51 protein-coding genes and 1 pseudogene (2 of these 52 running past the window's edge) are annotated in these 57,321 nt (G+C 72.7%); 26 read left to right on the top strand and 26 right to left on the bottom strand.

What is annotated here, in order from left to right:
* The 4 genes from OG521_08780 to OG521_08765 all read right to left on the bottom strand — a co-directional run.
* Nucleotides 1-1,227: the 5' portion of a GTPase-associated protein 1-related protein gene (locus OG521_08780; GenBank protein ID WUW20880.1), read on the bottom strand. The gene continues 1,221 nt to the left of window position 1, outside the view; the window shows 1,227 of its 2,448 coding nt (coding positions 1-1,227); the start codon lies at nt 1,225-1,227; its stop codon lies off the left edge, out of view.
* A 223-nt stretch (nt 1,228-1,450) separates the two neighbouring features.
* Complete coding sequence (locus OG521_08775; GenBank protein ID WUW20879.1) at nt 1,451-2,824, bottom strand: hypothetical protein; 1,374 nt, start codon at nt 2,822-2,824, stop codon at nt 1,451-1,453.
* Nucleotides 2,825-2,895: 71 nt separating this feature from the next.
* Nucleotides 2,896-3,837, bottom strand: a complete 942-nt coding sequence (locus tag OG521_08770; protein ID WUW20878.1) for a hypothetical protein — start codon at nt 3,835-3,837, stop codon at nt 2,896-2,898.
* A 44-nt stretch (nt 3,838-3,881) separates the two neighbouring features.
* Complete coding sequence (locus tag OG521_08765) at nt 3,882-4,427, bottom strand: hypothetical protein (protein WUW20877.1); 546 nt, start codon at nt 4,425-4,427, stop codon at nt 3,882-3,884.
* 481 nt (nt 4,428-4,908) lie between these two features.
* Between OG521_08765 and OG521_08760 the strand changes: the two genes are divergently transcribed.
* The 3 genes from OG521_08760 to OG521_08750 all read left to right on the top strand — a co-directional run bounded on the left by OG521_08760 (nt 4,909) and on the right by OG521_08750 (nt 8,047).
* Nucleotides 4,909-6,123 (top strand): sialidase, encoded by a 1,215-nt coding sequence (locus tag OG521_08760; GenBank protein ID WUW20876.1) that lies wholly within the window; start codon nt 4,909-4,911, stop codon nt 6,121-6,123.
* A 23-nt stretch (nt 6,124-6,146) separates the two neighbouring features.
* A complete protein-coding gene (locus tag OG521_08755) occupies nt 6,147-7,322 on the top strand; it encodes a chromosome condensation regulator RCC1 (GenBank protein ID WUW20875.1) in 1,176 nt (391 codons plus the stop codon).
* A gap of 170 nt (nt 7,323-7,492) precedes the next feature.
* Nucleotides 7,493-8,047 carry a hypothetical protein gene (locus tag OG521_08750; GenBank protein WUW20874.1) on the top strand — a complete coding sequence of 185 codons (555 nt, stop codon included), beginning with the start codon at nt 7,493-7,495 and terminating at the stop codon, nt 8,045-8,047.
* A gap of 35 nt (nt 8,048-8,082) precedes the next feature.
* Here the strand turns inward: OG521_08750 and OG521_08745 are convergent, their stop codons facing one another.
* Nucleotides 8,083-8,703, bottom strand: coding sequence for an L-threonylcarbamoyladenylate synthase (locus OG521_08745; protein WUW20873.1), 621 nt, complete (start codon nt 8,701-8,703; stop codon nt 8,083-8,085).
* A gap of 291 nt (nt 8,704-8,994) precedes the next feature.
* On the opposite strand from OG521_08745, the gene OG521_08740 reads away from it, so the two are divergent.
* The 8 genes from OG521_08740 (at nt 8,995) to OG521_08705 (ending at nt 19,065) form a co-directional block, all read left to right on the top strand.
* Nucleotides 8,995-9,441: a MarR family transcriptional regulator gene (locus tag OG521_08740; protein WUW20872.1), complete on the top strand. Its 447-nt coding sequence runs from the start codon at nt 8,995-8,997 to the stop codon at nt 9,439-9,441.
* A gap of 216 nt (nt 9,442-9,657) precedes the next feature.
* Nucleotides 9,658-10,434: a hypothetical protein gene (locus tag OG521_08735; GenBank protein WUW20871.1), complete on the top strand. Its 777-nt coding sequence runs from the start codon at nt 9,658-9,660 to the stop codon at nt 10,432-10,434.
* 16 nt (nt 10,435-10,450) lie between these two features.
* Nucleotides 10,451-12,604: a bifunctional serine/threonine-protein kinase/ABC transporter substrate-binding protein gene (locus OG521_08730; protein ID WUW20870.1), complete on the top strand. Its 2,154-nt coding sequence runs from the start codon at nt 10,451-10,453 to the stop codon at nt 12,602-12,604.
* A 6-nt stretch (nt 12,605-12,610) separates the two neighbouring features.
* Nucleotides 12,611-14,713, top strand: coding sequence for a bifunctional serine/threonine-protein kinase/ABC transporter substrate-binding protein (locus OG521_08725; protein WUW20869.1), 2,103 nt, complete (start codon nt 12,611-12,613; stop codon nt 14,711-14,713).
* A 20-nt stretch (nt 14,714-14,733) separates the two neighbouring features.
* Entirely contained in the window at nt 14,734-15,570 is an 837-nt protein-coding gene (locus OG521_08720) for an alpha/beta hydrolase (GenBank protein WUW20868.1), read from the top strand.
* Between the two features lie 271 nt (nt 15,571-15,841).
* Complete coding sequence (tdh, locus tag OG521_08715) at nt 15,842-16,870, top strand: L-threonine 3-dehydrogenase (GenBank protein WUW20867.1); 1,029 nt, start codon at nt 15,842-15,844, stop codon at nt 16,868-16,870.
* A gap of 38 nt (nt 16,871-16,908) precedes the next feature.
* On the top strand, nt 16,909-18,102 hold the full coding sequence (locus OG521_08710; protein WUW20866.1) for a glycine C-acetyltransferase: 1,194 nt from the start codon (nt 16,909-16,911) through the stop codon (nt 18,100-18,102).
* A gap of 42 nt (nt 18,103-18,144) precedes the next feature.
* The gene (locus OG521_08705; GenBank protein ID WUW20865.1) at nt 18,145-19,065 is read left to right on the top strand and encodes a LysR family transcriptional regulator; all 921 of its coding nucleotides are present in this window, start codon (nt 18,145-18,147) and stop codon (nt 19,063-19,065) included.
* Nucleotides 19,066-19,250: 185 nt separating this feature from the next.
* Here OG521_08705 and OG521_08700 read toward each other — a convergent pair whose 3' ends face one another.
* Complete coding sequence (locus OG521_08700) at nt 19,251-19,646, bottom strand: VOC family protein (GenBank protein ID WUW20864.1); 396 nt, start codon at nt 19,644-19,646, stop codon at nt 19,251-19,253.
* Between the two features lie 81 nt (nt 19,647-19,727).
* Between OG521_08700 and OG521_08695 the strand changes: the two genes are divergently transcribed.
* The gene (locus tag OG521_08695; protein WUW20863.1) at nt 19,728-20,369 is read left to right on the top strand and encodes a nucleoside/nucleotide kinase family protein; all 642 of its coding nucleotides are present in this window, start codon (nt 19,728-19,730) and stop codon (nt 20,367-20,369) included.
* Nucleotides 20,370-20,437: 68 nt separating this feature from the next.
* Nucleotides 20,438-21,568 (top strand): aminopeptidase P family protein, encoded by a 1,131-nt coding sequence (locus OG521_08690; protein WUW20862.1) that lies wholly within the window; start codon nt 20,438-20,440, stop codon nt 21,566-21,568.
* 14 nt (nt 21,569-21,582) lie between these two features.
* Here OG521_08690 and OG521_08685 read toward each other — a convergent pair whose 3' ends face one another.
* Nucleotides 21,583-22,452, bottom strand: coding sequence for a GNAT family N-acetyltransferase (locus tag OG521_08685; protein WUW20861.1), 870 nt, complete (start codon nt 22,450-22,452; stop codon nt 21,583-21,585).
* A gap of 63 nt (nt 22,453-22,515) precedes the next feature.
* Nucleotides 22,516-24,276: a malto-oligosyltrehalose trehalohydrolase gene (treZ, locus tag OG521_08680; protein WUW20860.1), complete on the bottom strand. Its 1,761-nt coding sequence runs from the start codon at nt 24,274-24,276 to the stop codon at nt 22,516-22,518.
* 165 nt (nt 24,277-24,441) lie between these two features.
* Here treZ and OG521_08675 point away from each other — a divergent pair, with 165 nt between their 5' ends.
* Nucleotides 24,442-25,797 (top strand): GH1 family beta-glucosidase, encoded by a 1,356-nt coding sequence (locus OG521_08675; protein ID WUW20859.1) that lies wholly within the window; start codon nt 24,442-24,444, stop codon nt 25,795-25,797.
* Nucleotides 25,798-25,812: 15 nt separating this feature from the next.
* Here the strand turns inward: OG521_08675 and OG521_08670 are convergent, their stop codons facing one another.
* Nucleotides 25,813-26,769 (bottom strand): GNAT family N-acetyltransferase, encoded by a 957-nt coding sequence (locus OG521_08670; GenBank protein WUW20858.1) that lies wholly within the window; start codon nt 26,767-26,769, stop codon nt 25,813-25,815.
* A 176-nt stretch (nt 26,770-26,945) separates the two neighbouring features.
* Here OG521_08670 and OG521_08665 point away from each other — a divergent pair, with 176 nt between their 5' ends.
* Entirely contained in the window at nt 26,946-27,512 is a 567-nt protein-coding gene (locus tag OG521_08665) for an FHA domain-containing protein (GenBank protein ID WUW20857.1), read from the top strand.
* Between the two features lie 29 nt (nt 27,513-27,541).
* On the opposite strand, the gene lpdA is transcribed toward OG521_08665, so the two are convergent.
* Entirely contained in the window at nt 27,542-28,981 is a 1,440-nt protein-coding gene (gene lpdA, locus OG521_08660) for a dihydrolipoyl dehydrogenase (GenBank protein WUW20856.1), read from the bottom strand.
* 96 nt (nt 28,982-29,077) lie between these two features.
* On the opposite strand from lpdA, the gene OG521_08655 reads away from it, so the two are divergent.
* Nucleotides 29,078-29,983 (top strand): LysR family transcriptional regulator, encoded by a 906-nt coding sequence (locus OG521_08655; protein WUW20855.1) that lies wholly within the window; start codon nt 29,078-29,080, stop codon nt 29,981-29,983.
* A gap of 110 nt (nt 29,984-30,093) precedes the next feature.
* Nucleotides 30,094-31,113 (top strand): cytochrome P450, encoded by a 1,020-nt coding sequence (locus OG521_08650; GenBank protein ID WUW20854.1) that lies wholly within the window; start codon nt 30,094-30,096, stop codon nt 31,111-31,113.
* Here OG521_08650 and treY read toward each other — a convergent pair.
* Together treY and glgX are read right to left on the bottom strand one after the other, a co-directional pair.
* On the bottom strand, nt 31,073-33,466 hold the full coding sequence (treY, locus tag OG521_08645; protein WUW20853.1) for a malto-oligosyltrehalose synthase: 2,394 nt from the start codon (nt 33,464-33,466) through the stop codon (nt 31,073-31,075). The two genes, OG521_08650 and treY, sit on opposite strands and share 41 nt — an antisense overlap.
* A 79-nt stretch (nt 33,467-33,545) precedes the next feature.
* Nucleotides 33,546-35,711: a glycogen debranching protein GlgX gene (gene glgX / locus OG521_08640; GenBank protein ID WUW20852.1), complete on the bottom strand. Its 2,166-nt coding sequence runs from the start codon at nt 35,709-35,711 to the stop codon at nt 33,546-33,548.
* Between the two features lie 390 nt (nt 35,712-36,101).
* Here glgX and OG521_08635 point away from each other — a divergent pair, with 390 nt between their 5' ends.
* Together OG521_08635 and OG521_08630 are read left to right on the top strand one after the other, a co-directional pair.
* A complete protein-coding gene (locus OG521_08635; GenBank protein WUW20851.1) occupies nt 36,102-37,334 on the top strand; it encodes an SAV2148 family HEPN domain-containing protein in 1,233 nt (410 codons plus the stop codon).
* A gap of 78 nt (nt 37,335-37,412) precedes the next feature.
* Nucleotides 37,413-38,159: a 3'-5' exonuclease gene (locus OG521_08630; protein ID WUW20850.1), complete on the top strand. Its 747-nt coding sequence runs from the start codon at nt 37,413-37,415 to the stop codon at nt 38,157-38,159.
* Between the two features lie 11 nt (nt 38,160-38,170).
* Here OG521_08630 and OG521_08625 read toward each other — a convergent pair whose 3' ends face one another.
* On the bottom strand, nt 38,171-39,037 hold the full coding sequence (locus OG521_08625; GenBank protein ID WUW20849.1) for an aminoglycoside phosphotransferase family protein: 867 nt from the start codon (nt 39,035-39,037) through the stop codon (nt 38,171-38,173).
* Nucleotides 39,038-39,163: 126 nt separating this feature from the next.
* Between OG521_08625 and OG521_08620 the strand changes: the two genes are divergently transcribed.
* Genes OG521_08620 through OG521_08610 form a run of 3 tightly spaced genes read left to right on the top strand, consistent with a single transcriptional unit; the run spans nt 39,164 to nt 42,242 of the window.
* Nucleotides 39,164-40,114, top strand: coding sequence for a sugar ABC transporter permease (locus tag OG521_08620; protein ID WUW20848.1), 951 nt, complete (start codon nt 39,164-39,166; stop codon nt 40,112-40,114).
* Entirely contained in the window at nt 40,111-40,950 is an 840-nt protein-coding gene (locus OG521_08615; protein WUW20847.1) for a carbohydrate ABC transporter permease, read from the top strand. The genes OG521_08620 and OG521_08615 overlap by 4 nt, the downstream gene beginning before the upstream one ends.
* Nucleotides 40,950-42,242, top strand: a complete 1,293-nt coding sequence (locus OG521_08610) for a sugar ABC transporter substrate-binding protein (protein ID WUW20846.1) — start codon at nt 40,950-40,952, stop codon at nt 42,240-42,242. Before OG521_08615 ends, OG521_08610 begins: the two co-directional genes overlap by 1 nt.
* A gap of 57 nt (nt 42,243-42,299) precedes the next feature.
* Here the strand turns inward: OG521_08610 and OG521_08605 are convergent, their stop codons facing one another.
* Nucleotides 42,300-44,615, bottom strand: a complete 2,316-nt coding sequence (locus tag OG521_08605; protein ID WUW20845.1) for an MMPL family transporter — start codon at nt 44,613-44,615, stop codon at nt 42,300-42,302.
* Between the two features lie 367 nt (nt 44,616-44,982).
* Here OG521_08605 and OG521_08600 point away from each other — a divergent pair, with 367 nt between their 5' ends.
* Entirely contained in the window at nt 44,983-46,185 is a 1,203-nt protein-coding gene (locus OG521_08600) for a S8 family peptidase (protein WUW20844.1), read from the top strand.
* 203 nt (nt 46,186-46,388) lie between these two features.
* Entirely contained in the window at nt 46,389-46,772 is a 384-nt protein-coding gene (locus OG521_08595) for a nuclear transport factor 2 family protein (GenBank protein WUW20843.1), read from the top strand.
* Between the two features lie 7 nt (nt 46,773-46,779).
* Here OG521_08595 and OG521_08590 read toward each other — a convergent pair whose 3' ends face one another.
* The gene (locus OG521_08590; GenBank protein ID WUW20842.1) at nt 46,780-47,616 is read right to left on the bottom strand and encodes an ATP-binding cassette domain-containing protein; all 837 of its coding nucleotides are present in this window, start codon (nt 47,614-47,616) and stop codon (nt 46,780-46,782) included.
* A 16-nt stretch (nt 47,617-47,632) separates the two neighbouring features.
* A pseudogene (locus OG521_08585) lies at nt 47,633-48,170 on the bottom strand (aldo/keto reductase).
* A 60-nt stretch (nt 48,171-48,230) separates the two neighbouring features.
* On the opposite strand from OG521_08585, the gene OG521_08580 reads away from it, so the two are divergent.
* Both OG521_08580 and OG521_08575 read left to right on the top strand, forming a co-directional pair.
* Complete coding sequence (locus OG521_08580; GenBank protein ID WUW20841.1) at nt 48,231-48,815, top strand: TIGR03086 family metal-binding protein; 585 nt, start codon at nt 48,231-48,233, stop codon at nt 48,813-48,815.
* Nucleotides 48,816-48,883: 68 nt separating this feature from the next.
* Nucleotides 48,884-49,516: a DsbA family protein gene (locus tag OG521_08575; GenBank protein WUW20840.1), complete on the top strand. Its 633-nt coding sequence runs from the start codon at nt 48,884-48,886 to the stop codon at nt 49,514-49,516.
* 32 nt (nt 49,517-49,548) lie between these two features.
* Here OG521_08575 and OG521_08570 read toward each other — a convergent pair whose 3' ends face one another.
* The 10 genes from OG521_08570 to OG521_08525 form a co-directional block, all read right to left on the bottom strand.
* Nucleotides 49,549-50,319 carry a sirohydrochlorin chelatase gene (locus tag OG521_08570; GenBank protein WUW20839.1) on the bottom strand — a complete coding sequence of 257 codons (771 nt, stop codon included), beginning with the start codon at nt 50,317-50,319 and terminating at the stop codon, nt 49,549-49,551.
* A 9-nt stretch (nt 50,320-50,328) separates the two neighbouring features.
* A complete protein-coding gene (locus OG521_08565) occupies nt 50,329-51,252 on the bottom strand; it encodes an ABC transporter permease (protein WUW20838.1) in 924 nt (307 codons plus the stop codon).
* Nucleotides 51,239-52,027, bottom strand: a complete 789-nt coding sequence (locus OG521_08560) for an ABC transporter ATP-binding protein (protein ID WUW20837.1) — start codon at nt 52,025-52,027, stop codon at nt 51,239-51,241. Before OG521_08560 ends, OG521_08565 begins: the two co-directional genes overlap by 14 nt.
* A 33-nt stretch (nt 52,028-52,060) precedes the next feature.
* The gene (locus OG521_08555; GenBank protein ID WUW20836.1) at nt 52,061-53,176 is read right to left on the bottom strand and encodes an aliphatic sulfonate ABC transporter substrate-binding protein; all 1,116 of its coding nucleotides are present in this window, start codon (nt 53,174-53,176) and stop codon (nt 52,061-52,063) included.
* Between the two features lie 243 nt (nt 53,177-53,419).
* On the bottom strand, nt 53,420-54,763 hold the full coding sequence (locus tag OG521_08550) for a GTP-binding protein (protein WUW20835.1): 1,344 nt from the start codon (nt 54,761-54,763) through the stop codon (nt 53,420-53,422).
* Nucleotide 54,764: 1 nt separating this feature from the next.
* Nucleotides 54,765-55,700: a sulfate adenylyltransferase subunit CysD gene (gene cysD, locus OG521_08545; protein ID WUW20834.1), complete on the bottom strand. Its 936-nt coding sequence runs from the start codon at nt 55,698-55,700 to the stop codon at nt 54,765-54,767.
* Entirely contained in the window at nt 55,697-56,266 is a 570-nt protein-coding gene (gene cysC / locus OG521_08540) for an adenylyl-sulfate kinase (GenBank protein ID WUW20833.1), read from the bottom strand. The genes cysD and cysC overlap by 4 nt, the downstream gene beginning before the upstream one ends.
* The gene (locus OG521_08535; protein WUW20832.1) at nt 56,266-56,982 is read right to left on the bottom strand and encodes a phosphoadenylyl-sulfate reductase; all 717 of its coding nucleotides are present in this window, start codon (nt 56,980-56,982) and stop codon (nt 56,266-56,268) included. The genes cysC and OG521_08535 overlap by 1 nt, the downstream gene beginning before the upstream one ends.
* Nucleotides 56,979-57,158: a hypothetical protein gene (locus OG521_08530; GenBank protein ID WUW20831.1), complete on the bottom strand. Its 180-nt coding sequence runs from the start codon at nt 57,156-57,158 to the stop codon at nt 56,979-56,981. Before OG521_08530 ends, OG521_08535 begins: the two co-directional genes overlap by 4 nt.
* Nucleotides 57,155-57,321, bottom strand: the 3' portion of a protein-coding gene (locus tag OG521_08525; protein ID WUW20830.1) for a nitrite/sulfite reductase. The gene runs 1,531 nt beyond the window's last position; 167 of the gene's 1,698 nt are visible here — the last part of the coding sequence; its start codon lies beyond the right edge, outside the window; the stop codon is at nt 57,155-57,157. The genes OG521_08530 and OG521_08525 overlap by 4 nt, the downstream gene beginning before the upstream one ends.

The raw sequence follows: 57,321 nt of genomic DNA, 5'->3' as shown, positions 1-57,321 counted from the left end.
GACCGCGGCGACGGCAGCGCCCTCCGGACCGCTGAACGCGGTGCGGCCCGGCAGTTCCACGGAGCCGTTGCCGCCGCGCACCGCCTCGGTGACCAGCATCGCGGCCAGCGGCGCCGTGGTCGCCGCGGGGGAGCGGCCGTCGAGTGCGGCGAACAGCCGCCCCGCGGCGTCGAACTCGGGCCCGGTGCGGTCGTCGACCCCGGGCGCGGTCAGCGCCTCGACCAGCTGCCGGGTCCGCTTGGCGTCCAGCGCGTAGGGCCGCTCGGCGGCCCAGCCGGCCGCGGCGGCACGCTCGTTCGGCCCCAGGGCGACGCCCGCGCACAGCGCCGTGACCGCCAGCGGGCCCGCGGCGAGAGGCTCCCCCGGCAGGTCGGCGGCCTCCCGGAACAGCTCGGGGGCCCGACTCCGCCATATCCGGGCGGCCGTCTCGGCCCAGGCGTCGTCCACGGTCCCTTCGGGGCGCGGACCGGTGCAGGTGTGCACACGGAAAGCGGGGTCCGTCAGCTCGGGCGCGTCCTGCGACAGCACTCCGATGATCTGCTGTGGGGCCCGCTCCGGGTGGCGGGTGTAGGTGGTGAACGTCAGCCGCTCGGCCGACTCGGCGGGGAGGGCGACGCACGCCAGCGCGATCCACCGGGCCACGTCGTCGCTCTGCCGCTCGACGAGCACGACCCGGCCGGAGGCGTCCGCCCCGCTCAGCCGGCGCAGATCGGCCAGGACCCCCGCGAGCCAGGGGCCGCGGGAGACGGCGAAGTCGTTGAGCCCCTCGCGGTCGCGGGCATGGCCGGTGGCGGGAAGCGCGGCCAGCGGGCCGGGCGTCGTACGGTCCGGGGTGGCGGCGGCCCAGCGGGCGGAGCGGCAGGCGGTGACGGGGAGCGCACCGCCGGGCAGCCGGGTTCCGGCCGGGAGATGGACCGCGTGCGCGTGGAAGCCGATGGAGGAGTCCGGGGCGGGGCGGACCGCGACGGTCCGGGCCAGCAGATGACTGCCGTCGGAGAGCACACTGAAGCTGAAGGCCTCGGGCAGGGCGCGCAGCGCGGCGTCCGAGAGCCGGGACGCGGTGCCGGCCGGGGGTTCGTACGCCAGGAGCGGTCCGGCCTCGGTGAGGACGGACGCGGGTATCGCGGCGTCAACTGCGCTGAAACGGCCCCGTATCGGTTCCGCCTCGCCGGTGTCGGGAACGTCCCCGTCGGTTGCGGAGGTGTAGTGCAACTGCGCGAGGCTCATGCGTCGGCTCTCTTCGTCCCTGCCGTGAATGTCCCCCTGCCACCCGCGCTTGCCGTCCCGTGGTGGCAGCGCCGTCCCGGCAGAGCGACGACCCCGGCGGGGAGAGTTCCGCAGTCGCTGGGGCGACGCTATCAAGGACCGGCCCACCGCTGCGGCGAGAAGCCCGAGGGCGGACGAGGAGGGCCGGGGCGGCAGCGCGCCCCGGCCCTCGGTGCGGCAGGGGTCAGTCCAGCGTGCGCACCCCCGGTGCGGTCGGCTGGGGGATGTCCTCCATCCCCTTGTCCGCCGAGCCTGCCGGGGCGTCGGCGCCCACCGGAGTGGTGGTCATCGGCCGGGCGGCGCCGCAACGCTGCTTCTCCGACTCGGACATGGGGCCGGTGCGCTGGAGAATGCGGTCCGGGACCGCGCGCGAGGGGCCGTCGATCACCGCGTGCAGCCGGTAGTCGTCCTTGTTGCTCAGGAACCAGCCCTCGACCCGCTCGCGGCTCGGCTGCAGCTCCACCCAGCTGACCTCGCCGGGCTGGATCCGCTCCACGATCTCCCGCCGGTCGCTGCTGAACCACTGCCAGGGCCGCTGCTGGCCCTTCTCGTGGGCGAGGGCGAACTGAGCGGCCATCGGACGCTCCTTGGCGCGCTTCCTGTCCTCCTCGCGGTCCCCGGTGGTGGGCAGCCGTGCCACCTCGGCGAGCGCGAGTCCGGCGTCGGCGTAGGTCTGCGCGATGCTGTCGTGACTGCGCTCCGCGTAGTCGATCACCCGGGTGTGCTCCAGCGGGTTGCGGGTGCAGTTGATGAACGCCTCGCCGACGACCCGCGCCCGGTCGTAGTAGCGGAAGGACATCCGGGCGTCGGGCCGGAAGGTGCAGGCGTTCTCGCCGTTGCAGGCGGCGGCCGCGTTGTGCAGGGTCTTCTCCCGTTCGTTGCCCTTGTACGCCTCCGAGCGCTCCAGGGCGGACTTGTCGACCGTCTTGTCCGGCGCGGTCGGCACCTCCACCGCCCGGACCCTCGCGACCATCGGTGAACAGGTCACGTGCGTACGGGAGTCGGTGACCTTCGAGGTGAAGGTGAGCAGCGGCTCGTTCTCGGACGCGGTGAACTCGTAACTCCGCCCCGTCCAACGGCCGGACCCCGCCTTGCCCTTGACCCGGTCCGGATCACCGGCCGTGGTGATGTCGCGGACCGCGCCCCCGGTGGCCTCCACGGTGTACGGCTGGCCGCCCGCCACCTGCTCGGGGGTGCACTCCTTGGAGACCGCCGGGCTGTCCTCGTAACTGACCGTCACCTTCGCGCCGGTACGGACACCGCGCAGCCGCTGCTGGAGGGTGTTGCCGTCCTTCTGGAGCGCGACGGCGTGGGCACCGTCCGTGCGGCCCGCCGCGGACGGGGAGTAGCGCTGGTTGGCGCCGGTCCAGTGGTCGATGAGGACGGTCGTGGGGCCGTCGCCCCGCATGGCGGGATCGGCGAAGTCGCCGTTGAGCACGGGAACGGTCTGGGCGGCCGCCGCCGCCGCGCCGGCCGGGGTGGCTCCCAGGGCGGCGGGCAGCGCGAGCCCGGCGACGCCGAGCGCGGCCAGGGTGCGGAGTCGGACGGGACGGGGCATGGGCGGGCTCCAGGACGGGGTTCGGGACGGGACCGGGCAGGGGACAGCAGACTTGTGGCGGGTGGCGGAGGTCAGCCCCGGGAGGGCAGGAGGGATTCCTCGCGCTTGGGGAGTGCGCCGGGCGGTACGAGGCCCTGGGACGGGACCTCCTGCGTCCGGCCGGTCGACGCGGGCTTGTTGTCGCCGTCGTCCGCGGTGCCGGGGGCGGGCCGGGTACGGCCGCAGAGGTTGTCCGGGACGGCGTACGTCTGCGCCACGAAGGTGCTGCTGTTGATCATGGACGGGCTGTCGACGGCGATGCCGCTGACCGTGCCGCCCTGGCCGGTGGAGAGCGTGCCGACGACCCGGCGCATCGCCGAACTCGCGCCGAACACCAGCATGTCGTACGGCTTCACGACCGTCTTGTAGGTCGTGGCCTCGGTGTTGTCGACCGTCCACGACTTGGAGTACGTGGCCTTGAACGCGGCCTCGAAGGCCAGCTTGGCGCTCATCGAGCCGGACGCCTTCGCCCCGCCGGAGACATTGGTCTTGTTGCCGTTCTCCGAGGTCGGACCGTCCTTCAGATTCGGCGTCTTGTTGCTCATGCTCGTCTCGTTGCTGAGGTTGGTGGTGACCTCACCACTGGCCGAGACGGTGCCCTCGGCGGTGACCTTGCCGGAGATCTCGCCGCCGATGTTGTCGGTGCTGGAGGTGCGCAGCGTCACCGTGCGGTCCACCGACATCGGGTCCACCGTGCAGTTGACGACCGCGTTCCCGAGCGACTTGACGGCCGTCGCGTACTCACGGGTCTTCGCCGGGTCGATGGAGAACGTGCAGGCGGTCCGCCGGGCACCGCACTGCTTCAGGACGTCCTCGACCTTCGCCGGACGCCTGTCGGCGGTGAACGCGCGGGCGGTGGGCGTCTCCCCGGGGCCCTCCCCGGAGTCGGCGAGCGCGGGTGCCAGGGGCGCGGCCAGACCGAGAGCGAGCAGGGGGAGGACGAGCGTGCTGCGGCGGAGTGTGCGCTTGGGCATCGTGAATCCCTTCGGGGGTGCGGGGTGACGGGCGGGTGCGGGATTCAGGAACCCAGCAGGGAGCACAGCCGGGACACGGGGAAGGCGGACTGCCCGTCGTTCGCGCCGCCCGGCACGGAGGCCGGGAAGTCGGTGCAGGTGGACTCGACGGCGGAGGCGGCGTTGTCGGACGGGTCCGGTGCGAACGAGTCGATGGTCCCGTCCATGTCCGAGATGCCGCTCTCCTCCCGCTCGCCCTTGCCGGTCAGCTTCTCCATGCAGGAGGCGGAGCCGGGCGGGCACTCCTTCAGCTTCTCGCCCGCCGCCTTGATGTCCTTGTCGGCCTGACCGGCCGCGGCCTGGGTCTTCTCCTGCTCCTTCGCGATCTCGGCGGCCTCCTTGTCGTTGGCCTCGCGGTCCTTGCAGGCCTGATCGTCCGGCTCGCATTCGGCGGTGGGCAGGAGACGGACGCCGGCGGCGTGCGCGGCGGGGGACTGGGCGTACGCGGCGGAGAGGCAGCCGCTCGCCGGCAGGGCGGCGGCGAGGGCGAAGGCGGACAGGACGGTGGCGGCGCGCAGGGCGGCGCGGCGGGCGGTCGGCAGGGGACGCACGGGGGCTCCAGGCAGCTGTGGGGGCAGGGGAGGGCGGCGCGCGGGACGGGGCGGACCGGGAGACGAGGTGCCGCCACCAAGATCATCAAGCGCAGTGAGAACGTACATAAACCGGACCCGTGGCGGTCCGGGACACACGGGGCCCGCGCCCTGGACGGCAAGCTCACCGCATCGGCGTAGCGCCGCTCAACTCCCCCGTCCGGCAAGGCTCCAGACGGCCCGGGGCCGTGCCGCAACTGGCCTCGCGCCCGGTCGGCGGCGGCCGTCCGCGTGGCCCCGTACCCCGGACGGCGGCCGGTCGCACGGGTGGAAAGACGGCTCTCGGCTCGCGTTAACGATCTTGGACGGTAAGTCTTCGGGAGAGCGCGGCGGCCGTGACCCGGTCCGCCGGGCAGTGCCGCGGGCACCCACACCCGCCGGCCCGTCATGCCCCGGACCCGCCGCCCGCCTCAGTCCCCTTCCCCCACGTCTAAGGACGCCGATGTCCCGTACATCCCGCAGTTCCGCACGCCTGCGCACCCTCGCGGCCGTCGCGGCGACGACTGCAGCCCTGGCCGCCGCACCGGCCCTCGCACCCGCCGCCCACGCGGACGAGGGCAACCCGACCGTGCTCGCCTGGGGCGCCGGCCGCACCGGTCAGCTCGGCAACGGCACCACCACCGACAGCCTCAGCCCGGCCTCCGTCACCAGCCTCTTCCGCGGTGACGTGGACCAGATCTCGGCGGGCGGCACCTCCTCGTCCGACTCGTTCGTGCTCGCCCGTACCGCCAAGACGGTCAAGTCCTGGGGCAACAACTCCATGGGCCAGCTCGGCAACGGCGGCTCCACCAACCAGCCGGTGCCCACCACCGTGCCGCGTCTGACCAACATCAAGGACGTCGCGGCGGGCGGCGGCCACGCCCTCGCCCTCGACACCAGCGGCCAGGTCTACTCCTGGGGCGACAACTCCTACGGCCAGCTCGGCAACAACCGCACGGGCGACTACCGCACGGTCCCCGACCGGGTCCAGGGCATGCCCAAGGTCAAGCAGATCTCGGCCGGCTGCGACTTCAGCCTCGCGCTGCTGGAGAACGGCAAGGTGTACGCCTGGGGCCGCGGGGTCTACGGCCAGCTCGGCAACGGCAGCCGTGCCGTCTCCTCCGTGCCCCGGCAGGTCACCGGCCTGGAGAACATCACCCAGGTCGACGCGGGCTGCCACCACGCGCTCGCCCTGACCGCCGACAGCACGGTCAAGTCGTGGGGCTACAACCTCTACGGCCAGCTCGGCAACTCCTCGACGAAGTCCGCCGTCACTCCGGTCGACGTGGACTGGCTGGAGGACGTCGCGGAGATCGACGCGGGAGCGCACCACAACTACGTGATCACCAGCGACAGCCACGTCTGGGGCTGGGGCAACAACCAGTACGGCCAGCTGCTGGAGTCCGACGAGGCGTACGACTACAACGTCTCGCGCACCAACCGCACCGCGCCCGTCGAGATCCCGCGCCTGGAAGGCGTCCAGCACATCGCGGCCGGGGCGCGCCACGGCGTCGCCGTCACCGCCGACGACGTCTACACCTGGGGCCACAACGGCGAGGGGCAGCTCGGCAACGGCACCACCGTCGCCCGCTACGAGTCCGTGAAGATCCTCGACGAGGGTTCCGCGGTCAAGGACGTCGCCGCCTCCCTGGGCGGCAACACGACGTACGCGTACTGACCGCCCCCGCTCAAGGAGACCCCATGCCCACCCTGCGTACCACTCTCACCGCGGCACTCACCCTCGCCGCCCTGACCACCCCCTGCCTCCCGGCCCACGCCGCCTCCAGCGACCCCTGGGTGCGCGGCTGGGGCAACAACAACCTCGGTCAGCTCGGCAACGGCAGCCTCGTCCTCCAGCCGACCCCGGGCGACGTCCAGGGCCTCGCCCGCGACGACGTGAAGGAGCTGTCCGGCGGCGGCGACATCGACAAGAACACCTTCGCCGTCGCGCTCCTCAAGGACGGCACGGTCAAGTCCTGGGGCGCCAACGTCACCGGCCAGCTCGGCAACGGCACCCTCACCGCCCAGCCGTTCCCCGCGACCGTGGCCGGACTCTCCGGCGTCAGCGCGGTCTCGGCGGGCGGCACCCACGCCCTCGCGGTGCGCGGCGGCCGCGTCCTCGCCTGGGGCAGCAACGCCAAGGGCCAGCTCGGCAACGGCCTGACGGCGGCGGACCCGGGCGGGGTGCAGAAGACCCCCGTCGAGGTGCAGAGCCTCAACAAGGTCAAGGACGTCGGCGCCGGCTGCGACTTCAGCGCGGCCCTGCGCCAGGACGGCACCGTCTGGACTTGGGGCGAGGGCGCCAACGGCCGCCTGGGCACCGGCGACAACACCGTCCGCAACACACCCCAGAAGGTCAGGGACGTCGCCGACATCGTGTCCATCTCCGTCGGCTGCAACCACGTGCTCGCCCTCACCGCGGACGGCATGGTCAAGTCCTGGGGCAAGAACACGGAGGGCGAGCTGGGCAACGACTCGGTCACCGACAGCAATGTCGCGGTCGACGTCGCCCATCTGGACGGCGTGGCCCGCATCTCCGCCAACCAGTACACCAACTTCGCCCTCCTGGACGACGGGAGCGTGAGCGCCTGGGGCTGGAACGCGTTCGGTCAGCTCGGTGACACCACCACCGTCAACCGCACCACACCCGTCCCGGTGGACGTCCTCCAGGGCGTCACGGACATCGTGGGCGGATACGACTACACGGTGGCGTCCCTGGACGACGGCTCGGTCGTCAGCTGGGGCAACAACGCCACCTTCCAGCTCGGCGACGGCACGGTGACGCCGTCGGCCAGGCCCGTGCAGGTCCTTCCGCCCGGCAGTGGCATCGCCCATGTCGCGACGGCGAAGACGGGCCGGTCCAGCTTCGCGTACTGACCCCCGGCGGGCCCTGCCCGCTTGATTCCCGTCCACCCGGCACCGGGTTGCTCCGGTGCCGGGTGCCGGGTGCCGGGTGGCGGTGAGGCCGTGAGGCCGTGAGGCCGGCGACCGCGGGGCGACTGATTCCGGCCCTTGTGACCGGGGGCCACCCTGGCCAGGGTGGAGGGATGATCCTCCCCTTCACCCACGACGGTGAGACAGGCCGGCTTTCCGTGGAGATCGAGCAGGTCGACGATCCGTCCACGATCGGCAAGCACCCGGCCACACAAGGGTTTCCGTGCTGCACGGCCACGGTGGACCATCCCGGCAAGGGATATCGGGCCATGTTCGGCTGGGTCCAGTTCGTCCGGTCCACGGACAACGAGAGCGGCGGCGCCGACTTCGACATGGACCCGTTCGTACTGTTCGAGGACGCGCCGTCCCCGTACGCCTTCTTCGGCCTCGCGCCGACCCTGTTCGACGCGCCGTCGCGGGCCATGCGCCAGCCCATGGCCTGGCTCGCGCACAGCTTCCTGGCGCACACGCCGCTGGACGGGGCGCAGCGGTGCGTGCTGCCGCTCGCCGGTTTCTCCTGGGGGTTCGACGTGGACGGTACGGGCGGCATCGCCGTCCGGCCCGCGGCGGCCCTGACCGCCGCGGACTGGGACGGGCACGTGCCGTACCTGAGCACCAGGCATCCGGCCTGGACGTTCGACAAGTGGCAGCCGACCGCGGGGCGCTGAACGGTTCCCGCGGGTTCCGCGCCGCCCGCGCCCGGCTACTCGAAGCGGGAAGGGTCGCCGGCTCCCCGGCGTACGATCTCCAGCTCGCCGCTGGAGAAGTCGATGACGGTGGTCGGCTCCGTGCCGCAGTCGCCGGAGTCGACGACGACGTCCACCTCGTGGTCGAGGCGCTCCTTGATCTCCCAGCCCTGGGTCATGGGTTCGTCCTCGTCGGGCAGGAGCAGCGTGCTGGAGAGCAGCGGTTCGCCGAGCTCGGACAGCAGGGCCTGGACCACCGCGTGGTCGGGGATGCGGACCCCGACGGTCTTCTTCTTCGGGTGCAGCAGCTGGCGCGGCACCTCCTTCGTTGCCGGAAGGATGAAGGTGTACTGGCCGGGGGTGGCGGCCTTGATCGCGCGGAACACGTCGTTGTCGATCTGCACGAACTGCCCGAGCTGGGCGAAGTTCTGGCACATGAGCGTGAAGTGATGGCGGTCGTCGAGATTGCGGATCGCGCGGATGCGGGAGATGCCGTCACGGCTGCCGAGCTGACACCCGAGCGCGTAGCAGGAGTCCGTCGGATACGCGACGAGCGACCCTGAGCGGATGCTTTCGGCCACGTTGGTGATGGTGCGCCGCTGGGGATTTTCGGGATGTACGTCGAAATACTTCGCCATCCGGCGAGTCTACGGCCGTGGCGGCAAGCGGTTCGAGGGAAAAGCGGGTTGTCCTGCCCCGCGGAGGGACAGGACAACCTTTTCGGGTGGCGGGCGCGGCTCAAACCTTTTCGGCCATGTCAGGCCTTGCTCCCGGCGATCTCGGGCTCAGGGGACGTCGCGCCGAATATGCATCATACATGAGAAGTTCATGATGCACATCGCGTGCATGGTGCATATCTGTGGTATATATGTACAAAAGAGGTCGCCCGCCCCGCGGGGAGGCGAGCCCGGCAGTCGAAGGAGCCCCGCGTGGACATGCCTGTGGACCGGATCGAGTTCGAGACGATGCTTCTCGGGCGGCACATGAGTCTGCTGACCTCGCGGGGCGGCGGGCGGCTCGACCGGAGCGCCTACATCCTCCTCAGCCGCATCCGGGCCCAGGGTCCGATGTCCATCGGCCAGCTGCGTGACGCCTTCGGCCTCGACACCTCCACGCTGAACCGGCAGACCGCAGCGATGCTCCGCGTCGGAGTCGTCGAGCGCATCCCCGACCCGGACGGCGGGATCGCCCGGAAGTTCGCCATCACGGCCGAGGGTGAGCACCGGCTCGACAAAGACCGGGCCGAGAACCGGGAAGGCCTGCAGCGGGTCCTGGCCGAGTGGACCCCGGAGGAGGCGGCCCTGTTCGCGGACGGCCTCGCCCGCCTGAACCGGGACATCGAACGCCTCGACGGGCGGCCCTGGCCGCGGGACTGACCGGACTGGAGGCCGCCCGCGGCGTCACCGGCCAAGGCCCTTCCACCGCAGGGGAGTTGGCGTCACGGAAGGTCGCCGCGACGTCCTGATGACGCAACAGTTTCGCCTCCTCCCGCCTCCCGGACGGCCCGCGATCATAGGATCGGGGCGATCTTCCGGGAGACGGGGTGGCCGATCGTGGCGTGCGGCGGGGCGATACGCAGATACGGAATGGTGATGCTGGCACCCCTGGTGCTGGTGGCCTGTTCCGGCGGTGGCGGGAGTCCGGACGGCGCGGGGGAGAGCGCCTCGGCGAGCGGCAGCGCCCGTGCGGAACCCGGCCCCGGACCCGGCCCCGAGGACACCGGCGACATCGACGCGGACCCGGCCAAACTTCCCGCGTCCCGCAAGGAGGCGCTCGACCTCATCGGCCGGGTCATCGCCGAGCCCGCCGCCTTCGGCCCCGGCGTGGTCAAGCGGAGCCCGTACGAGAGCGATCCGGCCACCTGGCCGGTCCTCGGCACCGACTGCGTCTGGCAGCAGAAGAAACCGGCGGCCGGCGTGCTCGCCACCCGCAGCCGTTCCTTCGAGGTGCCCGCGGCGGACGGCAAGGGGCCGATGCGGCTCTCCGCCGTCGTCACCGTGCACCGCACCCGCGACGACGCCCGGTGGGAGATGGCCGAATCGGTGGAGGAGACGATGCGCTGCCCCACCCAGCAACTGCGGCAGGGCGAACTGATCGGGTCGATGATCGCGTCCTCCCTGGGACAGGGGGAAGCCGGACAGGTCAGCGCCGAGGACACCCTGCTCGAGTCGGGCCAGTACCGGAACGCCGAGCTCGGCGGCGGTCCCTACCCGTACTCCTGGTACCAGTCGCAGAGCCTCCAGTTCACCGTGGCGGTGACCGGCAAGGGGGCCAGGGGCTGGAGCCAGCAGGAGATCGACGTGCTGACGGACCGGGCGCATTCCGCCATGCTGCTGCGGATCAAGGCCGCGGTCGAGAAGAAGAGCTGAGAGAGCGGAGAGCGTGATGGAGAAGCTGCGCCCCTCCGACCCCCCGCGGATCGGCGGACACCGGCTGCTCGGGCGGCTCGGTGCCGGCGGCATGGGAGTCGTCTACCTCGGCCGCACGGACACCGGCGCCCTGGCCGCGATCAAGGTGATCCTGCCCGAGTACGCCGCCGACGACGACTTCCGGACCCGGTTCAGGCGCGAGGTCGAGGCCGCCCGCCGGGTGGAGAGCCCCTGGGCCGTGCCGGTCACCGGCGCCGAGACGGAGGGCGAACACCCCTGGCTGGCCACCGCGTTCGTGCCCGGCCCCGCGCTGGCGGAGGCCGTCGCCCGCTGCGGCCCGCTGCCCGCGCGCAGCGTCCGGGTGCTCGGGCGGCTGCTCGCCCGCGCCCTGACCGCCGTGCACGCGGCGGGCCTCGTCCACCGCGACGTCAAGCCCGGCAACGTCCTGCTGACCGTCGACGGGCCGCGCCTGATCGACTTCGGCATCGCCCGGGCCGCCGACGCCACCGCGCTCACCGCCACCGGCCTCGTGGTCGGGACCCCGGGCTTCCTCTCGCCGGAACAGGCCACCGGGGACGGCACGGCCGCCGGACCCGCGAGCGACGTCTTCTCCCTCGGCTGCCTCCTGGCGTACGCCGCGACCGGAAGGCCCCCCTACGGCAGCGGGGCCGTCGAGGCACTGCTCTACCGGACCGTCCACGACGAGCCCGATCTCGCGGGGGTCGACGACCCCGGACTCCACGCGCTGCTCACCGCCCTGCTGGCCAAGGACCCCGGCGCACGGCCCACCGCGGCGGAGCTCGACACCCGGATCACCGAGGACGCGCCCCACGGCACCGTCGACTGGCTGCCCGAGGACGTCGTGGCGCTCATCGCCGACCGGTCCGCCGCCATGCTGGAGCTGCCCGGCATCGACCCCACGCTCGCGGCGGAAGGGGCGGCCGCGTCCGCCACCGGTCCCAGCCGGCGCGGGGTCCTGCTGTTCGCCGGCGCCGCGGCGGTGGCTGTGACGGGCGCCGCGTTCGCCGTCCGGGAGTGGCTGGTCGAGGACACGGACATCCACGCCATCGCCAAACCCGGCGAGCGGGCCTGGACCATCGGTGTGCAGGCCGATCTGACGGGGCCGCGGAAAGCCGCGGGACAGGCCCAGGAGCGCGGGGTCCGGCTGGCCGTCGAGCAGTTCAACGCCCGCAAGGACAAACCCTTCACACTCTCCGTCAAGGCGCTCGACGACGGGGGCGACACCGCCCGCGCGGTGAAGGCCGCCGGGCAGTTCGCCCGCGACCGCGATGTGCTCGCCGTCGTCGGCCCGACCGGTGACGCCGCGACGGAGGCCGTCCTCGGCACGTACGACGAGGCGATGCTGCCCCTCATCACCGTGTCCTCGCTCCAGCTCACCTACGCCGCCCGGTCCAGGAAGTCGTTCTTCCAGGCGGCGCCATCCGAAGCGGTCCTGGCCCAGCCGGTCATCAGACGGCTCGTGCTGCGGCCCGATGTCGAACGGCTCGGCGTGCTGCTCGACCGGGCCGGCGGCCAGTCCGCCTACCAGGTCGGCTACCTGACCAATCTGATGACCGGCCAGATCACCACCGGGACCACCTATCCGCGGGTCATCCCGGCCGGCACGCGGGACCTGGCACCCGTGGTCGAGGACATGCTCGCGCACGCCAGCGACGCCCTCTTCTACGCCGGGGACACCGCCGGCGCCGCCCGCACCGCACGCGCTCTGGCGGCCACCGGCTTCAAGGGCCCCCGGATGGCCATGCACACGGCGATGGACGCACGCTTCCTCGCGGACGCCGGACAGGCCGCCGAGAACTGGGAGTTCACCGCGCCCTACCTCGACGCGACGACACCCGCGGCCGGGAAGTTCGCCGCGGCCCACCGCGCCGCCCACGACACCGCGCCCGCGCACTGGGCCGCCGAGGCGTACGACGCGGCCGGGATCGTGATCGCCGCCGTGACCGCCCTCGCCAAAGGACCGGCAGGTCCGAAGCGCCCGGCCCGCAGCGCGATCGTCACGAGGATCGCCGCATCCTCGTACCGGGGCGTCTCGCGCACGTACGCCTTCGACGAGGACCACCGGCTCAAGGGCGACGACGCCTACCTCTACGGCGTGCGGGACGGGCGCTACGTGTACCTCGGCGCCGCGCCGAAGGCCACGGCCTGATCCGGCATGAAGCCGCTCACCTCGCAGGACCCGCGCACCGTCGGTGAGTTCCGCACCCTCGTCCGGCTCGGCGCCGGCGGCATGGGCGTGGTCTACCTGGCGCGCTCGGCCGGCGGGGCGCTCGCCGCCGTGAAGGTGATCCGCGCCGAGCACGCCGCCGACCCCGGATTCCGGGCCCGGTTCCGGCGCGAGGCCGAGGCCGCGGGCCGGGTCACCGGACCGTGGGTGGTCCCGGTGACCGGAACCGACCCCGAGGCCCGTGAACCCTGGCTGGCCACCGCCTTCGTCCCCGGCCCCTCGCTCGGCGAGGCCGTCGAGGCGCGCGGACCCCTGCCCGTCGCCACGGTCGGGGCGCTCGGCGCCCGCCTCGCCGAGGCGCTCGCCGCCGTCCACGACGCTGGCCTCGTGCACCGCGACGTCAAACCCGGCAACGTCCTCCTCGCGCTCGACGGCCCCCGCCTCATCGACTTCGGCATCGCCCGCCACGAGGGCGCCACCGCCCTCACCGCCACCGGTGCGGTGATCGGCACCCCCGGCTTCCTGGCCCCGGAACAGGCGTCGGCGGGACCGCTCGGACCTGCCTGCGACGTGTTCTCGCTGGGCTGCGTCCTCGTGTACGCGGCCACCGGGCGGCGGCCGTTCGGAGCCGGCACCCCCGCCGGACTGCTCTTCCGCACCGTCCACGAGGAGCCGGACCTGTCGGCGGTGCCGGCCGGGCTGCTGCCCCTCCTCGCGGACTGTCTGGCCAAGGACCCCGCGGACCGGCCGACTCCCTGGGAGGTCGCGGACCGGCTCACGGGAGGCGGCGCGCACTGGGAGGTGCCGGGGCTGGCCACCGCCGTCGCCGAACGCTCCGCCGCCGCCCTCGCCCTCCCCGACCCCGAACCGCCCACCGTCGTCCAGCAACCCGGACCGCCGCGCCCGACCCGCAGGCGCCTGCTCACCGCGGGAGCCGCCGGCGCCGTCCTCCTCGCCGGCGGGGGAGCCGCCGCCTGGGTGACGGCCGCCCGCGGCGGCGGCACCGGAGCCGCCCCCCGGGCGCTTCCCGCGTACCGGATCGCCCTGCACGCGGACCTGACAGGACCGGGAAAGGCCGTCGGTCTCGCCCACCAGCGAGGGGCCCTGCTCGCGGTCGACGACCACAACGCCCGCAAGGACAAGGCGTTCACGCTCGTCCTGCACACCGAGGACGACGCGGGTGACGCCGCCCGCGCCAGCCGGGTCGCCGACCGGATCACCGCCGACCCCCGGATGCTCGCCGTCATCGGCCCCACCGGCCCCGTCGCCACCGAGGCCGTCGTCAGCCGCTACGCGAAGGCCGGTCTGGCCCAGGTCGTCGTCGCGGCCGGCTCCACCACGGCGGAGACGTCGACGGCCAAGTCCCTCTTCGTGCTGCGGCCGTTCGACGTATCACTGGCCCTGGGAGTGACCCGCCACCTGGCGTACATCGAGCCCGTCGAGCACTTCGCCGTCATCGAGGACCTCGCGGACCCGGAGGGCAGCTGGGCCATCCGGGACCGGCTGCCGAAGACCCTGAAGGGCACCACGATCACCGTGCACACCGTCGCGGCCACCGCCCGCACCTTCGCCCCGGCAGCCCGGGCCGCGGTCGCCGACGGAGCCGGCGCGGTCGTCTACGCCGGCACGTCCGCCGCCCGGGCCGCCCGCTGCGCCAAGGACCTCGCCGCCGCCGGCTTCACCGGAACCGGCCTGTCCACCGGCCCCGTCCTCACCCCGGCCTTCCTCCGGGACGCCGGCAGGGCCGCAGAGGGCTGGGTCTTCGCCGAGGCGTACACCGACCCGTCGGCCCTGGCGCCGGCGAAGGCCTTCACCGCGGCACACCGCGAACGGTTCGGCTCGCCGCCCGCCACCTGGGCCGCCGAGACGTACGACGCGGTGGGCCTGATCGCGAGGGCCGGCCGCTCCGCTGACCCCGACGCCGCCGCGCGCGACGGGATGGCCGCGCGCATCCTCCGTACCGACTACCGGGGCATCACCCGGCGGCTGTCCTTCTACGCGTTCCACCAGGTGCGGTACGAGGACGGCATCTTTCTCTACCGGGTGGACGGCGGACGGGCCCGTTTCCTGGGACCGTACACATCGGTGTGATCGTCGAAGAGGAGTACCGAATGGCCGAGTTGGAGCTTTCCGCGGGCGTCGTGGAGTACGAGGACACCGGCGGTGACGGGCCGGTCGTGGTCCTGCTGCACGGCGTGGCGATGGACGGCTCGCTGTGGCGGCACGTCGTCGCGGATCTGCGGGACGGCCACCGGTGCATCGTGCCGACGCTGCCGCTCGGCGGCCACCGCCGGCCGATGCGGCCGGACGCGGACCTGTCGGTCCTCGGTGTCGCACGGCTGGTCGCGGAGTTCCTCGAAGCGCTCGGTCTCACCGACGTCACCCTGGTCATGAACGACTGGGGCGGCGCCCAGGCCCTGGTCGCGGACGGCCGCGACCAGCGGATCGGCAAGCTGGTCATCACCTCCTGCGAGGCCTTCGACAACTTTCCGCCCGGACTGCCCGGCAGCAATCTCTACGCCTCCGCCCGGATGCCCGGCGGCCTGAAGCTGGCCTTCACCCTGCTGAAGCTCAAGCCGGTGCGGCGGCTGCCGATGACCTGGGGCCGGATGACCAAGCGGCCGGTGCCCGACGCGGTGATGGACGGCTGGTTCCGGCCGCTGTGGACCTCCCGGGAGATCCGCCGGGACCTGCGGAAGTACGTCCTGGGCGTGCCGCCGAAGGCCGAGCTGCTGCGCTGGGCGGAGGCCCTGCGCACCTTCGACCGTCCGGCGCTCGTCGCCTGGGCGTCGGAGGACCGGGTCATGCCGCCGGAACACGGACGCCGACTGGCCGGACTGCTGCCCCGGGGCGAACTGGTGGAGATCGCGGACAGCTACACCCTGATCCCGGAGGACCGGCCGGACGTGCTGACCCGCCACCTCAGGCAGTTCCTGCGGAAGGGGTGACGGGCCGGCGCGTCCCCCGGATGGAGCAGGCGCCCGCGGGGCCCGTACGGCACGGCGTGAAGCCAAGCTGCGGGCGCGCTTAAGAAAACCTCGATGGACCTGGGGCGCGGGGTACGGCAGATTTCTCCGTGACGGCGGAGGATGGTGCGCGGCAGCCGGCCGAGCGCGCTGCCACGCAGTCCCTCTCATACTTCCCCGGGCCGCAGGCTTCCTCTGGCATGCCCCCGGCCCGGGGACATCAACGCCGCACCAGGTACAGGGAGCCGCAGCCGTGAAGGCACTCGTGAAGCAGAAGGCCGAGCCGGGACTCTGGCTGATGGACGTGCCCGAGCCGGAGACCGGCCCCTCGGACGTGCTGATCAAGGTGCTCCGCACCGGCATCTGCGGCACCGACCTGCACATCCGCAACTACGACGGCTGGGCGCAGCAGGCCGTGAAGACGCCGCTCGTCCTCGGCCACGAGTTCGTCGGAGAGGTCGCCGCGATCGGCGCGGACGTCGTCGACATCGCCGTCGGCGACCTGGTCAGCGGCGAGGGCCACCTGGTGTGCGGCAAGTGCCGCAACTGTCTGGCCGGCCGCCGTCACCTCTGCCGCTCCACCGTGGGGCTCGGCGTCGGCCGCGACGGGGCCTTCGCCGAGTACGTCGCGCTGCCCGCGTCCAACGTCTGGGTGCACCGCGTCCCCGTGGACCTGGACGTCGCCGCGATCTTCGACCCGTTCGGCAACGCCGTGCACACCGCACTGTCGTTCCCGCTGGTCGGCGAGGACGTCCTGATCACCGGCGCAGGCCCGATCGGCATCATGGCCGCCGCCGTCGCCAAGCACGCCGGAGCCCGCAACGTCATGATCACCGACGTCAGCGAGGCCCGTCTCGACCTGGCCCGCAAGGTCGGCGTCAGCCTCGCGCTCAACGTCGGTGAGCAGACCATCGCCGACGGCCAGCAGAAGCTGGGCCTGCGCGAGGGCTTCGACATCGGCCTGGAGATGTCCGGCCGCCCCGAGGCGATGCGCGACATGATCGCGAACATGACGCACGGCGGCCGGATCGCGATGCTCGGACTGCCGTCCGACGAGTTCGCCGTCGACTGGTCCCGGATCGTCACCTCCATGATCACGATCAAGGGCATCTACGGCCGCGAGATGTACGAGACCTGGTACGCCATGTCCGTCCTGCTGGAGGGCGGTCTCGACCTCGCCCCCGTGATCACCGGCAGGTACGGCTACCGCGACTTCGAGGCGGCCTTCGACGACGCGGCGAGCGGACGCGGCGGCAAGGTCATCCTCGACTGGACCGTCTGACCTCCTACCGCCTCCGCACCCAGCCGGGAGATTCCCTCATGTTCGACTCCGTACGCGACGACATGCGCACCACCCTCGAAGAGATCGAGGCAGCCGGGCTGCACAAGCCCGAGCGCGTCATCGGCACCCCGCAGTCCGCGACCGTGGCCGTCACCGCCGGTGGCCGCCCCGGCGAGGTGCTGAACTTCTGCGCCAACAACTACCTGGGCCTGGCCGACCACCCCGACGTGATCGCCGCCGCGCACGAGGCGCTGGACCGCTGGGGCTACGGCATGGCCTCGGTCCGTTTCATCTGCGGCACCCAGGAGGTCCACAAGGAGCTGGAGCAGCGGCTCTCCTCCTTCCTGGGCCAGGAGGACACGATCCTCTACTCGTCCTGCTTCGACGCCAACGGCGGAGTCTTCGAGACCGTCCTCGGCCCGGAGGACGCGGTCATCTCCGACGCCCTCAACCACGCCTCGATCATCGACGGCATCCGGCTGTGCAAGGCCAAGCGCTTCCGCTACGCCAACCGCGACATGGCCGACCTGGAGAAGCAGCTCAAGGAGGCGTCCGGGGCCCGGCGCCGGCTCGTCGTCACCGACGGCGTGTTCTCCATGGACGGGTACGTCGCCCCGCTGCGCGAGATCTGCGACCTGGCCGAGCGCTACGACGCCATGGTCATGGTCGACGACTCGCACGCGGTCGGCTTCGTCGGCCCCGGCGGCCGCGGCACTCCCGAACTGCACGACGTGATGGACCGCGTCGACATCATCACCGGCACGCTCGGCAAGGCGCTCGGCGGCGCCTCCGGCGGTTACGTGGCCGCCCGCGCCGAGATCGTCTCCCTGCTGCGCCAGCGCTCGCGCCCGTACCTCTTCTCCAACTCGCTCGCCCCGGTCATCGCGGCGGCCTCGCTGAAGGTCATCGACCTGCTGGAGTCCGCGGGCGACCTGCGCGAGCAGCTCAACGCCAACACCGCGCTCTTCCGCACCCGGATGACCGAGGAAGGCTTCGATGTCCTGCCCGGCGACCACGCCATCGCCCCCGTGATGATCGGGGACGCGGCGAAGGCAGGCCGGATGGCGGAGCTGCTCCTGGAGCGCGGTGTGTACGTGATCGGGTTCTCGTACCCGGTCGTCCCGCAGGGCGCGGCCCGCATCCGCGTCCAGCTCTCCGCGGCCCACTCCACGGCGGACGTGAACCGCGCGGTCGACGCGTTCGTCGACGCGCGGGCGGCCCTGGAGGCGTAGCCGCGACGGGGGAGCCCTCCGCGACCTGGGACAATAGGGCACATGATCGATGCACGGCGGCTGCGCATCCTGCGGGCGGTGGCGGACCACCGCACGGTGACCGCCGCGGCCGCCGCGCTGTATCTGACCCCGTCCGCCGTCTCCCAGCAGCTCGCCGCGCTGGAGCAGGAGACGGGACACCGGCTGGTCGAGCGGGGCGCCCGCGGCGCCCGGCTCACCCCCGCAGGAGAGATCCTGCTGACCCACACCAACGCGGTCCTGGCCCAGCTGGAGCGGGCGGAGGCCGAGCTCGCCGCCTACGGCGCGGGCGACGCCGGTACGGTCACCGTCGCCGCGTTCGCCACCGGCATCGGCCTGGTCCTCGCCCCCGCGATCGCCGCCCTCGGCCGGACCGCCCCCGGCATCAAGGTCCGGGTGCAGGACGCCGAGGGCGACGCCAGCGTCCCGATGGTCCTGGACCGGCAGGCCGATGTGGCGGTCGCCGTCGAGTACCGGGGCGCACCGGGCGAGGACGACCGGCGGCTGACCCGGGTCGCGCTGTACTCGGAACCCTTCGACGCGGTGCTCCCGGTCGGACACCGGCTGGCGGACCAGGAACAGGTCGCGGTCGCCGACCTCGCCAAGGACGCCTGGATCGGCCCCTACCCGGGCAACCCGTGCCACGACGTGGTCGTGCTGGCCTGCGAGTACGCCGGCTTCGCCCCGAACCTCGAACACTCGTCGGACGACTTCCATGCGGTGGTCGCCCTGGCCGGCGCCGGCGCCGGGGTGGCGCTCGTCCCGCGGTCCGCGCTGCGCGGGATGGCACTGACCGGTGTGGTGGTCCGGCCGGTACGGGGAAGCGCCCCGACACGCCGCGTCTTCGCCGCCGTGCGCCGCGGCGCGGAGGCGCATCCGCTGATCGCCCCGGTGCTGGAGGCACTGGCGGGGGCGGCGGGGGACGACGTCCTCAGGGCGGGCTGAGCCCCTGGACGCACCGCGCTCACGACCCCGCGTCCACCACCGGGGTCTCCGGGGCGAACCCCCCGTCCCGCCGCCGCCGAACAGGGTGACGGCCGTCCACGTACACCGGGGACGTTCCGCTCGCCGGCATGGCCGGATCATGGCAAGGTCCGACGGCCCCCGGGAAGGGCCGGAGTCGTGCGGGGCTACGCCGTCGGCGCGGGCTGGAGCAGGTCCCAGCGGTTGCCGTAGAGATCCTCGAAGACCGCGACCGAGCCGTAGACCTCGTGCCGCGGCTCCTCCAGGAACCGAACCCCGGCCGCCAGCATGCGCGCGTGGTCGCCCGCGAAGTCCTCGGTGTGCAGGAAGAAGCCGACCCGTCCGCCGGTCTGCGCCCCGACGCTCGCCGACTGCGCGCCGTCCTTGGCGCGGGCCAGCAGCAGACCCGTGCCCTGCCCGCCGCGCGGCCGCACCACGACCCAGCGGGAGCCGTCGCCCCGGTCGGTGTCCTCGACCAGTTCGAAGCCGAGGGCCTCGGTGTAGAAGTCACGGGCCTCGTCGTACTCGCGGACGACCAGGGTGACCAGGGCGATGTGGGACATGGGGGATCCTCGGTGCTCGGGGCGGGCGGGGGAGGGGTACGGCCCGGAGGCCGCCGGGCCCGTAGCGGGACACTATCCGGCATGGACACCAAGGACCTCACCGGCCTGACGGCCCGCGCCCGCCGCCTCGCCGCTGCCGGGGACCGCCGCATCCTCGGTATCGCCGGGCCGCCCGGCGCCGGGAAGTCGACCCTGGCGCAGCAGCTCGTCGACGCGCTCGGACCGCTCGCCGTCCTCGTCCCGATGGACGGCTTCCACCTGGCCCAGACCGAACTGGAGCGGCTCGGCCGGGCGGACCGCAAGGGCGCGCCCGACACGTTCGACGCCGCCGGATACGCGGCCCTGCTCCGGCGACTGCGGACCCCCGAACCCGGGACCGTCGTCTACGCCCCCGCCTTCGACAGGTCCCTGGAGGAACCGGTCGCCGGCTCCGTGCCCGTACCGCCACACGTCCCGCTCGTCGTCACCGAGGGAAACTACCTCCTGTACGGGGAGGGGCCGTGGGCGCCGGTGCGCGGACTGCTGGACGAGGCGTGGTTCCTGGAGCTCGACGACGAGGTGCGCGTCCGCCGGCTCGTCGATCGCCATGTGCGGTACGGAAAGCCGCGGGCCTTCGCGGAGCGCTGGGTCGCGGGGTCCGACGAGGCCAACGCGCGGCTCGTCGCCCCGGGCCGCGACCGCGCCGACCTCGTCGTACGGACGGCGGACGGCACGCCGTCCTGACCACTCGCGGTCCGGAGCCCGGACGGGCAGGATGCAGAGAGCCGTTCCGCGCCGCCAGGAGGTCCCGCATGTCCAGCCCGAACCAGCCCGTGCCGTTCACCGCCGACGACTACCGGGCCCGGATGACGCGCGCCGCCGAGAGCGCCGCGGCCGCCGGACTCGCGGGCGTCCTGGTCGCACCGGGACCCGACCTCGTCCACCTGACCGGCTACCAGCCCACCGCCATCACCGAACGCCTCACGGTCCTCGTCCTGACCGCCGGTCAGGACCCGGTCCTGGTCGTGCCGACGCTGGAGGCCGCCGACGCGGAGAAGGCCGTCGGGGCACCCGCCCTGACCCTGCGCGACTGGACCGACGGCAAGGACCCGTACGCCGTCACCGCGCCGCTGCTCGACGCGAAGGGCCGGTTCGGGATCAGCGACAACGCCTGGGCGATGCATCTGCTCGGCCTCCAGCAGCTGTTGCCCGGCACCTCGTACGCCTCGCTCACCGAGGTCCTGCCGATGCTGCGCGCCGTCAAGGACAGCCATGAGCTGGACCGGCTCGCCGCCGCCGGGGCCGCCGCCGACGCCACGTACGAGGAGATCCTGAAGGTCCGGTTCGCCGGCCGCAGGGAGACCGACGTGGCCGCCGACCTGGCCCGGCTGCTCACCGAGTCCGGCCACTCCCAGGTCGACTTCACCGTGGTCGGCTCCGGACCGAACGGCGCCAACCCGCACCACGAGGCGGGTGACCGCACCATCGAGCGGGGCGACATGGTCGTGCTCGACTTCGGCGGCCTCAAGCACGGTTACGGCTCCGACACCTCCCGTACGGTCCACGTCGGCGAGCCCACGCCCGAGGAACAGCGGGTCCACGACATCGTGCGGGAGGCTCAGGAGGCGGGCTGCAAGGCCGTGCGGCCCGGCGTCGCCTGCCAGGAGATCGACCGGGCGGCCCGCGCCGTCATCACCGAGTTCGGCTACGGGGAACGCTTCATCCACCGCACCGGCCACGGCATCGGTGTCACCACCCACGAACCCCCGTACATGATCGAGGGCGAGGAGCTGCCGCTCGTGCCCGGCATGTGCTTCTCCGTGGAGCCCGGCATCTATCTGCCGGGCCGCTTCGGCGTCCGGATCGAGGACATCGTGACCGTCACCGAGGACGGCGGCCGGCGCCTCAACGCCACCGCGCGCGAACTGGCGATCGTCGAGTAGCACCGCCCCCGCCCCTACGCCTCCCGGCAGCGGTCCCGGACCTCGGGGCGCCGCCGGAAGCCCGCCGCCTCGTAGGTGGCGACGGCGCCCGGGTTGGCGGTGGGGGTGCACACGAGCGCGCTGGACGAGCCCAGTTCCCTGAGCGCGGCGGCCGCGGCGACGGTGATCGCCTCACCGTGGCCGCGGCGGCGGTGGTCCCGGTGCACGCCCATCGGTTCGAGCAGCCCGGGCCTGCCCGGCCCCGCCGACCACACCGTCACCGCCGCCACCGCGTCGCCCCGGCCGTCGTACGCGACCAGGGACCTGGCCTCCGCGTACGGCAGTCCGGCCGCCATCGCGTGCCAGCTCTCGTCCGTGCACCGCGAACCGGCGAAGGCCGCCCGGTGCACCGCGGTGTACACGTGGGCCCGCTCCGGCCCGGTCACCTCGATCCGCACACCCGGGTCGCGCACCGGCTCGGTGAGGTCGCGGCTCAGCGGCGTCCACGGCTCGTCGGTGCCCCAGCCCTCCCCGGCCAGCAGCTCCTGGACCAGCGCATCCGCCGGCGCCTCGATGTTCGCCCTCCCCGCGGGCAGCACACCGCGCGCCGGATCGGTCGCGTCCGCGACCAACTGCCGGGCCAGTGCCTCGTCCTGGCGGGCGTCCGGCGCGATCGTGAGCCGCAGGAGACCGGGGCCGTCCAGCAGCCCGACGGCGAGGATCCGGCCGTCCCCGCTCCACGTCCGGACCGCCGCGGCGGTCGCCTCCGGCCCGGCCCGCCAGAACCAGCCCAGGTCCCCCGGATGCAGTTGCATCGGCGCCCCGTCGTCCTGCCACTCCCGCAGCACGCCCACGGCCTCGGCCAGCCGGCCGGCTCCCGGCGCGTCCGGCATCGTCGTCACCATCCCCCGATGACACACCACGGCGGCTCCCGGCCGCACCTGGTTTGCGGGCGAGGGCGCGGGCGGTCAGTCGTCGGCCAGCACCACGCACGACTCCGGCGGCAGATGCAGCGCCCCGTCCGCACCGGGCGGGTCGACGGGCAGCCAGGCGGCCAGCACCCGGCCCCCGCCGCCGCGGTGCCGGCCGCCGCCGAGCGGGATCGTGGCCGGCTTCTCGTCGAGGTTGACCGCGACCCGCAGATCGCCCCGGCGGAACGCCAGCCAGCGTGCCCCGTCGTCGAACGCCGTCCGCACCGTCGCCAGATCCGGGTCGCAGAGGTCGGGCAGCGCGTGGCGCAGGGCGATCAGTTCGCGGTACCAGGCGTGCAGACGGGCGTGCGGTTCGCGCTCGGGCTCGCTCCAGTCCAGACAGGAACGGTCCCGGGTGGCCGGGTCCTGCGGGTCCGGGATGTCCTCCTCGGCCCAGCCGTGCGCCCCGAACTCCCGCCGTCTGCCCGTGCGGACGGCCTCGGCGAGCTCCGGATCGGTGTGGTCGGTGAAGAACTGCCAGGGGGTCCGTGCGCCCCACTCCTCGCCCATGAACAGCATCGGGGTGAACGGGCCGGTCAGCACGAGCGCCGCCGCACAGGCCAGCAGACCGGGGGAGAGGGAGCCGGCCAGCCGGTCGCCGAGCGCCCGGTTGCCGATCTGGTCATGGGTCTGGGCGTAGCCGACGAAGCGGTGGGCGGCGCTGCGGGTGACGTCGACCGGCCGGCCGTGCGTACGGCCCCGGAAGCTGGAGTACGTGCCGTCGTGGAAGAAGGCGCTGGTCATGGTCTTGGCGAGACCGGCCAGCGGGGCGGCCGCGAAGTCCGCGTAGTAACCCTGGGACTCGCCGGTCAGCGCGGTGTGCAGACAGTGGTGGAAGTCGTCGTTCCACTGGGCGTGCAGACCGATGCCGCCGGACTCGCGCGGAGTGGTCGTGCGCGGGTCGCAGAGATCGGACTCGGCGATGAGGGAGAGCGGGCGGCCCAGCTCCGCCGAGAGCGCGTCGGCCGCGGTCGACAGCTCCTCCAGGAAGGTGAGCGCCCGGGTGTCGGCCAGGGCGTGGACCGCGTCGAGCCGCAGTCCGTCCAGCCGGTAGTCGCGCAGCCAGGCGAGCGCGCTGCCCAGCAGGAAGGCCCGCACCTCGTCCGAGCCGGGCGCGTCCAGATTGACGGCCGCACCCCACGGCGTGTGGTGGGTCTCGGTGAAGTACGGGCCGAAGGCGGGGAGGTAATTGCCGGACGGGCCCAGGTGGTTGTGGACCACGTCCAGGACCACGGCGAGCCCGAGCCCGTGCGCCGCGTCGACGAAGCGCTTCAGCCCCTCCGGCCCGCCGTACGGTTCGTGCACCGCCCACAGCGACACCCCCTCGTACCCCCAGCCGTGGACGCCGGGGAAGGGGCAGACGGGCATCAGCGACACATGGGTGACGCCCAGCTCGGCGAGGTGCCCCAGCCGCGCCGCCGCCGCGTCGAAGGTGCCGTCGGCGGTGTACGTACCGATGTGGAGCTCGTACAGGATGGCGCCCGGCAGACCGCGCCCCGTCCAGTCGCTCCGCCACGCGTACCCGCCGTGGTCGACCACCGCGCTCTCGCCGTCCGGACCGTCCGGCTGGCGGCGGGAGCGCGGATCGGGGCGCACCGGTCCGCCGTCGAGGGCGAAGCCGTAACGGTCGCCGTCCGCGGCGTCGGCCTCCGCGGTCCACCAGCCCGCCCGGCCCGGATCACGCTCCATGGTCCGCGGCTCACCCGACAGCCGCAGCACGGCCGATTCCGCATCCGGTGCCCATACCTCGAACAACATGTGGCGCTCCCTCGTCTCCGTGTACCGGCCCATGGTCGGCAGAAGGCGCGATCTTCGACCCGCGACACTGGATCGAGCCCGTTACTGGCCATTAAGGTCTGGTCCTGATCATTCCCCTGTCAGGTTCTGTCCTACGCACTCCCTCTTACGGCTGTGGAGGCCGAGATGACCGTGCCGCCCTTCCCGCCCGGTTTCCTCTGGGGAGCCTCCGCCTCCGCCTTCCAGACCGAGGGCGCCGCCGACACCGACGGGAAGGGGCCCTCCGGCTGGGACGCGTTCGCCGCGCAGCCCGGGCGCATCAAGGACGGCACGGACACCACCCGCGGCACCGGCTTCCACCGGCACTACCGCGAGGACGTCGCCCTGCTGGCCGGGCTCGGCGCCGACGCCTTCCGGTTCTCGGTGAGCTGGCCCCGCGTCGTCCCCGGCGGCAGCGGACCGGTCAACCCGCAGGGGCTCGACTTCTACGACCGGCTCGTCGACGAACTCTGCGCCCACGGCATCACCCCGGCCCCCACCCTCTACCACTGGGACACCCCGCTCCCGCTGGACGAGGCGGGCGGCTGGCTCAACCGGGACACGGCCTACCGCTTCGCCGAGTACGCGGGCATCGTCGCGGAACGGCTCGCCGACCGCGTACCCATGTGGATCACCCTCAACGAACCCGCCGAAGTGACCATGCTCGGCTACGCGCTCGGCGAGCACGCGCCGGGCCGCGCCCTCCTCTTCGACGCGCTGCCCGCCGCCCACCACCAGCTCCTGGCCCACGGTCTCGCCGTGCGCGCGCTGCGGGCCGCCGGCGCCGGCAACATCGGCATCGCGCTGTCGCACACCCCGGTCTGGACCGCCGGTGAGTCCGACGAGGACCGCTTCGCCGCCGAGGTGTACGACACCCTCACCAACTGGCTGTTCGCCGACCCGCTCCTCACCGGCCGCTACCCCGACGAGAACTTCGCCGCACTGATGCCCGGCCCGGTCGAGGACGACCTGCGGACCATCTCGGCCCCGCTCGACTGGTACGGGGTCAACTACTACAACCCCACACTCGTCGGCGCCCCCGGGGCCGACGCCGCCGACAGCTTCGCCGGGTTCGGGATGCCCGCCGAACTCCCCTTCGGGATAAGGGAGATCCAGGGCTACGAGACGACCGACTTCGGCTGGCCGGTCGTCCCCGACGGGCTGCGCGAGACCCTCGTCCAGCTGCGCGACCGCTACGGCGACCGGCTGCCCCCGCTCTACATCACCGAGAACGGCTGCGCCGTCGACGAACCCACCGCGGACACCCGCAGGATCGCCTACCTCGACGGCCACCTCCGGGCGCTGCGGCAGGCCATGGACGCGGGCGTCGACGTACGCGGCTACTTCACCTGGTCGCTCACCGACAACGTCGAGTGGACCGAGGGGGTCAGCAAGCGCTTCGGCCTGGTCCACATCGACTACGAGACGCTGCGCCGCACGCCCAAGGACTCCTACGCCTGGTACCGCGACGTCATCCGGGCGCAGCGCGCCGGCGGGCGCTGACGCGGGGCGGCTCCGTCAGGCGTCCCACACCATGTCGAAGGCGCGCTCGAAGTTGACGTACCCCAGACGCGCGAAGGACTTCGCCATCGGCACGTTGCCGAGGTCCGTCGCGGCCCGGATGCGCTCCACGCCCTCCTGCCCGGCGAGCACCCGGGTGCCCTCGGCGAGGAGTTCGTCGATGTAGCCGTGACCGCGGTGCGCGGGCACCACGCCGATGTACGCGATGATCGGGTTGTAGCTGTTGCGGGCCGGGATCACGAAGCCGGCCGGCTCGCCGTCCGGGAGTTCGGCGACGCGCCACCACTCCTGCGGCGTCGAGTAGTGGGCGAGCTCCTCGTCGTAGTGCTTCTCCGCCGCCTCGCGCGCCGAGAGCCCGGACGCCAGGTCCTGCCGACCGTGGGCGTCGAGGGTGCCCTCCATCACCGGCGTCATCAGGGCGAGGAGATCCTCCCGCCCGGCGACCGGCCGGAACCGCAGCCGTCCGCTGCCGGCGGGCACGGGAGTGCCCGCACGCCACTCCAGGCGCAGCCGCTCCACGAGCAGCCGGGCGCCGGTGCGTTCCATGACCCGGATGCGGGCCTCGACGACGTCACGGGCCACCGGGTCCTCACGCCAGTCCGGCGGGACGTAACGCCCGTACTCGGGACGCGGGGCGCCGGCCGGGACGACCGCCGCGGTCGCCGCCTCCAGCAGCCGCAGCCCGGCCTCGCCGCGTTCGGGCTCGGGCAGGGTGTCGTCCAGGTCGAAGAAGTCGAGGAAGAGCGGCTCCCTGCCGTCCTTGCTCCACCAGGCGATCCGCGCCAGCACCCGGTCGCCCCGCAGCGCCACCCACATCCACTCCGGACGGCGGCGGCCCGTCGCGAGGTCGTCGGCGAGCTCGTGGTCGAGGACGTAGGACAGCCGGCAGAAGAGATCGAGCTCCTCCGGGCCGGTGATCGGGCGGACGGTCGTTTCGAGTGGTGCGCCGGGCACGGATCCCCCACAGGTATACGGGCTCGTCCCGGCGGTCGCCTGGACGGCACGGCCGCCGACAGTAGCAACGACCCGGGCACGCCGCCTGCGGGTATTCCGGGGCCGTGCAGGTCAGCGAGGGCGGAAAACGGGGTTGTTCTGGACACCCCGGGGCCGTCGGCCCGACAATTGGCCGTGTGACGTCCTCCTCCGAGTTCCACACGTATCCCGCGCGGCTCTCCGACGCCCAGCGCGACCGTGTTCTCGGTGTGCTCAGGGAGGGCGCGGCACAAGGCAGGCTCTCGCACGACACCTTCATGCGGCGCATGGAACTGGCCCTGACCGCGAACCGCTCCGAGCAACTGGAGGCGCTCACCGCCGACCTGGAGAGCGAGGGCCGCTGGTCGCGGCAGCTGTTCCGGGTGGTCAGCGGGGTCTCCGGTTTCCCCGAGCGGGTACGCAGGGCGTGGCGGTCCGAGCGGCTGCCCAAGCTGCTGCTGCCGGCACCGAGCCCGCACCCCCTGCGCATCGGCCGCGACCCGGGCAACGGACTCCGCCTCAGCCACGAGACGGTCTCCCGGATGCACGCCGAACTCACCGCGCACGCGGGCCGATGGGTGCTGCGCGATCTCGGCTCCACCAACGGCACCTGCGTCAACGGCCAGCGCGTCACCGGCACGGTCTCGGTGCGCGAGGGCGACCAGGTGAGCTTCGGCCGGATGACCTTCCGGCTCTCCGCACCCACGCTCCGGCCGCCCGCCTAGGGGCTGTCCCGTCCGGATCGGGAAGGCGTTCACGCCCGCTGGTGCAGGCCGCGGCCCGCCAGGGTGAGGAAGGCCTCGCCGACCGCCTCCGAGAGCGTCGGGTGCGCGTGGATGTGCCGGGCCACGTCGGACGGTTCGGCGTCCCAGCCGACGATCAGCTGGCTCTCGGCGATCATCTCCGAGACGTGCGGCCCGACCAGGTGCACACCGAGGACCCGGCCGCCCCGCTCCGTGACGACCTTCACCATGCCGCCCTGCCCGTGCACCATCCCCTTGGCGACGGCCGTCAGCGGCATCGTGCCGACCGCGACCTCGTGCCCGGCGTCGCGGGCCTGCGCCTCGGTCAGACCCACCGACGCTGTCTGCGGGGCGGAGTACGTGACCCGGGGCACCGCGGCGTAGTCCACCGGCGCCGGACGGAGGCCGGCCAGCGTCTCGGCCACCAGCAGCCCCTCGGCGAAGGACGCGTGGGCCAGCCCGAGGGACGGCGGCGGGAGCAGGTCCCCGACCACATGGATGCCCGGCACCGCCGTCTCCAGCCGTGACCAGTCCGCCGGCGCCACGTATCCGCGCCGGTCGGGGGCGAGGCCCGCGGCCGCCAGCCCCAGCCCGTCCGTCACCGGGACCCGGCCCACCGCGACGAGCAGCCGCTCCGCCTCCACCGTGCGGACCTCGCCGCGCGGGGTGCGGACCGTGGCACGGACCCCGCCCCCGAGCACCGTGGCCTCCACCAGCCGGGCCCCTGTCCGCACGTCGATCCCGCGCTTCTTCAGACCCCTGGTCAGATGACGGGACACATCCGCGTCCTCCAGCGGGACGAGCCGGTCGGCGGCCTCCACCAGCGTGACCCGCGCCCCCATCGACCGGTGCAGCGAGGCGTACTCCACCCCGATCGCCCCGCCGCCCAGCACCAGGACCGAGTCCGGCAGCCCGGGGGCGAACGGGGCGTCGTCACTGGTGACCACGCGCGTGCCGTCGGCCGCGAGACCGGGCAGCATCCGCGGTCGTGACCCGGTCGCGAGCACGATGCCGCGCCGGGCGGTGACGTCTCCGTACCCGTCGATCCGGACACTGCGCGGGCCGGTCAACTCCGCACTGCCGTGCACCACTTCGACCGCCGCGTGGGCCAGATGACCCTCCACGCCCCGGTGGTTGCGGGCCACGATGTCGTCGCGGGTGGCGACGAGGGCCTGCCAGTCCACCGACTCCAGGCTCGCCTTCACGCCCCACCGCTCCCGTGCCTCCGCGATGCCGTCGACCAGCTCGGCGGCGTGCAGCATCGCCTTGCTGGGGATGCAGCCCCGGTGCAGACAGGTGCCGCCCACCTTGTCGCGCTCGGCGAGGACCACCTCCAGCCCGAGCGCCGCCGCCCGCAGCGCGGTCGAATAGCCGCCCGTACCGCCGCCGATGATCACGACATCGGTCTCGTCGATGTGTTCCGCCCGGCCCTTGACCTGTGTCTGTGTCATGTCCTCAGCCTCCGCCCAGCCCTTGTCATGAGTCCAAGGCAATGTTTGTGTGGGTTCGATGCACGATGTTCATGGCAGCGAGCGGAAGGCGGAGCGATGAGCCTGCGTCAGATGGAGTACTTCCTCACGGTCGTCGAGGAGGCCTCCTTCACCCGGGCCGCCGAACGCCTCCACGTCACCCAGCCCGCGCTGTCCCACCAGATCAAGGCCCTGGAGCGGGAAACCGGCGGCGCCCTGCTCGAACGGCTGCCGCGCGGTGCCCGGCTGACCCCGATGGGCCGGGCGTTCCTGCCGCACGCCGAACGGTCCGTGCGCAGCGCCGCCCAGGCCCGACGGGCGGCGCGCGCGGCGGCGGGTGCGGAGGGAGGCGAACTGCACATCGCCACCGTGCACGCGATCGCCGTCGGCATCCTCCCCGACGTCTTCGCCCGCTGGCGCGGCACGCACCCCGGGGTCGGTCTCGTCCTGCACGAGTACGCCACCACCGACGCCCTGGAGGAACAGATCGAGCGCGGCACCGCCGACCTCGCCGTCGGGCCGCCGCCCCGGCACTGGCCGGGACCGGTCGTCCCGATCGGTGCGGAGGACATCGTCCTGGTCGTCCCGTTCGACGACCCGCTGGCCGGACGGTCCTCCGTACGTCTCCACGAGCTCGCCGACCGGCCCTGGGTGCGGTGTGCGATGGAGGCGGTCGTGGAGGGCCGCCCGTTCCTGGACTGGGCCTGCGCCCGGGCCGGATTCGAACCCCGCACCGCCGTGCGCACCGAGCACACCTCGACCGCGGTACGGATGGCGGCCGCCGGGGTCGGCGTCGCCACGGCCCCCGCGCACGTCGTCCGCGGAGCGGTCGGCGAGGACTGCGCGGTGCTGACCGCCGACCCGCCGTGGGTCCGGGAGCTCGCCGTGTTCTCCCGCGTCGAGCTGACCGGCGCGGCCGCCGCCTTCACGGCGCTGCTCGGCGCCTCCAGGCCCCCCGGCGACCGGGACCGCGGCGCACGGTGACCGCGTTGTCACCCGGACGGCCGCACGCCGACTGCGAGGGGCCCGTTCAGGTGATCCCCTGAGGGGGAGAGCGCCGCACACCGGCGCACCTGATGCCCCGGGGGTACGTCATGCAGGCAGACGCGCCCGGTGAGATACCGGCCCCGATGTCCTCGCCCGAACGCCGCACCGTCCGCTCCCCGGCCGCGCGCCGCCGCGCCCGGGCCCGGGCCGGCGGCGGCCCCAGCCTCCTCGCGCCGGGCGCCGCCCACGACCCGTACCGGCTCTACCGGGTGCTCCGCGAGGAGTACCCGCTCAGCTACGACGCGCCGCTGGGCGCCTGGCTGGTCAGCCGGTACGACGACGTGGCCACCGCGCTCACCGACCCGAGGTTCGCCGGCTTCCCTCACGACGGCGCGCCCCGCGGCGGGCCCGCCCCGCTCGGACTCTGCCACGGCAACGCCCGCTGCCTGCCCCGCGACCGGTACGCGGTGGAGACCGGCCGGGTGCCCCCGCATCTGGCCGAGCGCGTCGAGCGCACCGCCTTTGTGCTGGCGCGGCGCCTCGCCGGACGTCCGCAGGCCGACCTCGTCGAGGAGTTCTGCCGCTGGCTGCCCGCCGGTTCGGGCACCGGCGCGGGCACCCGCACCGCGGCCGACGGTCCCTGCACCCGGCACACCGGGCTGCGCGAGACCGCGCTCGCCTCGTTCCTCGCCAACCTGCTGGACGACGCCGACCTGATGGCCGCCCTGCGCATCGAGCCCGCGCTCGCCGGCCGCGCCTGGACGGAGTCGCTGCGCCGCGACCCGCCCGTCCAGATCGTGCTGCGCCGCACCCGCACCGAGGTCACCCTCAGCGGCGGCACCCTCCCGGCGCGGGCGCCCGTCGCCTGCCTGATCGGCTCGGCAGGCCGCGATCCGGAACGCTTCGCCGCACCGGACGTCTTCGACCCCTTCCGCCGCGACCAGGACCGCGACACGCCCGGCCCTGCGGGCTGCCCCGCCGTGGCGCTCGGCCGGCTGGAGGCCGAACAGGGCCTGCGCGCCCTGCTCGACGCGATGCCCGCCCTCCGCTGGGCGGACGGCTTCCGCCCGGCCGCCACCGGCCTGCTCACACGGGGCCCGCGCTCCCTTCTCGTCCGGCCCGGATGAGCAGGGCCACCGGCCGCTCGGCGAACAGCTCCGCCACCGGCACCGCGCCGCCGGAGAACTTCCGGCCCGGCGTCAGCAGATCGCGCCACACCCCGTCGTCCGGCAGCGTCAGCTCCGTACCGCGCCAGCCGCCCGACTCCGCCAGCCGCAACGACAGCCGGGTCACCGCGGTGACGGCCTCACCGGACCGGGAGAAGGCCAGACAGTGCGCCGCCGCCGGACCGGAGACGGCCAGCGGGGCGTACGTACCCGACTCGCCGAACACCTCGGGCCGCTCCCGCCGCAGCCGCAGCGCCGCCACCGTGAGGTCGCCCTTCGCGTCGGCGGGCGCGTCGTCGGCGGGCGGGGCGAACGGCCGCCGGTTGTCCGGGTCGACCAGCGCCAGATACTCCCGCTCCGTGCCCTGGTAGAGATCCGGCACCCCCGGCATCGTCAGCTGCACCAGCGCCGCCCCCAGCACATTGGCCCGCACATGCGGGGCCAGCCCCGCGGCGAAGGCGTCCAGCAGCTCCCGCACCGGACCGGCGCCGGCGGCCGGGCCCGCGGTCACGAAGCCCGTCGCCACCCGCTCGTACACCGGATCGGGTTCGGTCCAGCTCGTGAACAGGCCCGACTCGCGCACCGCCTTCAGCAGCGCCGGCTCCAGCCGGGCGGCCTGCTCCCCGGACGGGAAGCCCACACAGCCGAGCGCGGTCTGCCACGCCTCCCAGGCGAGCTGCGGATCGGGGGCGGCCGGAGCCGCCCGCGTCAGCTCCCCGACCAGCTCCGACCACGGGCCGGGGCACTCGGACAGCACCGCGATGCCCGCCCGGACGTCGGCGCTGCGCTTGGTGTCATGCGTCGTCAGCGCCGTCCCGGTGGCGGGCCAGTCGCGGGCGAGCCGTGCGCAGAAGAGGTGGAACTCCTCCGGGGCCACCGCAGGCCGCCCCGGATCGCCGCCCACCTCGTTCGCCGAGATCAGCGGAACGTACCGGTAGTACGCCGTGTCCTCGACCGCCTTGGCCCGCAGCGCGGACGCGGTCTGGGCGAACCGGGCGCTGAACGCCGCCCGGTCACCGCCCGCGCCGAGCCGCCCCAGCGCCAGCTCCCGCACCACGTCGACCGCCGACGCCTCCTCCCACACCGTGAAAGCCGCCTTGGCGTCGCTGACCGCGACCGCGTCCAGCGTCGCCTCGGCCGTCGCGGAGCAGGGGCTGCCCGCCGTCACGTACGGGCGGTAGACCGGCACCCGGACCAGCAGTTCGCGCACGGCCGTGCGCAGGGCCCAGGGGGCGTGGTCGCGCAGCGCGGGGTCCTCGGCGCAGACCCGGGACGCCAGCCTGGTCAGCAGCTCGGTCTCGGCGGCCAGCTCATGGGTGACCACGCGGTACGCGGCCCGGCGCACGGTCGCCGCCCAGTAGCCGCCGCGGTCGCCGCTCGGGGAGGCGGAGTCCCGGTAGTGGCCCAGCAGTTCGGCCGCGCCCGCCGGGTCGACGAAGAGCCCGTCGATCCGGTGCAGCGCGTCGTACCCCGTCGTCCCGGCCACGGCCCAGCCGGCCGGCAGCGGCTCGGGGCCGGTGAGGATCTTCTCCACCACCGTCCACACCCCGCCGCTCGCCGCGGACAGCCGCTCCAGATAGCCGGCCGGGTCGGCGAGCCCGTCCGGATGGTCGATCCGAAGCCCGTCCACGACCCCGTCCCGCACCAGCTCCAGGATCTTCGCGTGGGAGGCCGCGAACACCTCGGGGTCCTCCACCCGCACCCCGATCAGCTCCGAGATGGTGAAGAACCGCCGGTAGTTCAGCTCGGTGCGGGCCAGCCGCCACCAGCCCAGCCGGTAGTGCTGGGCGTCCAGCAGCTCCGGGAGGTCCAGGTGGCCGGTGCCGGCCCGGAGCGGGAACTCCTGCTCCCCGTAGCGCAGCACGTCCCCGTCGACCCGCAGCCGGCCGATCTCCTCGCCCAGCCGCCCGGCGAGCACGGGCAGCAGGACCCGGCCGTCGCCCGCCGCCCAGTCGATGTCGAACCAACGGGCGTACGGGGAGCCGGGGCCCTCGCGCAGGACCTCCCGCAGGGCGTGGTTGTGCCGGGGATCGGCCGCCATGTGGTTCGGCACGATGTCCAGCACCAGCCCGAGCCCGTGCTCCCGCGCGGTGCGCGCCAGCCGGCGCAGCCCCTCCTCGCCGCCCAGCTCGGCGCGGACCCGGCTGTGGTCGACGACGTCGTAGCCGTGCCGGGAGCCGGGCACGGCTTCCAGCACGGGGGAGAGGTGCAGATGGGAGACGCCGAGCGAGGCGAGGTACGGGACGGCGTCCTCGGCGGCCGAGAACGGGAACTCCGGCTGGAGCTGGAGCCGGTACGTGGCGGAAGGCGTCATGGATACGTTCGTACCCACATCCGGGCCGCCTGTGTCACCCGGCCACGGACGAGTGCCAGCCCCCCCCGGCCGTCTTCACCTACGCGGGCCGCTGCAGCACCACCATGCTCCGCCCCACCAGCGTCACCCGATCGCCCGCCGCCACCTTCGGCCCCGCACCCGTCAGGACGCCGTCCGGCCGGGCCGTGTCGACCACGGCCAGCCACTGGCGCCCGTGATTGACCGGTACGGCGAATTCCAGCGTCTCGGCGCTCGCGTTGAACATCAGCAGGAACGAGTCGTCGGAGATCCGCTCCCCGCGCGGACCCGGCTCCGAGATCGCGTGTCCGTTCAGAAAGACCGTCAGGGCCTTGGCGTGGGCCGCCTGCCAGTCCCGCTGCGTCATCTCCTCGCCCTCGGGTGTGAACCAGGCGATGTCCGAGAGCTCGTCGTGGGTGCCCTCCACCGGGCGTCCGTGGAAGAACCGGCGGCGCCGGAAGACCGGATGGTCCCGGCGCAGCCACACCATCGCCCGGGTGAACTCCAGCAGACTGCTGCCGAGGCCGCCGCCGTCCTGGGGGTCCGGCTCGCCCTCCTCGTCCCCCGCCGCCCCGGCCGGGTCGGGCCAGTGCACCCAGGACAGTTCGCTGTCCTGGCAGTAGCCGTTGTTGTTGCCCCGCTGGGTACGGCCGAACTCGTCGCCGTGACTCAGCATCGGCACACCCTGCGAGAGCATCAGCGTGGCGATGAAGTTCCGCATCTGCCGCTCGCGCAGCTCCAGCACCTCGGGCCGGTCCGTCTCGCCCTCGACACCGCAGTTCCAGGACCGGTTGTGGCTCTCGCCGTCCCGGTTGCCCTCGCCGTTGGCCTCGTTGTGCTTGTCGTTGTACGAGACCAGGTCGTGCAGGGTGAAACCGTCGTGGCAGGTGGTGAAGTTGATCGAGGCGAGCGGCCGCCGGCCGTCGTCCTGGTACAGGTCCGACGACCCCGTCAGCCGGCCCGCGAACTCGGCCAGCGTGCGCGGCTCGCCGCGCCACAGGTCGCGCACCGTGTCCCGGTACTTCCCGTTCCACTCGGTCCACAGCGGCGGGAAGTTCCCCACCTGGTAGCCGCCCTCGCCCACGTCCCACGGCTCGGCGATCAGCTTCACCTGGCTGACCACCGGGTCCTGCTGCACCAGGTCGAAGAACGACGACAGCCGGTCCACCTCGTGGAACTGGCGGGCCAGCGTGGCCGCCAGGTCGAAGCGGAAGCCGTCCACGTGCATCTCGGTCACCCAGTAGCGCAGCGAGTCCATGATCAGCTGGAGCACGTGCGGGGAGCGCATCAGCAGGGAGTTCCCGGTCCCCGTGGTGTCCATGTAGTAGCGCTGGTCGTCGGCGAGCCGGTAGTACGAGGCGTTGTCCAGCCCCCGGAAGGAGAGCGTGGGGCCCAGGTGGTTGCCCTCCGCCGTGTGGTTGTAGACCACGTCGAGGATCACCTCGATGCCGGCCTGGTGCAGGGCGCGCACGGCCTGCTTGAACTCCAGCACCTGCTCGCCCCGGTCGCCCCAGGAGGCGTAGGCGTTGTGCGGGGCGAAGAAACCGATGGTGTTGTAGCCCCAGTAGTTGGCGAGCCCCGCGTCCGCCAGCCGGTGGTCCTGGACGAACTGGTGCACCGGCATTAATTCGATCGCCGTGACACCGAGCTCCGTCAGGTGCGCGATGACCTCCGGATGCGCCAGCCCGGCATACGTGCCGCGCAGCTCCTTCGGCAGCCCCGGATGGAGCATCGTCAGGCCCTTCACATGGGCCTCGTAGATCACCGTGCGGTGGTAGTCCGTACGGGGGCGCCGGTCGTCGCCCCAGTCGAAGTACGGGTTGACCACCACCGAGCTCATGGTGTGCGGCGCCGAGTCCAGGTCGTTGCGCGTGTCGGGCCGGCCGAACGGATAGCCGTACACCGCCTCGCCCCACTGGATCTGCCCGGCGACCGCCCGCGCGTACGGGTCGAGCAGCAGCTTGGCGGAGTTGCAGCGGGCGCCGCGCTGCGGCTCGTACGGGCCGTGCACCCGGAACCCGTACCGCTGACCGGGCATCACCCCGGGCAGATACGCGTGCCGGACGAAGGCGTCGGTCTCCCTCAGCTCCACCGCCGTCTCGGAACCGTCGTCGTGCAGCAGGCACAACTCGATTCTGTGGGCGGCCTCCGAGAAGACCGCGAAGTTGGTCCCGGCGCCGTCGTACGTGGCACCGAGGGGGTACGCCTGTCCCGGCCAGACCTGCATAGATTCGACTCTTCCACTTCTGATGCGGTTGCCTGGGGATTGCGGGCTCCCTGGGGACAGATCTTCCCCGAAAGAGCGGCCCTTACCTAGGACCGGGCAGGACGTGGCTCGGTCCGCTCGACATCGGGCCCCGGTCCGGTCAACATCGGGCCCCTCCGTGTCGCCCGCAACCGGAATCCGGCGGGGCCACCCGGTGGGCTGTCCGGTATGCGGCTTCGGGTGGGGTGTTTAATCACTATGAATCCGCTCACTCCGGCAGATCTCGCCGCAGGGAACGAGCCTGTCCCATAGGGGAGTTGGGAAAGCAGCCTGTGCATCCGGCTGCACCGGCTCCCGCTCCCGGAGTACCCTTCCTTGATCGTTGGTGGGGGAGTGGAAGGCGGTGCGCGGGTGAGCTCGGGAGGATTCGAGCTGCCCCCAGGTGACACGGGTCACGAGGGGGACGTGGCCGATGTCCCGCCCGGGGCGGTCTCGCTGGCGCAGCCCCTGGAGATCGGTGCGGAACTGGACTGGGGCGCGGACGCCTGGAGCGAGGTGCGCACCCGCGCCCAGCGGGCCGGGCGCGCCTATATCTGGCTGAATCTCGTCGAGCAGCGGCTGCGCGCCGTCGTGGCGGCGGTGCTCCGGCCGATCTACGAACCGGTGCACGGCGAGGACTGGGTGGTGGCCGCGGCCGGCCCCGCCGGCCAGGAGTGGGTGCAGCGGGCCGTCGCGGTGCGCGAGGTCTCCCGCCGCAAGGGCTATCTCCTCGACCCGGCCGACGACAACGTGCTGAGCTTCCTCACGCTGCCGCAGCTGCGTGAGCTGATGGTCCAGCACTGGCCCTGCTTCGAGCCCTACTTCGACGACCGCCGCGACGTCGAGCTGGCGCTGGACGAGCTGGAGGTCGCGCGCAACGTGGTCTCCCGCAACCGCGCGCTCAACGAGGCGGTGCTCGCCCAGGCCGAGCGGGCCTCGGCACGGCTGCTGGAGATCCTGGGCAGCGGGGCCGCCGTCCCGTCCGCCGACCGGCTCCCGGTCGACGCCGTGGAGGAACTCGTCGGCGACCGGTACGCGGACGTGGTCTCCGTCCACCCCGACCGGGTGCGGCTCCAGCGCCAGCTGCCCGCCGAGGACCTGTTCGGCGGTTCGCGCCGGCTGGACGCGATCGGGATAGGCCTCAATCTGCTCGTGCAGAACTTCTCCGGCCGCCGGCTGATCCGGCTCGCCGAGTCGGGCTGCCGGGTCCGGCTGCTCTTCATCAACCCGGCGAGCAGCGCGGTCAAGCGCCGGGAGCGGGAGCTCGGCCTGAAGAAGGGCGAGCTGAGCCGATCGGTGGAGATGAACATCCTCCACATGCGCCGGGTCCGCTCCAAGCTCCGCGATCCGGGCGCCTTCGAGATCCACGTCTTCGACGAGACGCCGCGTTTCACGGCCTATCTGGTGGACGGCGACGGGGCGAACGCGGTGGGCGTCGTCCAGACGTATCTGCGCCGGGCACGCGGCATGGAGGCCCCGGTGCTGGTGCTGCGGGGCGGCGGGCGGGCCGTGGTCCGGGCCGGCCAGGACACCGAGCACGGCCTGTTCGAGACGTACCGCGAGGAGTTCGAGTCCGTGTGGACGGACTCCCGGCCGGTCTCCTGAGGGACCGTCCCCCGGCGTTGTCAGTGGCCCGTGCGAGGGTGGTCGTCATCTGGGGGAGCACCACGAAGGAGGTACGGGATGAGCTGGCACCGGCAGGCGCTGGTCGGCTTCGACCTGGAGACGACGGGTACGGAACCGCTGGAGGCCAGGATCGTGACGGCCGCGGTCGTCCGCGTCGACGGCAGCGAGGGGGAACCGGCGAGCCGGCGCACCTGGCTGGCCGATCCGGGGATCAGGATCCCCGCACAGGCCTCCGCGATCCACGGCATCAGCAGCGAGCGGGCGGCGGCGGAGGGCCGGCCGGTGCGCGAGGTGGCCGACGAGATCGCCGACGCCCTGGCCGGGTACTGGCGCCGGGGCATCCCGGTGGTGGCGTACAACGCGGCCTTCGACCTGACCCTGCTGACGGCCGAGCTGCACCGCCACGGACTGCCGTCGCTCACCGACCGGCTGGACGGGGCGGGCATCGGCCCGGTGGTCGACCCGTACACGATCGACCGGGCCGTCGACCGCTACCGCAAGGGCAAGCGCAACCTGGAAGCGGTCTGCGTGGAGTACGGCGTGGTCCACGGGGGAGCGCACGACGCGGCGGCGGACGCGCTGGCCGCGGTGCGGGTGGCGTACGCGATAGCCGCGCGGCACCCCTCGGTGGCCGCACTGCCGGCGCCGGAGCTCCACGAGCGCCAGATCGGCTGGTACGCCCAGTGGGCCGCCGACTTCCAGCAGTTCCTGCGCCGCAAGGGCGAGGCGGACGCGGTCATCGACGGCCACTGGCCGGTGCGTGAACTGGCGCTCCAGGTGGAATCGAGCCCATCGGGCGATTGAGGACGAAGCGGTCAGAAGGGGTACCAGCGCACCGACGTGTCCCCGTCGCGCAGCGACGCCACACGGCGGCGGAACTCGGCGAGTGCCTTCGGGTTGGCCGGCGCGTGCTGGGCGACCCAGGCGCAGCTCGCCGTCTCCCGCGCCCCGCGCAGCACCGCGCAGCCGTCCCATGCGCGTACGTCCCAGCCGTACGCCGAGGTGAACGCGTCATAGGCCTCGGCCGGCAGCCCGTACCGGTCACGGGACAGGGCGAGCACCACGAGGTCGTGCTCGCGCAGATCCGTGGAGAAGGTCTCCAGGTCCACCAGGACCGGTCCGTCCGGGCCGACATGGACGTTGCGCGCGAGCGCGTCGCCGTGGATCGGGCCCGGCGGAAGATGGGGGACCAGTGCGGCGGCGGCCGCCGCGAAGCCGTCGCGGCGCTCGCGCAGATATGCGGCGTCGGCCGGATCGACCGCCTCGCCGGCCAGGCCGAGCCACCGCTCGACGCCGCCCAGCAGCTCCCGCCGGGGCAGGGTGAGGCCCTCCGGGGCGGGCAGTGCGTGGACCGCGGTGAGCAGCGGCGCCAGGTCCCTGGGCTCGGCGGGCCGCACCGCGTCCGGCAGCCGGTGCCACAGTGTCACCGGATGGCCCTCGACCAGCCGCGCCCCGGGCTCGGCGGCCCGCACGGCGGGGACGCCGGACGCGGCGAGCCACTGGGCGACGGCCACTTCGCGTTCCGCCCGCTCCCGCAGCTCCGGGCTGCGCACGGCGTCCCGGCCGATCTTGACGACCAGGTCGCCCACGGCGAACACCGCGTTCTCGCCCAGCGCGATCAGCTCCGCGTCCCCGGACAGCCCGGCAGCGGTCAGTACCTCGCGCGCTCGCATCTCGTTCATGGATCCGATTTTCGCATCCGTGCAGGTTGCCTTGACGAACGGACGGGCCGTCAGCACGATGGCGTAGGCCACCTGAGCGGCCAGAACGGTATAAAGCCGGTCGAATGACGCAAGGGGGTCGCATCCATGACATTGGCGAGTGCAACCGTGCAGTCCGGGCGGCACGGCCCCCCGGGCGGCCCCCGCGGCAAGGGGTCCGGAGACATCAACCGGAACGCCGGGACCTGGTTCCTGGTGCTGCCCGCCCTGATCCCGATCCTGATCCTCAGCGTCGGACCGCTGCTCTACGGCATCGCGCTGGCCTTCACAGACGCCCAGTCCGGCCGCACCCGCTCCACCCAGTGGGTCGGGGTGCTCAACTTCCAGGACCTCCTCCACGACGGACTGTTCTGGGAGTCCTTCCGGATCGGTCTGGTGTGGGCGGTCGGCGTCACCGTCCCGCAGTTCGTGCTGGCCCTCGGCCTGGCCCTGCTGCTCAACGAGAACCTGCGGATGCGCTGGCTGGCCCGCGCCCTGGCGATCATCCCGTGGGCGATGCCCGAGGTCGTCGTCGGCATCATGTGGCGCCTTGTCTACAATCCGGACGCCGGCATCCTCAACGAGACCATCCGCGACCTCGGCCTCGGCGACGGCCGGGACTGGCTGACCGGCCTCGCCACCGCACTGCCCGCGGTGATCCTGGTCGGGGTCTGGGCCGGCATGCCGCAGACCACGGTCGCGCTGCTCGCCGGGCTGCAGAACACCCCGCACGAACTCCACGAGGCCGCCGCCCTGGACGGCGCGGGCGCCTGGCGCCGCTTCCGTACGGTCACCTGGCCCGCGCTGCGCCCGGTCGCCCTCTCGATCACCGCGCTCAACTTCATCTGGAACTTCAACGCCTTCGCCCTGGTCTACGTGCTGACCAACGGCGGACCCGGCGGCCGTACCCGGCTGCCGATGCTCTTCGCCTACGAAGAGGCCTTCCGGTACGGGCAGTTCGGCTACGCCGCCGCGATGGGCTGTGTGATGGTCGCGGTGATCTCCGTGATCCTCGCCGTGTACCTCGCCGGACGGCTGAGGGGAGGCGAGGACCGATGAGTCCGCGCATCAGCAGGCCCGCACGCGCCGGACAGTACGCCGCGCTGTTCTGCTACCTGGTCTTCCTGGCCTTCCCGTTCCTGTGGCTGATCTCCACCGCCTTCAAACCCGCGCCCGAACTGGGCTCGCTGCACCCCACCTGGATCCCCGAGCACCCCACGCTGGACAACTTCCGGCAGGCCTTCGACGAACAGCCGCTGCTCCGGGCCGCGGGCAACTCACTGATCGCCGCGCTCTCGGCCGGTGTCATCGCCGTCGTCATCGCGACCCCGATGGCCTATGTGATGGCCCGCCACCGCTCCCGGCTCTCCGCGGCCGCCACCGGCTGGGTCGTGGTCAGCCAGGCGTTCCCCTTCGTCCTGCTGATCATTCCGCTCTTCCTGGTCCTCAAGCACCTGCATCTGATCAACACCCTGTGGGGGCTGATCATGGTGTACGTGGTCTGGGCGCTGCCCTTCGCGCTGTGGATGCTCGTCGGGTACGTCCGGGCCGTGCCGCCCGAGCTGGAGGAGGCCGCGGCGGTCGACGGTGCCGGCCGGCTGCGGACACTGGTCTCGGTCACCGCCCCGCTGCTGGCCCCCGGGATCGTCGCCACCGCGCTCTTCGCGTTCATCACCGCCTGGAACGAGTTCTTCTTCGCGCTCGTCCTGCTCAAGACACCGGAGAAGCAGACGTTGCCCGTCGTCCTCACGCACTTCATCGGCGCGGAGGGTGCCAGCGACCTCGGACCGCTCGCCGCCGCCGCGTTCCTCGCCACCCTCCCCTCCCTCCTGCTCTTCGCCGTCATCCAGCGGCGGATCACGGGCGGCATGCTCGCCGGGGCGGTGAAGAGCTGATGCGCGCACTCGTACGCACGGCGGCCGCCACGGCGACCGCGCTCGCCCTGCTGCTCACCGGCTGCGGCGGGGACGGCGACGGCGGGACGGACGGGAAGATCAAGCTCCGCTTCCAGTCGCTCGCCTGGCAGAAGGAGTCCGTCGACATCAACAAGCGGCTGGTGAAGGAGTGGAACGCGAGCCATCCCGACGTCGAGGTGCAGTACGTGCAGGGCTCCTGGGACAGTGTCCACGACCAGCTGCTCACCTCCTTCGAGGGGGACGAGGCGCCGGACGTCATCCACGACGCGTCCGACGACCTCGCGGACTTCGCGTACGGCGGCTACCTCGCCGATCTGCGCACGCTCCTCCCGGACCGGCTGACCGTCGACATCCCCGCGCAGAGCTGGCAGTCCGCCACCTTCGACGGCGGGATCTACGGCGTGCCCTTCCTCCAGGAGCCGCGGGTCCTGATCGCCAACACCAGGCTCCTCAAGGAGTCCGGGGTCCGCATCCCGACCCCGCGGAAGCCGTGGACCTGGCCGGAGTTCCGCCAGGTCACCAAGAAGCTCACCGGCAAGGGCCGTTACGGGATCGCGTGGCCGCTCAAGGAACCGGTCTCCGTCACCCTGAACCTGGGCCTGTCGGCGGGCGGCGAGCTGTTCCACCGGGGCGCCGACGGAAAGGTGACCGTCGCCATGGACAAGGGCGACCAGGTCGTGCCGGGCACCATCCACGACCAGGTCAACACCGACCACAGCGCCGCCCGCACCGCGCTCGGCATGGGCGGCGGCGACACCCTGCCCGGCCTCTTCGGCGGCAAGTACGCCATGGTGCCGCTCGGGTTCTCCTACCGCCAGCAGGTGGTCGAACAGGCTCCGAAGGGCTTCGAGTGGACCGTGCTGCCCGCCCCGGCCGGCAGCGGGGGCCTGGCCCAGGGAGTGAGTCCGCAGACCCTGTCCGTCGCCGAGGACAGCCCGCACAAGAAGGAGGCCGTGGAGTTCATCGACTTCCTGCTGCGGCCCGCCAACATGGTGCGCCTGGCCAAGGGCGACTGGATGCTGCCGACCGGCACGGCCGCCCTGGCGGACCCCTCGCTGCACACCGCGGACAAGGGCTGGGCGACCGGCGCCGCCCTCGCGACCGCGTTGCGCCCGGCGCCCGCCCAGTCCGTGCGCGGCTACCCCGAGTGGAAGGACAAGGTCGCCACCCCCGCGCTCCAGGAGTACTACAGCGGTGCGATCGACGCGGACGAGCTGAGGAAGCGTCTGGTGGTGGACGGCAACCGGGTCCTGGCCCGCTACCAGCGCTGACGCGCCCGCCCTCCCCGTGGCGGGAAGGCCGGGGGAGGGCGGGCGCGGCGGGCCGGATCAGACGCCGACCCGCTCCGGCTCGTCGCCCCCGCGCCGCGCGTCCACCGGACTCCCGGCGGCCACCGGGACCGGCACGTCGTCGTACGTCTCGTCGTGGGTCAGATCGGGCAGCCACCGCAGCCACCGGGGGAAGTACCAGTTGCGCTCGTCCAGCAGGGCCATGACGGCCGGGAGCAGGATGCCGCGGATGATCGTCGCGTCGATCAGCACGGCGGCCGCGAGGCCCACCCCCATCTGCTTCATGGACTGCATCGACAGCGTGCCGAAGATCGCGAACACGGCGACCATGATCACGGCCGCGCTGGTCACCACGCCCGCCGTCGTCACCACCCCGTGCGCGATGGCGTCCCGGGTGGTGCGGCCCTGGAGGCGGGCCTCACGGATCCGGGAGACCACGAACACGTGGTAGTCCATCGAGAGTCCGAACAGGATCACGAAGAGGAACAGCGGCAGCCAGGAGATGATCGCGCCGACTCCCTCCGCGCCGACCAGCGAGGCCCCCCAGCCGTGCTGGAAGATCGCGGTGAGGATGCCGTAGGCGGCGGCCACCGACAGCAGGTTGAGCACGATGGAGGTGATCGCGATCGTCAGCGACCGGAAGCAGAGCAGCATCAGCAGGAAGGCGAAGACGACCACGAAGGCGAAGACCGGCACGACCGCGCCGACGATCTGGTCGTTGAAGTCCTTCGACCCCGCGACCTGACCGGTGACCGGCGCCTCGACGCCCTCGACCTTGCCGAGCGTCGCCGGACGGACCGTGTCGCGCAGCAGCTCCAGGCTCTTGACCGCCCGGTCCTGGTCCGAGCCGCCGACCAGGGGCACGTCGATGACCGCGATGTTCTCCGCGTCGTGCGTCACCATGTCGACCGGGCCCTTCGATGCGCCCGATGCGACGGCCTGGCGGCGGAAATCGGCGAGCGCCTGCCGGACCGGCCCGGAGCCGATGTCGTCGGCCCTGACCACCACCTGTGCCGGGTCGGCCCCGCCGGGGAAGGCCTCGTTGAGCCGGTCGTAGGTCCGCACGATCGGCAGCGAGTCGCCGAACTCCTGGTCCAGGGTGAGGTTCTGGGTGTGCATGCCCAGCGCGGGCAGCGCGATCGCGGCCAGTGCGCCGGCGGCGACGAGCAGGGCGGTCCAGGGGCGGCGCAGCACCGAGCCGAGCACGGCCCGCCACACCCTGCTCTCGCCGTCCGCGCCGCCGCGCTCCGAGCGCTTCAGCCGGTTGAGGAAGGGCACCCGGCCCTTCTCGACCCGCTCACCGAGCAGCGAGAGCAGGGCGGGCAGCACGGTGACCGAGCCGGCCATGGCGACCGCGACCACCATGAGCGAGGCCAGCCCCATCGCCTGGAACTCGGCGAGGCCGGTGAAGAGCATGCCCGCCATCGCCACACAGACCGTCACACCGGAGACCACGATCGCCCGTCCGCTGGTCGCCGCCGCGATCATCAGCGCGGTGCGCGCGTCGCGCCCCTTGGCCCGCTCCTCGCGCTCGCGGCGCAGATAGAACAGGCAGTAGTCGACGCCGACGGCCAGACCGACCAGCAGCATCACGGAGTCGGCCGTCTCGCTCATCGGCTGGAAGTGGCTGACGAGCCCCATCAGTCCCATGGTCGCGATGATCGCGGTGAGGGCGAGGGCGACCGGCAGCAGCGCGGCGACGAGCGCCCCGAAAGCGATCAGCAGGATGCCGAGCGCGACGGGTACCGCGGAGAGTTCGGCCCGCTGGAAGTCCTTGCCGAAGGCGTCGTCGAAGGTCTTGCCCATGCTGGCGCCGCCGATCTCCTCGATCAGCAGCCCCTCGTGCTCGCCGTCCACCTTCGCCACGGCCTTCAGCACCGGCTCGACGCGCTCGCCCGCCGTCTCGGGGTCACCCCTCATCTCGAACTGCACCAGCGCGCTGTGCCCGTCCGCGGAGATCGTCTTCGTCGTGTACGGCGAACTGACCGCCGTGACCTCGCCGGTGGCCTGGACCGCCTTCATCACGGAGCCGACCGCGGACCGGAAAGCGGGCGAGGTGGCCGTCAGCGAGGCCGCGTCCGGACCCTCGGACTGGATGAGCACGGTCTCGCCCGCCGGGTCCTTGAGCCCCGCGTCCTCGATGATCCGGACGGCCCGTCCCACCTCGCCGGACATCTGGTCGCTCTCCTGCACGTCGACCCGGCCGGCCGCGGAGCCGAGCCCCATGGCCAGGACGACGAACAGCACCCAGACGGTCACCGCCGCCCAGCGGTGCCGGGCACTCCAGCCGCCCGCCCGGGCGGCGATGCCGCGCACCCGTGGCGTCCCCGTGCGCGCCGAATCCACTTTCCCCATGACGGGCTTGCCCCCTCGTGACCCACGCCGGCCCACCGCCGCCGCCTCATTTCCGAAGGTAGGGGCGGAATCAAGCCTTCTCGTCGTGCTTCCTGCCGAGCGGACGGGGCACCTTCTCCGCCTTGCGACGCAGGTGCGTCCCCGAGAAGGACGATCGAAGCCCCTTACACGTAAAGGATGTTGAGGTCAGACGCCCGACTTGGGTACTGCTGGCCGGTTTCTTATTACGAAACCTTGTTGAGTAAGTCACAGGTACATGAAGGTCTTGATCTGAGCGCGTCAATCGGTAAGGGTTCGAGCCAGCCCCCGGAGATCTTCCGGCCGAGGGCCAATCCCCCCACAAAGAATGACGAGGAGACCCCTCTTCATGGCAATTCACAAGCGCGCACGCCGGTTCAAGCTGACCGCCGCCATCACCGCAGTGGCCGCCGCAGCCGGAGTCACCCTGCTGGGCAGCCCCTTCGCCGGAGCGGCACCCGCCCCCGCGACGGGCAAGATCTACGGCGCCGACGCGGCGACCGCCGTGTCCGGCAGCTACATCGTGATGCTGGACCAGAAGGCCGACAAGGCGAAGCTCGCCAAGGAGTACGGCGGCAAGCTGAAGCGCAACTACAGCTCCGCCATCAACGGCTTCTCCGCCAGCGGCCTTTCGCAGACCGAGGCCAAGCGCCTCGCCGCCGACCCGTCCGTCTCCAAGGTCGTCCAGAACAAGAAGTTCCACATCAGCGCCACCCAGGACAACCCGCCGTCGTGGGGCCTTGACCGCATCGACCAGGCGGAGACCGCCGGGGACAACGCGTACACCTACCCGGACAGCGCGGGCGAGGGTGTCACCGCGTACGTCATCGACACCGGTGTCCGCACCACGCACCAGGAGTTCGAGGGCCGGGCCAGCTCGGGCTTCGACGCCGTCGACAACGACGACAGCGCCGACGACGGCAACGGCCACGGCACGCACGTGGCCGGCACCATAGCCGGGGCGACGTACGGCGTCGCCAAGAAGGCCAAGATCGTCGCCGTCCGGGTCCTCGACGACTCCGGCTCGGGCACCACCGAGCAGGTCGTCGCCGGAATCGACTGGGTCACCGAGAACCACGAGGGCCCGTCCGTCGCCAACATGAGCCTGGGCGGCGGCGCGGACGAGGCGCTCGACGCGGCGGTCCAGAAGGCCATCGCCTCCGGGGTCACCTTCGCGGTCGCCGCGGGCAACGAGTCGAGCGACGCGGGCGAGGGGTCGCCCTCGCGCGTCCCCGAGGCCATCACGGTCGCCTCGTCCACGGTGGACGACGAGCAGTCGTCGTTCTCCAACTTCGGCCCGGTCGTGGACATCTACGCCCCGGGTTCGGACATCACCTCGTCGTGGAACGACAGCGACGACGCGTCCAACACCATCTCCGGTACGTCCATGGCGACCCCGCACGTCGTCGGTGCCGCCGCCGTCTACCTGGCGGGACACCCGGACGCCACCCCGGCGGAGGTCTCCACGGCGCTGACCGAGGGAGCCACCCCGGACGCCATCGGCAATGCCACCGAGGGCACGGCGAACAAGCTGCTGAAGGTCGTTGAGTAACACCCGCACCACCTGACCGGCGGCCACCGCGCTCTCCCCCACGGGGCGCGGCGGCCGCACGGCTCGGGAAGATCGTCCTATGGTGTGCCCATGATGATGTGTGCGGCGCGGGTGCCCGCGACCGGCCGGAGCGGTCACCGGCGGCCCGCAGCCCGGTCCCGCCCGCTGCCCGGCGGACCCGCGCGGACGGACGGAGGCGGCGCATGAGTGAACCGCCCCCCGGAGTGGCCGCGGCCGTCGAGGGCGAACTCCGCCTCCTCGACCCGGTGGTGCGTGCCTCCACCGAACTCCTCGTCCAGGTCCTGCACCCCGACTTCCACGAGGTCGACACGACCGGCCGGCGCTGGGACCGCGCGATGGTCATCACCTCGCTGATCTCCGACACGGCCCCGCGGCCCGGCCAGCTCACCGCCTCACGGATGCACGGGGTCCAGCTCGCCGACGAGCTCGTCCACATCACCTTCGACACCGAGGCCAAGGGGAAGCGGGCCCACCGCAGTTCGCTGTGGCGGCTCACCGAGTCCGGATGGCTGCTCTACTACCACCAGGCCACCCCGTTCGTCCCCGTGGAGCCCGCCGGCGGATGAGACGCCGTCAGGTACGGGTCACCCGCCGGGCCCGCGCCGTCCACCGGCCGTCCGTACGGGAGATCCGCACCGGATGCCCGAAGCAGTCACTGACCTGATCCGTGGTCAGCACCTCGTCGGCGGGACCCGAGGCGACGCACCGCCCGCCCCGCAGCAGCATCGCGTGCGTGGTGGACGCGGGCAGCTCCTCCAGATGGTGCGTGACCAGCACCGTCGCCAGCTCCGGATGCTCCTCGCGCAACGCGTCCAGGCTGTCCAGCAACTGCTCCCGGGCGGCCAGGTCGAGACCGGTGGCCGGCTCGTCGAGCAGCAGCAGCCGGGGCTCCGGCATCAGTGCGCGGGCGATGAGCGTACGGCCGCGCTCACCCTGCGAGAGCGCCGGCCAGCGCGACCCCGTCTTGCCGCCCATGCCCAGCATCTTCAGCAGCCGCTCCGCCCGGTCGCGCTGCTCCGCCCCGGGCGACCAGCGCGGCACCGGCTCGACGGAGTTCGTCAGACCCGTCAGCACCACCTCGCTCACCGTCAGCGGGGAGCGCAGCGGATGGCGCGGATTGACATGCCCCAGCAGCGTCCGCAGCTCCCGCAGATCCACCCGGCCCAGGGTGCGCCCCAGCACCTCCACCGACCCCCGGGTGGGATGGGTGACCGCGCCCAGGAGCCCGAGCAGGGTGCTCTTGCCCGCCCCGTTGGCGCCGAGCAGCGCCCAGTGCTCCCCGCCGCGCACGGTCAGCGAGACCGAGTCGAGCAGCAGGTTCCCGTCCCGGACGAGCGCGACACGGTCGGCCCGGATCACCGGCACCGGGGCCGTGGGGGCGGGCTGGGCGGGGATGGCGGTGGTACTCACGGGCGGGTGCTCTCCTTCATGCGGATGCGAGCGCCTCCAGGCGGCTCATGTCCTCGGTCGTCAGCTCGATCTCCCGCGCCCCCAGGTTCTCCGCCGGATGGGCGGGCGAACCGGTGCCCGGGGTCGGGCACAGCACGGGGGGAGCGGTGCAGCAGCCAGGCGAGGGCGATCTGCCCGCGGGTGGCACCGCGGCTCTCCGCCACGGCATCGAGGGCGGTGGCCGTGGCGCCGGTCAGGGCGCCGCCGGCCGGCGGGAACCAGGGGAGGAAGGCCGGTCCATGGGCTTCGCACACCTTCAGCACCGCGTCCGACGCGCGGTCGATGAGGTTGAAGCGGTTCTGCACCGAGGCGATCCCGGTCAGGGAGAGCGCCTGCTCCAGCTGCTCGGCGGTGAGGGTGTCCAGGCCGATGTACCGGATCTTACCTTCCCGCCGCAACGCATCCAGAGCGCCCGGCTGGTCGGCCACCGGCATCCGCGGATCCAGCCGGTGCAGCTGGTGCAGATCGATCCGGTCGGTCCGCAGCCGGCCCAGACTCGCCTCGCGCATCGCCCGGCCGGGCGCTGTCGCGTTTCTTCAAGACCGGTAGCGGCGTCCGCTCCTAGAGTGCCGTGCATGAAGACCGAGCACGCTCACATGACCGAATGCGCCGCGGAGGCGGCCCGGGTGGCCCGCGCCGTCCCGGCCGACCGGCTCGACGCACCCACCACTCCCTGCGCGGGCTGGGACGCCCGCACCCTCATCAACCACTGGGTGCTCTACACCTCCCACGGCATGGAGCACCGCGCGCTGCGCACGGAGCTGCCCGAGGAGCTCGTCGCCCGTGACTTCACCGCCGACGCCGACTGGGCCGAGCAGTACGCCGCCCAGCTGGACCGCGCCGTCGCCGCCTGGTCCGACCCGGCCGCCTGGGAGGGCACCATCGGCACCGGGGCCTCCGCCTCCCCGGCCGCGGACACCGCCGCGATGCTCATCGAGGAGACGGCGCTGCACGGCTGGGACGTGGCCCGGGCCACCGGCCAGGAGTTCCGGCTCTCCGACGCGGCGGCCGCCCACGTCCTGGCCATCGTCGAGAAGACCGCCGCGCTCTACCGGCAGTACGAGGGCTTCGCCGACGAGATCACCGTCGACGCGGGGGCGTCCGACTTCACCCGTGCCCTGGCCCTGAGCGGCCGCGACCCGCAGTGGACCGCCGGGTAGAAGTGGCCCAGTCCCGCGGGTGCCGAATGGCCCGTGGGGGTGAGCCACCGGCTGGCTAGGCTCATTTCATGACCACTCACCGCAGCCCGGGCACGGGCCGGGCCGTCGTCGACTTCTACTTCGACCCGGCCTGCCCGTTCGCCTGGATCACCTCACGCTGGATGCTGGAGGTGGAGCAGCAGCGCGACATCGAGCTCCGCTTCCACGCGATGAGCCTCTACCTGCACAACACGGGCAACGAGCTTCCCGACTGGTACCGCACCCTGGTCGACAAGTCGATCGGACCGGTGCGCGTCGCGGTCGCCGCGGCGGCCCTGCGCGGCGAGGGCGTCCTGCGCGAGCTGTACACGGCCTTCGGGACCCGCATCCACCAGCAGAAGAACGAGGACTTCGACGAGGTGATCGCCCAGGCCCTCGACGAACTCGGCCTGCCCGCCGAACTGGCCGCGGCCGCCCACGACCCGGAGTACGACGAGGCGGTACGGCGCAGCCATGACGCAGGCCGGGACCCGGCGGCCGGGGGTTACGTGGGCACGCCCACCCTGCACGTCGACGGAACGGCCTGGTTCGGCCCCGTCCTGCGGGCGGTGCCGCGCGGCGAGGAGGCGGCGCGGCTGTTCGACAGCTTCCGGGTGCTCGCCGGGTACGACGACTTCTTCGAGCTCAAGCGCACCCGCACGGGCGGTCTGGACGTCGGCTGAGCGAGAGCCCGCAGGATCCGGCCGGAGGGGCTCTACGCGCTGACCCGGGCGGGCCGGACCGCCGGGACGCGGGACTCGTCGTACCGGTCCAGCAGCAGCCGGGCCAGTTCCGGTGACGGCCCCAGCACACCGGCCAGCACGTCCGCCCCGGCCTCGGCCGCCCCCGCCGCGATGCGGTCCGGCAGGCGGCCGGGAGCGATCACGTACGGGGCGACCGCCACCCGGCGCACACCGTCGGCCCGCAGGGCCCGTACCGCGTCCTCGGTACGGGGGATGCCCCCGGGAGTAACAGCGGAGGCGAACGCAGGCCGCACGGAACACCAACCGGTGTGCCGCAGCTCCCGCGCGATTTCAGCGATCACTGCGATCGCCTCCGGGTCTGTGGAGCCCGCCGAGGCCAGGACGAGCCCGGTCGAGCTTCGGTCGCCGGGGCGGACCCCGGCCTCGTGCAGCCGCCGCTCGAGAGCGGAGTTCAGCAGCGGCGAGGGGCCCAGTACCTCGGCCTGCCGCACCCGCAGCCGCGGCAGCCGGGTCCGGGCCTCCCGCAGTACCGCCGGGATGTCGGACTTGGCGTGGAAGGCGTGGGTGAGGAGCAGCGGAAGCGCCACCACCTCACCCGCGCCCTCGGCGTCCAGCCGTTCCAGGACCCGCGGCACCGACGGTGCGTTGAAGTCCAGGAACCCGGTCTCCACCCGCAGCCCGGGCCGCAGCGCCCGGACCCGCGCGGTGAGCGCGTGCACGGTCGCGGCGTGCCGCGGATCGCGGCTGCCGTGGGCGATGACGAGAAGGACCGGAGATGTCATGGCAGTGGCTCAGTTCTTGACGAGGAGACCGCGGCTGCGCAGCACCCACCGCTCCAGGGGACTGAAGATCAGCAGATCGATCGCGATGCCGACGAACAGGATCAGGATGATGGCGAGGAAGATCCCCGGCATGTCCGCGTTGTTGCGGCCGTTCTCCAGCAACTGCCCCAGACCCAGTCCGAGTTCCGGCGACGAGGCGATGATCTCGGCCGCCATCAGCGAGCGCCAGGAGAAGGCCCAGCCCTGCTTCAGACCCGCCAGATAGCCCGGCAGGGCGGCCGGCATGACGATGAACCAGGTACCGCGCAGCCCGGTCGCGCCGAGGGTCCGGCCCGCCCGGAGGAAGAGCGGCGGGACCTGGTCGACGCCGGAGACCAGACCGTTGGCGATCGAGGGCACCGCGCCCAGCAGGATCACCGCGAACATCATCGAGTCGTTCAGGCCGAGCCAGATCACGGCCGGCGCCACCCAGGCGACGGACGGCAGGGACTGCAGCCCGGAGAGGATCGGCCCGATCGCGGCCCGGACGAACTTCACCCGGGCGACCAGCAGACCCAGCGGTGTGCCGATGGCGACCGAGAACACGAAGCCCAGCAGGCCGCGCGAGACGCTGGTCCACACCACCTCCAGCAGGGTCCCCTGGCGCCACATGTCGCCGACGCTGTCCCAGACCGCGGACGGCGAGGGCAGCTTGTAGTCGTCGGTCACCTTGGCCCAGACGAGCACCTGCCACACGACGACGACCAGGGCCACCGCCAGCACCGGCGGCAGCACCTTGCGCACCAGGACCTCGCGCACCGGGGTGCGGTGCACCTGTACGGCGTCCAGCGCGTCCAGACCGGCCTCCAGCCCGGCGAGGTCGTCCGGCTTCACCGCGTCGGGCCCGATCCCGCCGGACCCCGGTGCGTCCGACTTGATATCAGTGCTGGCCATGTCGGCGGATCTCCCCACGCAGTTGTTCGGTGATCTCGACGGACAGCTCCGCCACGGCGGTGTCCTCGATACGGCGCGGCTGCTCGATGTCGACCGTCCACTCGCGGGCGATCCGGCCGGGCCGGGACGAGAGCAGCACCACGCGCTCGGCGAGCCGTACCGCCTCGCGCACGTTGTGTGTGACGAACAGGACCGAGACGTTCGTCTCGCGCCAGATCCGGGTCAGCTCGTCGTGCAGCACGTCCCGGGTGATGGCGTCGAGGGCGGCGAACGGCTCGTCCATCAGCAGCAGTTGACTGTCCTGGGCGAGCGCGCGGGCCATCGCCACCCGCTGCCGCATGCCGCCCGAGAGCTCGTGCACCCGCTTGCCGTACGCCCCGTTCAGGCGCACCAGCTCCAGCAGGCGCTCCGCCTCCGTACGGCGTTCCGCCTTCGGCACGCCGCGCAGCCGCAGCGCCAGTTCGATGTTCTTGCCCGCGGTCAGCCACGGGAACAGGGCGTGCTCCTGGAACATCAGGGCCGGCCGCCCGCCGGGGGTCTCGATGGTCCCCCCGGTCGGGCGGTCGAGTCCGGCCACCAGGTTGAGCAGCGTCGACTTACCGCACCCGGAGGCTCCCAGGAGGGTGACGAACTCGCCCGGGGCGACGTCGAGGGTGATGTCGTCCAGGACCAGCTGCGCTCCCGTGGGTCCGGCGAAGGACTTCGAGACATGTGCGAGACGGGCGGCGTGCCCGACCTCGACACGGTCCTCGGCCTTGGTGAGGGTGTTCGCCATGGTCGTCACCTCCTGGGGTCTTCGAGCGGCTGGTTACTTGACGCCGAGACCGGCGTCGGCGACCTCGGGCTTGCCCGCGGCCTTGAGGATCTTGTTCAGCGGCTTCAGGTCGTAGATGCCCGCGAGGTCGGGCTGCTCCAGCAGACCGGCCTTCACCGCGTGCTCGGCCTGCGCGTCGAGCGTGGCGGCCAGCGGGTCGTCGGTGATCTGGATCGACTTCCAGGCCGGGTCGATGATCTCGGCGGGCAGGTCCTTGCCGGTGAGCTTCTTCAGGGCGGCGTTGGCGGAGGCCTTCGCCTTGTCCGGGTTGGCGTTGATCCACGCGTTGGTGTTCACCGAGCCGCGCAGCACCGCCTCGACGACGTCCGGGTGGTCCTTGAGGAACTTCTGCGACACGATGATGTTCGTGATCACGAACTTGTCGTCGGGCCACAGCGTCGACTCGTTCAGGAGCTCCTTGGCGCCCTCGGCGACCAGCTTGGAGGCGGTCGGCTCGGGGACCCAGGCGCCGTCGATGGAGCCGGACTTGTAGGCGTCCGGGGTCACCTTGTTGTCGGTGCGGACGACGGAGACGTCACCCTTGCCGCTCTGGGCGTCGACCTTCCAGCCCTTCTCGGAGATCCAGTTGAGGAAGGCCACGTCCTGGGTGTTGCCGAGCTGCGGGGTGGCGATCTTCTTGCCCTTGAGGTCGTCCAGGGTCTTGATCTTCTTCGGGTTGACGACGAGCTTCACGCCGCCGGAGGCCGAACCGCCGATGATCCGGAGGTTCTTGCCCTTGGACTTGGTGTAGCCGTTGATCGACGGCGAGGGGCCGATGAAGCCGATGTCGATCGAGTCGGCGTTGAGCGCCTCGATCTCGGACGGGCCCGCGTTGAACGTCGAGGTCTTGAGCTGGGTGCCGCCGAGCTCCTTCTGGAACAGACCCTCCTGGTCGCCCACGAGCGCGGTGGCGTGCGTGAGGTTCGGGAAGTACCCGATCCGCACGGTGTCGGCGGAGAGCTTCTTTCCGTCGGCGGCGGCGTTCGCCTTCTTGGCGTCGTCGTCCTTCGCGTCGGAGCCGTAGCCGCAGGCGGTGAGAGCCACGGCGAGCAGCGGCAGGGCGGCGGCAGCGGCGAGGCTGCGGCGAAGCGTGGTACGGGGGGCAGACACGGGAGGTCTTCCTCTCGGAGGCCCGGTTGTCACGTCCCTCGGTGATCCGGGGGCGCGGCCGGGAGGTCGGCAGGTCTTCGTCTGAACTGGCGGTGCAGGCGGTGCGGTTGGTGCTGCCGGGCGCGCAGGCAGTGCGCGTACGTCATCACGCACATCGCCCGACCCCGCCCTGGCCGCTGCCGAGGGCGCCGCTGCCGACGCGGCCGCCCTCCTTCGCGAAGGTCGAGAAGATGTCGATGCTCATCAGAAGTCCCACTCGGCGTCGTCGTCCGCCGGAACCTCGGCCTGCGTCACGGCGGCGAACGAGGCGCCCGCCATGCCGGCCGAGAGGGTGGTGCCGTCCGCCGGGTCGATCAGCAGGAAGGAACCGGTGCGGCGCGAGTCGGCGTACGCGTCGAGCGCGAGCGGCTCGGCGGTCCGGACCACGACCCGGCCGATGTCGTTGGCGACGAGCTGCCCGGGGGCCGGGTGCTGCGACAGGTCGTCCAGCGTCAGCCGGGACGGGATGTCCTTGACGATCGCCTTGACGGTACGGGTGGTGTGCTTGATCAGCACCCGCTGGCCCACGGTGAGCGGCCGGTCGGCGACGTGGCAGACGGTCGCCTCGACGTCCTGGGTGACCGCGGGCGCGTCGTCGGAGGGCGCGATCAGGTCGCCGCGCGAGACGTCGACGTCGTCGGCGAGCCGGACGGTCACCGACTGCGGGGCCCAGGCGATGTCCACGCTGTCGCCGAGCAGGTCGATCCCGGCGATCGTCGTCGTGCGGCCCGAGGGAAGGACGGTGACGGGCTCGCCGACCCGGAACACACCGGCGGCGATCTGGCCCGCGTAGCCGCGGTAGTCGGGGTGCTCGGCGGTCTGCGGCCGGATCACGTACTGCACGGGGAAGCGGGCGTGGCAGGCGGTGAGGTCGTGGCTGACCGGGACCGTCTCCAGGTGCTCCAGGACGGTCGGGCCGCCGTACCAGTCCATGTTCGCGGAGGGTTCCACGACGTTGTCGCCGGCCAGCGCGGAGATCGGGATCGCGGTGATCTCCGGGACGCCCAGGGAGGCCGCGTACGCGGTGAACTCCTCGGCTATGGCGGCGAACACCGGCTCCGCGTACTCGACCAGGTCCATCTTGTTCACGGCCAGCACCACGTGCGGCACGCGCAGCAGGGCGGCGACGGCGGCGTGCCGGCGGGTCTGCTCGACGACACCGTTGCGCGCGTCGACCAGGACCACGGCCAGCTCGGCCGTGGAGGCGCCCGTCACCATGTTGCGGGTGTACTGCACATGGCCCGGGGTGTCGGCCAGGATGAACCGGCGCCGGGTGGTGGCGAAGTAGCGGTAGGCGACATCGATGGTGATGCCCTGCTCGCGCTCGGCGCGCAGCCCGTCGGTCAGCAGCGCCAGGTCCGGCGCCTCCTGGCCGCGGTTGCGCGACGCGTGCTCGACGGCCTCCAGCTGGTCGGTGAGGACCGACTTGGAGTCGTGGAGCAGCCGGCCCACGAGGGTGGACTTGCCGTCGTCGACGGAGCCCGCGGTGGCGAAGCGCAGCAGGGTGGTGGTCGACAGCTGGTCGGCCAGCTGGGTCGGTGTGGTCATGTTAGAAGTACCCCTCGCGCTTGCGGTCTTCCATCGCGGCCTCGGACATCTTGTCGTCGGCGCGGGTCGCGCCCCGCTCGGTGAGCCGGGAGGCGGCGATCTCGGTGATCACGGCGTCCAGCGTGGTGGCGTCGGAGTCGACGGCGCCGGTGCAGGACATGTCGCCGACCGTGCGGTAGCGCACCTGGCGGGTCTCGACCCGCTCGTGCTCCTTGGGGCCGCCCCAGTCACCCGCGGTCAGCCACATGCCCGAGCGGTTGAAGACCTCGCGCTCATGGGCGAAGTAGATCTCCGGGAGTTCGATGCCCTCGCGCTCGATGTACTGCCACACGTCGAGCTCGGTCCAGTTGGAGATCGGGAAGACCCGGACGTGCTCACCTGCGGCGTGCCGGCCGTTGTACAGCTGCCACAGCTCGGGGCGCTGGCGGCGCGGGTCCCACTGGGAGAACTCGTCGCGCAGCGAGAACACCCTTTCCTTGGCCCGCGCCTTCTCCTCGTCGCGCCGCCCGCCGCCGAACACCGCGTCGAAACGGTGCTGCTGGATCGCCTCGGTCAGCGGCACGGTCTGCAGCGGGTTGCGGGTGCCGTCGGGGCGCTCGCGGAGCTTCCCGGCGTCGATGTACTCCTGCACGGAGGCGACGTGGAGGCGCAGCCCGTGCTCGGCGACCGTGCGGTCGCGGTACTCCAGGACCTCGGGGAAGTTGTGCCCGGTGTCCACGTGCAGCAGCGTGAACGGCACCGGCGCGGGCGCGAACGCCTTGAGCGCCAGGTGCAGCATCAGGATCGAGTCCTTGCCGCCGGAGAACAGGATCACCGGCCGCTCGAACTCCCCCGCCACCTCACGGAAGATGTGCACCGCCTCGGACTCCAGGGAGTCCAGGTGGCTGAGTGCGTACGGATTGGCGGTGCCTTCCGACACAGTCGCGACGGTCGTCACGCTGCACCCCTCTCGCTCAGCAGCGCGTACAGCTCCGCCGCGGACTCCTGCACGGTCTGCCGGTGCGACTCGATCCGCAGATCGGGCGACTCGGGGGCCTCGTAGGGGTCGTCCACCCCGGTCAGCCCGCTGATCTCGCCCGCCGCCTGCTTGGCGTAGAGCCCCTTCACATCGCGTACCGAGCACACCTCGACCGGAGTGGCGACATGCACCTCCAGATAGGCGGTGCCCTCGGCCTGGTGGCGCTTGCGGACCGCGTCGCGGCTGTCCGCGTACGGGGCGATGACCGGGACCAGCACCTTCACGCCGTTGGCCGCCAGCAGTTCGGCGACGAAGCCGATCCGCTGGACGTTGGTGTGCCGGTCCTCGCGCGAGAAGCCGAGGCCCGCGGAGAGGAACTCCCGGATCTCGTCGCCGTCCAGCACCTCCACCCGGTGGCCCTCGCCGCGCAGCCGCCCGGCGAGTTCGTACGCGATGGTGGTCTTGCCCGCGCTCGGCAGACCGGTCAGCCAGACGGTGGCTCCCGTCTCCGTCACGCTCATCGAAGTCTCCTGATCAGTCGTCATCAGTCGTGCAGCCCGCATTCGGTCTTGCCGCGCCCGGCCCAGCGTCCGGCCCGCGCGTCCTCGCCCTCCAGCACCCGCCGGGTGCAGGGGGCGCAGCCCACGGAGGCGTAACCGTCCATCAGCAGCGGGTTGGTGAGCACCCCGTGCTCCGCGACGTACGCGTCGACGTCGTCCTGGGTCCAGCGGGCGATCGGCGAGATCTTGACCTTCTGCCGCTTCTCGTCCCAGCCGACCACCGGGGTGTTCGCCCGGGTGGGGGACTCGTCGCGGCGCAGCCCGGTGGCCCAGGCCGTGTACGAGGTCAGTCCCTCCTGGAGGGGCGTGACCTTGCGCAGCTTGCAGCACAGGTCCGGGTCGCGGTCGTGCAGCTTCGGGCCGTGCTCGGCGTCCTGTTCGGCCACGGTCCGGCGCGGGGTCAGCGTGATGACGTTGACGTCCATCACCGCCTCCACCGCGTCACGGGTCCCGATCGTCTCGGGGAAGTGGTAGCCGGTGTCGAGGAAGACCACGTCCACGCCGGGCAGCGCCCGGGAGGCGAGGTGGGCGACGACGGCGTCCTCCATCGACGACGTCACGCAGAACCGCGGGCCGAAGGTGTGGGTGGCCCACTGGAGGATCTCCAGCGCGGAGGCGTCCTCCAGCTCACGGCCCGCGCGCTCGGCCAGCTCCCGGAGTTCCGCGGCGGTGAGTTCTCCGGTCTGCAGGGTGTCCGTCATATCCCGTCCCCTTCAACGTCGTTGCGCTGCAGTCCCCGGGTCAGCAGACCCAGGAACTTCAGCTGGAACGCCCGGTTGCAGGAGGCGCATTCCCAGGCCCCGTGCCCCGTCTCGTGCGGGCGCAGGTCCTCGTCGCCGCAGTAGGGGCAGTGGAACGGTGCCGCGCGCTCGCTCATGACAGCGACTCCGCACTGGCCCGGGCCGCCCAGGTCGCGAAGCGCTCGTCGCCCTCGCGCTCCTTCTGGAAGTTCCCGAGGACCCGCTCGACGTAGTCGGGCAGTTCGGCCGAAGTGACCTTCAGGCCACGGACCTTGCGGCCGAAGCCGGCCTCCAGGCCGA

The organism is Streptomyces sp. NBC_01463 (genome assembly GCA_036227345.1).
GTDB lineage: Bacteria > Actinomycetota > Actinomycetes > Streptomycetales > Streptomycetaceae > Streptomyces.
This window is presented reverse-complemented; position numbering and strand designations above follow the sequence as displayed.

Coding starts and splice junctions, on each gene's coding strand:
- OG521_08775 (WUW20879.1), bottom strand. CDS start 2,824: ATGCCCCGTCCCGTCCGACTCCGCACCCTGGCCGCGCTCGGCGTCGCC.
- OG521_08770 (WUW20878.1), bottom strand. CDS start 3,837: ATGCCCAAGCGCACACTCCGCCGCAGCACGCTCGTCCTCCCCCTGCTC.
- OG521_08760 (WUW20876.1), top strand. CDS start 4,909: ATGTCCCGTACATCCCGCAGTTCCGCACGCCTGCGCACCCTCGCGGCC.
- OG521_08755 (WUW20875.1), top strand. CDS start 6,147: ATGCCCACCCTGCGTACCACTCTCACCGCGGCACTCACCCTCGCCGCC.
- OG521_08750 (WUW20874.1), top strand. CDS start 7,493: ATGATCCTCCCCTTCACCCACGACGGTGAGACAGGCCGGCTTTCCGTG.
- OG521_08745 (WUW20873.1), bottom strand. CDS start 8,703: ATGGCGAAGTATTTCGACGTACATCCCGAAAATCCCCAGCGGCGCACC.
- OG521_08735 (WUW20871.1), top strand. CDS start 9,658: ATGCTGGCACCCCTGGTGCTGGTGGCCTGTTCCGGCGGTGGCGGGAGT.
- OG521_08730 (WUW20870.1), top strand. CDS start 10,451: ATGGAGAAGCTGCGCCCCTCCGACCCCCCGCGGATCGGCGGACACCGG.
- OG521_08725 (WUW20869.1), top strand. CDS start 12,611: ATGAAGCCGCTCACCTCGCAGGACCCGCGCACCGTCGGTGAGTTCCGC.
- OG521_08720 (WUW20868.1), top strand. CDS start 14,734: ATGGCCGAGTTGGAGCTTTCCGCGGGCGTCGTGGAGTACGAGGACACC.
- OG521_08710 (WUW20866.1), top strand. CDS start 16,909: ATGTTCGACTCCGTACGCGACGACATGCGCACCACCCTCGAAGAGATC.
- OG521_08705 (WUW20865.1), top strand. CDS start 18,145: ATGATCGATGCACGGCGGCTGCGCATCCTGCGGGCGGTGGCGGACCAC.
- OG521_08700 (WUW20864.1), bottom strand. CDS start 19,646: ATGTCCCACATCGCCCTGGTCACCCTGGTCGTCCGCGAGTACGACGAG.
- OG521_08695 (WUW20863.1), top strand. CDS start 19,728: ATGGACACCAAGGACCTCACCGGCCTGACGGCCCGCGCCCGCCGCCTC.
- OG521_08690 (WUW20862.1), top strand. CDS start 20,438: ATGTCCAGCCCGAACCAGCCCGTGCCGTTCACCGCCGACGACTACCGG.
- OG521_08685 (WUW20861.1), bottom strand. CDS start 22,452: ATGGTGACGACGATGCCGGACGCGCCGGGAGCCGGCCGGCTGGCCGAG.
- treZ (WUW20860.1), bottom strand. CDS start 24,276: ATGTTGTTCGAGGTATGGGCACCGGATGCGGAATCGGCCGTGCTGCGG.
- OG521_08675 (WUW20859.1), top strand. CDS start 24,442: ATGACCGTGCCGCCCTTCCCGCCCGGTTTCCTCTGGGGAGCCTCCGCC.
- lpdA (WUW20856.1), bottom strand. CDS start 28,981: ATGACACAGACACAGGTCAAGGGCCGGGCGGAACACATCGACGAGACC.
- OG521_08655 (WUW20855.1), top strand. CDS start 29,078: ATGAGCCTGCGTCAGATGGAGTACTTCCTCACGGTCGTCGAGGAGGCC.
- OG521_08650 (WUW20854.1), top strand. CDS start 30,094: ATGCAGGCAGACGCGCCCGGTGAGATACCGGCCCCGATGTCCTCGCCC.
- treY (WUW20853.1), bottom strand. CDS start 33,466: ATGACGCCTTCCGCCACGTACCGGCTCCAGCTCCAGCCGGAGTTCCCG.
- glgX (WUW20852.1), bottom strand. CDS start 35,711: ATGCAGGTCTGGCCGGGACAGGCGTACCCCCTCGGTGCCACGTACGAC.
- OG521_08630 (WUW20850.1), top strand. CDS start 37,413: ATGAGCTGGCACCGGCAGGCGCTGGTCGGCTTCGACCTGGAGACGACG.
- OG521_08625 (WUW20849.1), bottom strand. CDS start 39,037: ATGAACGAGATGCGAGCGCGCGAGGTACTGACCGCTGCCGGGCTGTCC.
- OG521_08620 (WUW20848.1), top strand. CDS start 39,164: ATGACATTGGCGAGTGCAACCGTGCAGTCCGGGCGGCACGGCCCCCCG.
- OG521_08615 (WUW20847.1), top strand. CDS start 40,111: ATGAGTCCGCGCATCAGCAGGCCCGCACGCGCCGGACAGTACGCCGCG.
- OG521_08610 (WUW20846.1), top strand. CDS start 40,950: ATGCGCGCACTCGTACGCACGGCGGCCGCCACGGCGACCGCGCTCGCC.
- OG521_08605 (WUW20845.1), bottom strand. CDS start 44,615: ATGGGGAAAGTGGATTCGGCGCGCACGGGGACGCCACGGGTGCGCGGC.
- OG521_08600 (WUW20844.1), top strand. CDS start 44,983: ATGGCAATTCACAAGCGCGCACGCCGGTTCAAGCTGACCGCCGCCATC.
- OG521_08595 (WUW20843.1), top strand. CDS start 46,389: ATGAGTGAACCGCCCCCCGGAGTGGCCGCGGCCGTCGAGGGCGAACTC.
- OG521_08580 (WUW20841.1), top strand. CDS start 48,231: ATGAAGACCGAGCACGCTCACATGACCGAATGCGCCGCGGAGGCGGCC.
- OG521_08575 (WUW20840.1), top strand. CDS start 48,884: ATGACCACTCACCGCAGCCCGGGCACGGGCCGGGCCGTCGTCGACTTC.
- OG521_08570 (WUW20839.1), bottom strand. CDS start 50,319: ATGACATCTCCGGTCCTTCTCGTCATCGCCCACGGCAGCCGCGATCCG.
- OG521_08565 (WUW20838.1), bottom strand. CDS start 51,252: ATGGCCAGCACTGATATCAAGTCGGACGCACCGGGGTCCGGCGGGATC.
- OG521_08560 (WUW20837.1), bottom strand. CDS start 52,027: ATGGCGAACACCCTCACCAAGGCCGAGGACCGTGTCGAGGTCGGGCAC.
- OG521_08550 (WUW20835.1), bottom strand. CDS start 54,763: ATGACCACACCGACCCAGCTGGCCGACCAGCTGTCGACCACCACCCTG.
- cysC (WUW20833.1), bottom strand. CDS start 56,266: ATGACGACTGATCAGGAGACTTCGATGAGCGTGACGGAGACGGGAGCC.
- OG521_08535 (WUW20832.1), bottom strand. CDS start 56,982: ATGACGGACACCCTGCAGACCGGAGAACTCACCGCCGCGGAACTCCGG.
- OG521_08530 (WUW20831.1), bottom strand. CDS start 57,158: ATGAGCGAGCGCGCGGCACCGTTCCACTGCCCCTACTGCGGCGACGAG.